Consider the following 57,671-nt stretch of genomic DNA (forward strand, 5'->3'; position numbering starts at 1 on the left):
ATTGTTGTAGTTATATATCTTACGATACTAAAGATCAAGCCGGGGCGGGCTTTTTATGGGACGCAGGGGGGATGGATAGTTGTGCGGTAATTGTGCAGGGCGTGCTACGATGAACCTCACTCATGGAAAGGTCAGCATCATGTCTCTCTTAGATTTCGCAATGAAGCGCTTCGGCAGCGCGGGCACCAGCTCCGCGACATGCCCCGTCTGCGGCAGTAAATCCTCTCATCCCAGCGCTAAAATCCGCCAGGGGCAGACGCTGCTCTGTCCGAAGTGCAAATCGATGTTTGTTGTGCCGCGAAAGGGCGACTAAACGGGCAGGCATGCCCGTTTGCAAGTCGAACGGAGAAAGGATGTTGCTCTAGATAAGGGTAAGGTTGAAAACGCCGAGCTTAACGGTCCAGTTCTTGAAAGGTTGCGGGCGGCCATAGTGGTAGCCCTGGGCCAGCACGCAGCCCATTCTGCGCAGTTTCTCACCCGTCTCCTGATTTTCGATGCCTTCGGCAACCAGCGGCACCTTAAAGCTGTTTGCCAGGCTCAGCACTGAGGCAATAACCGATTCACTGCGGCGATCTTCCAGAATGTCGCTGACGAACTGACGGTCGATTTTCAGCTGGTCGAAAGGCAGCGAGTGCAGGTAGGAGAGGCTCGAGTAGCCGGAGCCAAAATCATCAAGCGACACCGTCACCCCGGCGCTGCGCAGCGTATTAAGCTGGGGCAGGACGCTGGTCGAATCATCCAGCAGCACGCCTTCCGTCAGCTCAATACAAATGTTTTTCCCCTGCAGGTTATGACGTTCCAGGCAGCCTAAAAGCCCTTCAGCAAAGTCGTCCTGCTGCAGCTGCAGAGGAGAGATGTTGATATGAAGTTTAAAATTGTCCGGCGCGCCGCGCGCAATAAAATCGGCAAGCTCACGGCAGGCCGTCTCGATAATCCAGTAACCCAGCGGAATGATCAGGCCGGTCTGCTCGGCCAGGGCAATAAACCGGTCCGGCGGCACAAAGCCCAGAGTAGGACTGTTCCAGCGCACCAGGCATTCCCCTTCCAGACATTCTCCTTCCCCGGCGAGGCTGACTATCGGCTGCATAACCAGATGGAATTCATCGCGCTCCAGGGCGTGGCTTAACTCTTCGTGCAGCTCCACGTTGCGTAAACCTACCTCATGCATTTCTGGCGCAAAGCGGGTTACCACGCCGTTGCCCTCTGTGCGGGCATGGTGAAGCGCGATACCTGCGTTGAGCACAAGCGCCTTCAGACGCTCCTCGGTCAGCGGCTCTTCAACGATCCCGACATTGCCGGCAATCAGCAGTTCGTGGCAGCCCTTTGATACCGACTGGCGGCTCATAAAGAGGGTTTCCAGCTGCTGGTGTAAAAAGGCAGCCTGCTCCGAATCAAGCACTTTGGGGAAGATCATCAGGATCTTATCGTTACGTTCGCGACAGTAGATAGTATCTGCGGGCAGCAACGTCTTCAGCATGGACTGCAGATGGGCAAGCAGGGCCGTACCATACTCTTTACCCAGCAGATTAGTCAGCGAAGAGTGGTTGCTGAGGTGCAGCAGGGCAATCATGTTTCGCCCGCGGTACAGCTCCGGATGGTTGCACAGGCCGGTAAACGTCATCAGGCCGGTTTCCTTGTCGTGCTCAATCTCCTTCTGGCGCGCATCCAGCATGTCCATGATCAACCTGGATTTCTTATCCAGCGCGCTGGCAAGGTTTGCCACTTCCGGGAACATAGTGCCCCGAGCGGCGGGTTTCCATAACGGCGTCCCCAGCAGATGAACGCGATTAATAAGGGAGACCAGAGGGCGGGAAAACCGCACCATCAGGAAAGTGATCACCAGCAGCGCAAGGGTGATAACAATAGTTAATCCGATAAAATTGTGCTGATGGTAACGGTGGATGCTGGCCTGCCACTGGTTGTCCGGCGTCAGCATAACCAGGGTCCATTTCAGCTTGCCGTCCGCATCGGAGATGGCTTTGCTTAGCATCAGGTTGTGATCAACGGCGGGACGAAGCAGGCTGTCGGCAAGGCCCGGGGAGGGCAGATGCTGGCCGGCATTCTGTATTTCATCTGCCGACAGGGGGGAGGCGGCGGCAATCAGCCTGCCTTTTTCATTGAGCAGCATCAGCCGATGAGAGTTATTGGTATCCAGCGACTGTAGCCAGCCCGACATCTCTTCCGGCTGAATTTCCGCCGAGAGCACGCCCAGGAAATTTCCCGCCCGATCCCTGACCGGCTGTCGCCAGGTCATCGCCATACCCTGCTCAGCGGTGTGGCGGTGCGTATGTTCAGTCCAGAACGGCAGGCTGGTTTCACGGGCATGCACGAACCAGAGCTGTTTCAGCACGGCCTGGTTTGACTGAAGCGATGCGTGAATCGTTTTAAACGTGCCGTCCTGCGGATCGCGCTCAAGGGCCGTGTAACTCCCGTTCGCGGTGGCAAAACTAAGCTTGCTGAGCGGCTGACCCTTGTTGAAATCAAGATCGATAATCTGCTGGAGAATGCCGGCAACGGCCGCCGGTCTGGCGGCAGACTCACCGGCCGACAGCAGCGCCATCAGTTTTGCGGAGGCCTGAGGCTGATTAAGATATTTGCCGATTTGCTGCGCAACCCGCTCACCGTCGTTTTTCAGCAGATGCTCATTCATATCGGAGTAAATCTGTTTTACCGCCCGGTCGAGATAGCTGTTCAAAGACAGCACCACGATGGCCGAAGAGATAATCATCAGAATGACCAGCGCTTTGGTCAACGAAACCGGGTACGTTTTAAATTTTGTCATGGCTTCCAACGATTACTCTGCATAAAACAGAGAATAGTATTAATAAGGGGGAGGTAATCGCGTATTTTGCCAAACGAACAAAACGAGGGGAATAGCTCAAGATGCGGGATCAATGTTTTCTTGTTTAAATATAAATTAATAACCTACCGATACAATAATATTTGCTGCCGCACAGTGTATTTGATGGTCAGATTTCTAATACGCTTATATTTGTTAATAAATTCAGGTGTGACATTTAATCAGCAAACTGAGATTATTTATTCCGGCCACCCTTTTATACATCGTTGCTAAAAGTTGTGCAAAAGCGAATTTATGATGAGATTTGAATCAGTTGAAAAAAGAAACAGTGCAGCGACCGGATGGAAGCTGTGCCTGATGCTGCTGCCGGTTATCGCTGTGATCTATTTTGTTGCCCCGACGCTTGACCTGAAAATCACCAATTTTCCGCCTTTATATGCAACGTGCCTTTTTCTTTTTAATCTGGTTTTTGACCTGATCGTCATAGTCTTTTGCTTTTTCCGTTTCCTGACGCGCAAAACCCCAGCCTGCATTCTCTTTTTACTGGCGGGCTTTCTGATCTCGTTTGCGACGGATATAGCCATTCTGTTTTATCATCCTGTTTATGACGGCGGAGATGGGTTTGTCTATCAAAACAAACAGATAATTGTCGTTCTCCACCTCTTTCGCATGGCTGCTTTATGCTATTTCATGCTCGTTGCCGCAGCGCTTAAAATAAAGTCATGCAGAAATATCAGTACCGCGCTGCTGCTGCCGCTATTACCGGGCCTGCTTCTTTGCCTTACATTTGTGTTTCATGGTGAAATCACGATGCTATTGCATTCGTTAAATCTGCACCCACGCGTCATTTACTACAATATGACAAATGCTGGTTATTTGTTATTTGTTTTAATCGTTTGTTATTATATTGGCTTTCACGACAGTTTCTGGTCCGGGCTGATCCTCTTCTCATTGTTCATGTTTACCTCTCTGCAATACGGCAGTCACGGAATTCATTTTGAAGACCGCGAATGGAACATCATGCTCACGGTGCAGACCGTGGGTTATTTCGTCACCATCCTGCTGTTCCTTAAAAACATCTATGACCGGCTGAAGGTCTCGATTAACTACAGCGAAATCATCTATGAAAAATCTATCACCGATCCTCTGACCGGGATTTACAATCGGGGGTATTTCATAGAAACGCTGCGTGACTATATTGCGCTTAATAAACAGCAATCGCTGGCCCTGTTTATCATCGATATCGACCATTTTAAGTCGATCAATGATCATCTTGGCCACGGGACCGGAGATAGCGTGATTCAGCTTATTGCAGGCGAGCTGACCGCTCTCATTGACAGCAGGGGCGTGGTGGCCCGTATCGGGGGTGAGGAGTTCGCCGTCATGCTGCCGGGTATCGCTGAAAATGAAGCCAGGCAGCTTGCCGCCTCTATTCTGGATAACATCCGCAGCAGGCCGCCGGTAGGGGGAAATGATTTCTCCCAGCAGCTCACCGTTAGCCTTGGCATGTATTTCTCGCGTTACCATCATGAAGAGCTGAGCCTGCTTTCCCGCGCGGATGAAGCCCTCTATTACGCCAAGCGCAATGGCCGCGATCGTTACGCCAGCTGGAAAGAGACGCAGGGCGACAGCCTGTCCGGGACGGTTAGCTTTGCCTGAGACTTTTGCGGTGGAAGACGCTGCCGCTTTCCACCGTGCAAATCTCTTCCCATGCAGGTCGGATAAGCGGTAGCGCCATCGGCCAGTTAACCCTCGTTGGTGGCTCTCGCTGACTGGTAACAAATCCGGTCACGGCCGTTGTTTTTCGCTTTGTAGAGCTCGAGGTCTGCTTCTGAGAGCAGCTCGGGAAGGGTTTTGTGATAGCCCGAAGCGATGCCAAGGCTGGCGGTGAGGCGCAGGGTTTGATTAGCCTGCACGGGGATTTCGAGACTGCGAATCTGCTCCAGCAGCCTGAAAGCATACTTCAGCGCCGCATCGGTATCACCGTTCTGGAATACCACGGCGAACTCCTCGCCGCCGATGCGGGCAACAACATCTTCTCCCCGGCACACATTCTTCAGCATTGCCGCAAAGGCTACCAGCACCGCATCCCCGGCCGGATGGCCCCAGGTATCGTTAATCGACTTAAAGTGGTCAATATCAATCAGCACAACCCAGGCGAGATTCGACTCGCTTGCCCTGCCTGCGATGTCACTCGCCAGCTTTTCGAACGCCCGGCGATTAAGTAGCGAGGTGAGGGGATCTTCCTCGGAAGACTTTTTAAACTGCTCGCTCATCTCGGCCTGCTCGTTGAGCTTATTGCCCAGAGCACCAAGCGAGGACCACAGCTGCTGTACTTCACCGGCGCTGTTATTGGTCAACAGTTCGATGGTTTTTCTGTCGCCCGAAATTAAACCGTGGGTAATTTCGTTGAGTTTCATAATGGGCGTCAGCACCCGCGTGCGGATGTAATAAACGGCCCCGATCACCAGAATATAAAGAACCAGCAGGATGCAGCACACCAGCATCAGGTTCATCATGGCCCTGTTTTCGCTGGCGATATAATTCTGTTTCAGATCGCTCAGGTAAACGTTTAACAGGCTGTTAAACGATTTCAGGCTAGAGTGATATTTAACCGCAAAAACATCCGCATCCATCGTATAGCTGGCGCCGTTATCACTCTGTTTTTTTAACTCTTCAATCAGCGTCATTCCCTGGCTTTCAAACCTGTGTCGCGTCTGCGCCAGCAGCTCCGTGAAGCGGGAGTTTGCGCTGATTTCACTGCCGTGGGTATCCAGGATCCACCACTGCATATTGATTCTTTCGAATCCCCGGCTCAGGCTTGTCAGCTGCGCCGAGGAGAGCGGGACTTTGTTTTGCAGGGGAACAAGAATGGCGGCACCTAATAGCCCTGTGGCATCGCGGAGTTCACCCAGCGCCTGTGCGCGCAGCACCGGCCCCAGCTCGGCGGGCTCCAGGCGGATAAATTCGGAAGTTTTGCGGTACAGCGCCTGATGGTAGAAATTCGTGGCGGCAACCATTTCATCAATGGCATGCTGCTCCGCGACAGGATCCCGCGGCTGTACGGTCTGGTAACGATCTACCGTCCTGCGCGAGTTGATTAGCTGTACTTTTGTGGCGTTGAGCAGGGAGTGCGTCAGAAATTTATGCGGTATTTTGGCAATGGCCGCATCCGTCACTTCACGGCTCTTTTTTAAGCTTGCCCAGGCGCTCTGCTTCGTGGCGGCGTCGCTAAGAATAAGCTCATTGGCAAACGCCCGTTCACTGGCCAGATCGTTAGAGACGGTAAGAATTTTATTGAAATCGTCAAACTGCACCAGGTTATTGCGCGCTTTAGTCCAGGCATGGATGGAGTCTGAAGCCAGCCACCACGAGAACAGCGTCGTGAGCAGCAGGGTGCCAGCGGTAGATATACAGAGATATCGAGTAATATTCGATTTTAAATTCATAATATATTTATTTTTAAATTTAAGATGAAGGTGCGGTATCGTCCTGAGGGCTGCTCTTTTATTAAGTCTTTACAAGGATATGAGGATAATTTTATCAATATCAACGCGGACCAGGGTTATGATTTGGACGTGGTTTATGCTTGCGAACGGATATTAATACCATTTTTAGGAATCTGTTTGCTTACAAAACGTGCGCCAGCAAGCGATCTTACAGTTAATTATACTTTGTAATGTTGGTTTAATTTTAAATTTAAACATTGCCACTCATAGCACGTGGTTTATTCTGGATTAAGCTTATTGATAAGCGGCGCAACAATAACTAAAGAAATTAATTTTTCACATGCTACTCTTTCTGCTCGTTCTCTTTGCTATCTCCTTTTATTGTTCTGCCGATATGGCCCGCCTGGTTATGAACTATAGTAAAGAGCCAGCATTCGCCTGATAAGAAACATAATATGCATAAAAACATCTTCCAGCTGCTGATTTTAATTCCTGTTTGTTTACTGTCAGCCTGCTCCGTTTCGCCGTCGTTACCGGTATTTGGCGCCTCCTTTCCTGACTGGCTGTTCTGTCTTACCGGTGGGGTAATCGCAACCTGGTGTCTGCATCTTTTTCTTGTGAAAAAGAAGAAGGCCTGGTTTGCCCCTCATATTATTGGCTATCCGCTGTTCACCGCGCTGGTAGCGATGGTGGCGTGGCTGCTGATTTTCAGCCAGTAGAACAGGAAAATTATCATGTTAAAAATGCAGAAGTCCTTTTCGTTACTCCTGTTAGCGCTGCTGGCGGTTGTGGTTTTTATTTTTGTGCTGTGGCGCATTGATAGTAATCCACGCACCGATGACGCTTATGCCTATGCGGATACTATCGCTATTTCCCCGGAGGTGAATGGCCGAATTATCTCGCAGCCGGTACGGGATAATCAGCGGGTGCATAAAGGCGATCTGTTATTTCAGATTGACCCTCGGCCTTATCAGGCTGCCTTAAAGCAGGCTCAGGCGAAGCTGGAAGGGCTGAATCAGCAAATAGAACTAACCCAGCGCTCCGTCAATGCGCAAAAATTCAGCGCGGACTCGGCCCATGCCGCCATTGCCAGCGCCAGCGCCGCGGCGAAGCAGGCCACCGCCACGCTGCGCCGCCTGGAGCCGCTGCTCGCGCAGGGCTTTGCCTCCGCTGAAGAGGTGGATCAGGCCCGCACGGCGAAGCTTAGCGCAATCTCGAAGCTGGACACCCTGAAACTTCAGGCCAGACAGGCAAAGGCAGGGGTGAGCGGGGTAGAAGCACTGGTCGCCCAGCGGGCGGAAGTTGCTGCGCTGATTGAAGTGGCGAAGCTTAATCTTGAATTTACAGAGGTACGCGCACCATTTGATGGACGCGTCGCTTCGCTGAAAACCACCGTTGGCCAGTTTGCCAGCGCAGGAAAACCCGTATTTACCCTGATCGACACTTCGCACTGGTACGTCATTGCCAATTTCCGCGAAACCGAGCTTAAAAATATTAAAGAGGGCACGGCGGCGCAGGTTTATCTGATGAGCAATACCGGCGTCAAGTTCGACGGGCACGTTGATTCCATCAGCTACGGCATCACCCCCGAGGACGGAGGGAATCTGGCATCAGGCCTGCCTGACGTCAGACGCACCATTAACTGGGTGCATGTTTCCCAGCGTTTTCCGGTAAAAATTCGCATCACCAATCCTGACGAAAGCCTGTTCCGCGTTGGCGCCTCCGCCGTCGCGACTCTGAATACCAGGTCTTAACGGGGCGATATGAGTAATAAACCGACCCAATCGCTAACTGATAAAACAGGCGCGCTGCTCGCACTGCTGGCGGATTATCCGGGGCGGAGCAGCGTGATGATACGCTGCCTTATTACCAGCGCGCTGGTCATTACGCTGTCAATGACCCTGCAGATCCCCTTTTTAGCCCTGTCGCTGATCGTCGTCTTTTACGTCACGCAAAAGAACGTCGTGCTGTCGAAGATGACCGCGATACTCTTTTTTTCGGGCACCACCCTTGCCGTTGGCCTGTCGATACTGACGCTGAAATTCACCTACAGCTATCCGATGCTGAGGATCCTGCTGGCCTACGGGCTGTTCTTTTGCAGCGTTTATATGATGCGCGCCAGCAAAGCCGGGATCGTCTTCTTCCTGACCAGCGTTGTTATTGTTTATACCCATACGTTTGCCGACGCGACGGATAACCCCGAAATCGTGGTCAGGCTGATGCTCTGGCTCTGGGTGGCCATTAATTACTCGATCCTGCTGACGCTGATAACCAACCTGCTGTTTATCCCGCAGGACCCCGTCCAGCAGTTTAAGCAGGTGGTGGTGCAGCAGAATAACGAGACAATTCGGCGGCTCGAGTGCCTGATAGAAAATACTTCACCCCCCGAGGCCGTGAGCGCGGAGACTTTGCAGGGCAAAATACTGTCGGTTCAGCATCTGCTCGCCTTTGCGGTGATGCATAACCGACGCTATCGTGACACTAAAGCCTTTCAGCTTGCGCGCCTGAATACTGTTTCAACCCTGTATCTGGCGGCACAGCATCTGGATCCGGTAAACGACGGCCTTTGCAAAGAACAGCTTCAGCTGCTGCGGGAAGCCTGCCTGGCGCTTAATACTTCAGTTGAACAGGACAGCCCTTTCATGCTGCCCGACATGCAGGTTTCCGAAACCACGTCGCCAGTATTGATGAAGATGCGGGACGCCCTGGTGGCCTTTTCGCACCATGAGGAGAGGGCCGATTTCCCGTCCCCGGCGGCGCCTGCGGAAAAAACCTTTCGGCTCAATCCGACCTACATAAAATTTGCCTTAAAAACGGTGCTTTCCAGCTTCCTCTGCTATCTGCTCTACGCGGCGACGGACTGGCAGGGCATCCACACCATCATGCTGAGCTGCGTGATTGTGGCGCAGTCTAGCCTCGGCACTACCACGCAGCGGGCGCTGCTGCGTGCCGTTGGGGCCGTCATTGGCAGCCTGATAGCGCTGCTGATGGTGATTCTGGTGATGCCGCACATCGACAGCATCGTTGGTCTGCTGCTGATGACGCTCCCCGTGGTTGCGCTGGGTGCCTGGGTGTATGCCGGAAGCGAAAAAATGAGCTATGCCGGGATCCAGCTCATGTTCACCTTTGCGCTGGCGCTGCTGGAGACATTCGGGCCGACCTTCGATTTGGTAGAAATCCGCGACAGGATCGTCGGCATCCTGCTGGGTGTGGGAATCGCCACGCTTACGCACGTGCTGATATGGCCTGAAGTTGAAGGGGAGCAGCTGTGGAAAAGCATCGCGCGCATATTGCAGGACGCGTCGGTGCGCATCAGACGGCAAACGGATCGATCGCTGGTTTCCCTCCAGCTGTGGCAGGCGCTGGCGAACTGCGAAAACATTGCCGCTCGGGTTGCCCTGGAGCCGGGCGGGGCGCCGGGTGATGACCAGTCTGAATATGATATTTACACCACGCAGGCCGTGCTGGGGCACGTGCGCGAGGTGCTGTACATCATGGACAGCATTGCGGTGGGATCCAGCCAGGGACAGGACGAGATCTACGCGCCGCTGCGGGAGCAGGCCGGGGAGCTTCTGGCGCTGAGTGCGAAGGCGGTCAGCGAACCTTCAGTGCTTGCCGGCTGGCAGCGCGAGCGCGCCATCCCTGACTCGCTCATCAACACGCAACCCCACTCCGTGCTGGATAAAAAAGTGCAGCACCTCTTCTATGAAATTACCGAGCTGCTGGCGAGCCAGAAAAGCAGGCTTGCCGAGGAACGTGAGTTTACCAACTTATGAAAAATTCGATGACGCGTCATAATCTCAAACCGTTAAGCATGCTGCTTTGCGTGCTTCTGACCTCCTGCGCCTTAATGAACAACGACGACACGCCGCTGAAGCAGATCCAAAGCAGCGATGTGGTTCTGCCCGCTGATTTGCAGCTTACCAGCGCCAGCTGGCCGCAGGAGCAGTGGTGGAAGAGCTACCGCGACCCGCAGCTGGACGCGCTCATCGATCGGGCGATTAAAAACTCGCCGACCATGGCGCTGGCCCATGCCAAAGTGCAGCAGGCCCGCTCGGATGTGCAGATGATTGAGTCCGGCAGCAACCTGAAGATTTACGGTACTGCGAGCATCGACCAGGCGCATGTTTCATCTAACGGCTACCTTGGTCCTTTTGCCAACGACCGCCCGGCGCTTGGGCTGACCGGTCCCTGGTATACCGAAGGGATAGTGGGCCTTGGCTCAACGCTGGACATTGATATCTGGGGCGAGCATCGCTCCAGGCTTGAGGCGGGCATGGGGGTACAGAATGCCCGCAGGCTTGAAGCTTCTGCGGTAAGCCTCGAAATCTCTGCCGATACGGCACAGCTTTATTATGCCCTGCAAACCACCACCCAGCTGATTGCGCTGCTTGAAGAGCAGAAACGCATCGAATCTTATGCGTTACAGGGTCACGAAGCGCGGGCGGCACGCGGCCTGGAATCGCACGCGGAGGCAGAAGCCGCTAAGGCGCACCTGTTGACCGTGGAACAGCAAATCTCTTCTGCCAGACAGCAGCGGGTTAAACACCGTGAGTCGTTACGGTTGATAGTGGGCGGTGGAGAGCTGCCTGAACTCAAGCCGGTGACGCTCCCCGTACCGTCTACCGGGCTGCCAGCCTCGCTTAACTATCAGCTGCTGGCACGCCGCCCCGACCTGCAGGCGGCGCACTGGTACGTGAAATCATCCATGAGCCAGATCGATGCCGCCAAAGCGGCGTTTTACCCCAAGTTTGATATCAAGGCGTTCTTCGGCTTTGATGCGCTGCATCTTGATGACCTGTTTAACCATTCCAGCCAGCAGATCAACATTGTGCCTGGCCTGTATCTGCCTATTTTCTCCGGCGGCCAGCTGGAGGCCAATCTGGATAAATCCCGCCGCCAGCGCGACATCATGATTTCACAGTACAACCAGGCGGTGCTGACGGCAGTGCGAGATGTGGCCGTCGTGGGGAGCGAAATAGAGTCCCTGCATGAGGAGGCGGAGCTTCAGCAGCAGAAAATTTCTGCGGCGTCGTTTACGGCGAACAACGCTACCGCGCGTTACAAGAGGGGGCTTATCAGCAGGCAGGCAGCCACTTCGGCGGGCAGCCAGCTGGTTGCTGAGAGGATCAGGCAGCTGACGCTCAACGGCAGCATCGTCAGCAGCGATATCCTGCTCAATAAGGCATTGGGCGGCGGGAAGGCAGGGAAGTAAAGGCTTCCCCGTTCCGGTCAATCCTACCAGGAATAGCCGACGGCCAGAATGGTATACAGCTCGCCGCTGTGCTGGACGAGCGGGCTGTCGGCGATGCTTTTATCGTAAAATTCGTAGTTGGCGGCAAACAGGCCCATCCACCTGTCGGTGAAACGGTAGCTGGTAATAATCGCCGTCATCGGGGAGAACGTTGTCCCGGTGTCCCACTCCTTGCGCTGCGGCGTGGCTTCGCTGGCCGAGACGCCGCCAAAGTAGTAGTTCGCCATATTGGAGCTGCGGATCATCATGCCCACCCCCGGCATAATCAGCAGCTTGTCGCGGACAATGGGGAAGTCCGCCCACAGCAGCAGCTCCTGGCCATCGCTCTGGCCCGTCACGTCCGAACTGATTCGGGCGCTCAACAGCGCATAGGGGGTGATCACCGTGCCGCCGACGCCCGCCTCAAATTCGGCCCTGCGCTTATGCATTCCTTTAAACTGGTCATGATCGTCAGGATCGAGATTGCCAAAGCGGAACCTGCCGTAGCCATAGGCGGCAAAAGAGTCGTTCAGCGCGAAATAGTAGCGGGCGCGATCGCCAAGATACATAAACTGGTCGCCAAAATAGAGTGCGCCGGGAATAAAATAAGTTTCGGTATCGTCAGCCTGATAGCGGTGCGTGCCGGTAACCGCCGCGCCGCCGACCACCAGCCCCTTAGGAATTGGGCTGGTCGCACTGTCTTTAGAGAATAAATCAATCGATCCGAGGTCGACATCGGCATAGGCAGAAGTTGAAAGCAGCAGCGCTGAACAGAGTGCCGCGAGAGTAAGCTGGCTGGATCTCATCGTATTTCCAAAAGGGGTGAGTTTTGCACGTTGTTTTCATCCGCCCGTGGCGTATTGGCGTAGTTTACCCTATTCGCCGGGTTTAATTTCATCAGCATTATTTAATTATCAATGATGTAGCGTAAAAAACAGCCAGTACCTACGCTTTTATAGTTATCAGCTGATCTGAGTATAGAGAGGTTGCCTGAAAATGTTTTGTCGATTGCTTAGCGAACACAGTTTAACTGGCACAGCCGCTAGTTGTTTCCCGCGCGGAGGTTAATTAAGAGTAATACAGTTGCGGTTCATCGCGGTCATACATAGATTTTAATAAATCCCCACATCATCAGGAGTATGTATGTTCAGGCGTCGTGGATTTATAACAGCAGTAACCGTTGCTGCGTTGTCTCTGTATTCTTTATGTGCGGTTGCTAATCCCGGGAATGGAAATGGCAACGGTAACGGAAACGGCGGTGGCCAGGGGCACGGTAACGCACAGGGTAACAAAGGCGGGCAGGGCAATGGAAAGTCAGGCCAGGACCACGGCAGCCGTAAGAACTACGGCAAGCCGGACCACGTGGATTCGGACATCAGCTTTAAAGATGCACGCAGCCTGGCGGTTAACTATGGCCTGACCGGGTATAAATCTCTGCCACCCGGCATCGCCAAAAACCTTGCCAGAGGCAAGCCGCTTCCCCCAGGGATTGCCAAAAAGGCCGTGCCTCGCTCGATGCTTGACCAGCTGCCGTATTATCCGGGCTATGAATGGCAGGCTATCGGGGACGATCTGGTGCTGGTTGCGCTCGGTACGGCTATCGTAACCACCATTATTAACGGCGTATTTGACTAACCTCCCCGCAGTTTACGAAGCCCTGGCGTCCGTCGGGGCTTTTTTTCGCCCGCCGCTAGTGCGCAGGCTCCATCTCTTCTGCCAGCGCGACGAGCGCCTTTCGGTTGCGGATGGCATAGCCTGACTTTTGCTTTTGCAGCAGGCCCTCACGGGTAAGCTGCGCGATGACGAACAGCAGGTGCCGATAGGTAACGCCCATATACTCCGCCGCCTGAGTGTGTTTTTCATCGTACACGTCACCGCTTTGCGTCAGCAGGATAAACGCCGCAAGGCGATTAACCAGCGGGAAAGACTGGTTCTGGGTCAGGGAGACGATATTGCGGTAGTTTTTCTGGCTCAGCGCCACGCAAAGGTTGCGCAGAAACAGCGTATCGCCTAACAGTAGCGGCCTGTATGACTTCATCGGCAGCGCCAGACACCAGCACTCTTCAATTGCCTGCACATCCCGCGGCTCGTGGCCCTGGTTCACCAGCTCTATCTCGCCCACAAAGCAGGGCGCGGCAAAAAAATCAATCAGCGAGACCCGGCCGTTGGGCTGCGTGGCGTAAAGCCTGGCGCGCCCGCGCACCAGGTAGAACAGAAACAGCGGCTGGTGGCCCTCCCTGACGATGAAATCTCCCGCCTCGACGTGGAACAGCCGGGCGTCATTTACTACCTCCGTAGAGAACAGTGCTTTATAGCCCGAGCGTTCAATAAACTGCAGGCGGAGAGAGTCGTTGTGGATTTCTTTCATAATCGATTCTTGATGTGAGATTTCTCATATCCAGCTTACATTTTCCGAAGTTATGATTCAAATATTAAGCGCCCGCGCCTTAATTTATTTGTTGTCATAAAAATATTACCTCCACCTACAAAAGGAAATAACTCATGACTAAAAGAAAAATTATTTTAGATTGCGATCCAGGTCACGATGACGCTATTGCAATTATGATGGCGGCCAGGCATCCGGCGCTGGATTTACTGGGCATTACGATTGTGGCCGGTAACCAGACGCTGGATAAAACCTTAGTAAACGGCCTGAACGTCTGCCAGCATCTGAACATCGACGTGCCGGTTTATGCGGGTATGCCCAGGCCGATTATGCGTGAGCAAATTGTTGCCGATAATATTCACGGCGAAACGGGTTTAGACGGCCCGGTATTTGGTCCGCTAAAACGAAGCGCCGAAAAAACACATGCCGTGAAGTATATTATCGACACGCTAATGAACAGCGAAGGTGATATTACCCTGGTCCCGGTAGGCCCGCTGACAAATATCGCCGTCGCCATGCGTATGGAACCGGCAATTCTGCCAAAAATACGTGAAATTGTATTAATGGGCGGCGCTTACGGCACGGGTAATTTTACCCCGTCGGCTGAGTTTAATATTTATGCCGATCCGGAGGCCGCCCGAGTCGTCTTTACCTCCGGCGTGCCGCTGGTGATGATGGGGCTGGATCTGACGAACCAGACGGTTTGTACCGCCGACGTGATTGCCAGAATGGAAAGGGCGGGCGGCCCGGCGGGCCAGCTGTTCAGCGACATCATGAACTTCACGCTAAAAACGCAGTATGAAAACTATGGCCTCGCGGGCGGGCCGGTTCATGACGCCACCTGCATCGGCTATCTGATTAACCCGCAGGGCATTGTCACACGCGACATGCACGTTGAAATCGACGTAAACAGCGGGCCGTGCTACGGCCGTACAGTCTGTGACGAGCTGGGCGTAACGGGCAACAAGCCTAATACGAAAGTGGGTACGACCATCGATACCGGCTGGTTCTGGGGCCTGGTGGAAGAGTGCGTGCGGATGTACCACTGATATTCCGGCGGTGCGCCGATCGTCAGCGTTCAGCCCACCGCCTGTAAAATAAGGGGTATTTTGCGGTTGCCCTGACTATTCGCTATACCAAACCGGCCTTAAGGAATATTCATTATGGATATAATGAGAAGCGTTCTGGGTGTTGCGGTATTGCTGGCAATCGCCTTTATTTTGTCAGTCAATAAAAAGAAAATCAGCCTGCGTACCGTTGGCGCGGCGCTGGTGCTGCAGATTGCCATCGGCGGCATGATGCTTTATTTACCGCCGGGAAAATGGCTGGCGGAGCAGGTGGCGCACGGCGTTCATAAAGTCATTACCTACAGCGACGCGGGAAGCGCCTTTATATTTGGCTCCCTGGTCGGCCCCAAAATGGATGAGGTGTTCGACGGCGCGGGCTTTATTTTTGCCTTCCGCGTGCTTCCCGCCATCATTTTTATCACCGCGCTGGTGAGCGTGCTTTATTACATCGGCGTAATGGGCGGCCTGATCCGCATTCTGGGCGGTATTTTCCAGAAGGCCCTGAATATCAGTAAAATTGAATCTTTTGTCGCCGTCACCACCATCTTCCTCGGGCAAAACGAAATCCCGGCCATCGTAAAACCCTTTATTGACCGCCTCAACCGCAACGAGCTGTTTACCGCAATCTGCAGCGGCATGGCGTCTATCGCCGGGTCGACAATGATTGGCTATGCCGGGCTGGGCGTGCCCATCGACTATCTGCTTGCCGCATCGCTGATGGCGATCCCCGGCGGGATCCTGTTTGCGCGCCTGCTCAGCCCCGCCACGGAATCCTCACAGATTACCTTTGATAAGCTTTCGTTCTCTGAAGTCCCGGCAAAAAGCATTATTGAAGCAACCGCAGCCGGTGCAATGGCCGGACTGAAGATTGCGGTCGGCGTGGCGACGGTGGTTATGGCTTTTGTCGCCATCATCGCGTTAATCAACGGGATTATCGGCGGCGTCGGCGGCTGGTTCGGCTACGGTCATGCGACGCTCGAAGGCATCTTCGGCTTCGTGCTGGCGCCGCTGGCCTGGCTGATGGGCGTGGAGTGGAGCGATGCCTCCCTGGCCGGTAGCCTGATTGGCCAGAAGCTGGCGATTAACGAGTTTGTCGCCTACCTGAATTTCTCCCCTTATCTGCAGGCCCCCGGCACGCTGGATCAGAAGACAATCGCCATTATCTCTTTCGCCCTGTGCGGATTCGCGAACTTTGGTTCAATCGGCGTGGTCGTTGGCGCGTTCTCTGCCATTGCCCCACAGCGTGCGTCGGAGATTGCCCAGCTTGGTTTCCGGGCACTGCTGGCGGCAACGCTTTCTAACCTGATGAGCGCCACCATCGCGGGATTCTTTATCGGCCTGGCGTGATCGGCAGGGCAAAGATGTAGCCGCGCTTACGTAAATTCTGAGGAAGGTTTCATACTGTACTGGAGCCAGAATTTACGTTGCGCACCTTAAACCTCTGGCGGTCATTACAACTGCGGAAAGAGGACAGCTTTATGACAGCAGAAATTAAGGGCGGTATCGACATCGCCATCAAAGTTCCCACCCACCAGTACCAGCAGACTCTCGACTTTTACCGCACCGTGCTCGGCCTGCCGGAGATCGTGGATAAGCCTCCGGCGACCGGTTTCCTACTGGGTCCCAATCGCTTATGGATAGACGAAGCCCCGGCGATGAGCCAGGCCGAGGTCTGGCTCGAGCTGTTTACCCCCGATTTCCAACAGGCTGCGAAGCAGATGGAAGCCAGTGGCGTCGTCCGCTGTGACGCGGTCGAACCGCTGCCCGACGGCTTTAAAGGGGGGTGGGTAATGAGCCCCTGTAATATTGTCCATATGCTCCGCGAGCCGGAAGCGTGGTAATCGACGGCCTGGCTACCACTCTTCAAGACGCCAGCCGCCGGGGAACAGCGACTGCGAGATATGCTGCGCCATATAATGCGTGGTACCTGAGGCCGTGCGGCTTCCTGAAGAGGGCATTAGCGTGCCCACCAGAATTTGTGAGAGGACGCTTTTACCCACCTTAAATAGGGTGAAGGCAAAGTAAAGCGCCCAGGCTGATGGGCCGGGACGCAGGTGCGAACGGTTATCAGCAGGCCATTGATTGTCAGGAGAAAAATATGAGCCAAAAATTATCAGCAAGCTGCCACTGCGGCAGCGTCAGATTTACCGTTGAGCTGGCAGAGGGCGGCTTTGACACGGTTCGTCGGTGTAACTGCTCTTTCTGCCGCATGAGGGGAGCCGTGGTCGTGTCCGCGCCTCTTTCCGGCATTGAGGTGCTGGCAGGGGAAGAGTTTCTGACCGAGTATCGGTTTAACACCAAGCAGGCGGTGCATTATTTTTGTTCGGCGTGCGGGATCTATACCTTCCATCAGCGCAGATCTAATCCCGAACAGTACGGCGTGAACGTTGCCTGCCTTGAGGGCGTCTCTCCCTTTGATTTTGAAAGCGTTGATGTGACGGACGGCGTACAGCATCCTAATGATGGCGCCAGCCGTGGCGTTGTTGGGCACCTGATTTACCGCCCGGTGGAATCAGGCAGTTAAGCTCGTCCAGCTAACTCCCCAGTCGCAGACAGGCATCTTTTCTCTGTGAATATCAGGATGCCTGTACCGCCGAAGTTTTTCCTGTCGCAATTTAATTTAAAACAACAACCTTAATGCGGTGAATTTCTGATATGAGACAATCGCAGGTCAATCTATTTCGATATAGATAACACCCGTCACAATATTGAAGGACAGAGAGCCGCGTTTTGATTAATGGTAAGCATAACTTTTTCCATAATGATCGGTACAGTCTTAGCCGGTCATCTTTAATTATCGTTCTGATCGCCTTCGTTTTTTATTATGTCGGGGAGCTGCTGCGCCCGCATCTTATGCTGGCGTCTTTCTGGCCGGTCAACGCCGTGCTGACGGGCGTGTTTATCCGACACCGTGCTATGTTTACCTGGCGAAATATTCTGCTGTCATATATTACTCTGGCGCTGCTCGATTATTATAATGGCCTGAGTATGGCGGGCGCGCTGTTAATGAATATCGCGAATATATTGTTCGTGGTCGTTGCGGCTTTTTATATTTATAAGCAGGAAGATGCCGGGCTGACATTACCGATGATGACGCGCCTTTTTCCCGGCATATTTTTAGCTTCACTTTGCTGCGCCACCGCTGGCGCGCCCGCCAGCGTTCACTATTTTGGCGATATTTTTCATATTGCCTGGCTTGCCTGGTTCAGCGAACAGCTCTCCACGGGCATGCTGATTATCCCGGTGATCCTTGCGTCCGGCAGCAAATTTTCCCTGCGGGAATTTAAAAACTGCCTTCCCTTATTAGCGCTGATGCTGTCCGCCAGCTGCGCGTTTATGGTGGGTGGGGGCGCAAGCCTGACGTTCACCTTGCCTGCGCTTATCTGGTGCGCCATGAGCTACAGCCTGCTGACCACCGTGATGATATCAAGTCTGGTGGGCCTGTCGCAGATAATCCTCGTCAGCATTAATCTTTTTGCCGTGGATAATTCGCATATATTATCGTTCGTGGACAGCATAACGGTGACGCGCGTTGCGGTTGCGGCAATGGCAATCAGCCCGGTGATCTGCGCCTGCAAGCTATTAGGCCTGAGCGAACGTTTTGATAAGGTCACCGTGCGGGCAAATTTTGACACCTTAACCAGGTTATATTCGCGAAGCGGTCTGTTTGCACGGCTTGAGCAGTTTAAAAATAAGGCTATCAGCGCGGAAAATATCATGAGCATTATTCTCATCGATCTGGATTATTTTAAACGCATTAACGACACCTATGGCCATCTGGCGGGGGACGAGGTGCTGCGGGAGTTTTCAGAAAGGCTGAGAAGCTACATGAACGAGAGCAATATTATCTGCCGTGCCGGTGGGGAGGAGTTTCTCATTCTGACCTTTGACGAAACTACTCACGATCAGTGTTACCGCCTGGCGGAAGAGATCCGCCTGAAGGTTTGCAGCAGGCCGTTCCAGGCCGCTAACCGCAGTCTGGATGTCACCGTCAGCATCGGTTTCGCTACCAGCCTGATGTTTCCGGAAATCGCAGAGACATCCCCGCTGCGCGAAATAATTGACCGGTTAATCAGCCACGCCGACGAAAACCTCTATCAGGCCAAGCGTGACGGGCGCAATAAAACCTCGCCGGTGATGGCATGAGGGTAGCCCTTCAGGCATTTCCGTGCCGCAAGCGATAACCGTGCGTTATTTAGCCAGCGCGTGGTAGGATGAATTCCGTTCCATGAATCGCTAAGCGGCTGAAATTCCGCACCAGAACATCGCATAAGTTTTAACCTATACTGTTAAGAAGACTCTTGCAGCTGTTAAATCCCTGATGCCTGACACCCCATCCTGAGAGAACTTTTCTGATCTGATTGAACAACTGCTCCTGCGCGTTCACCTCGCCTGATGAGCAAATTCATGAAATTAATTCCTGCACGGTGGTTTACACGCGGTAAGCCGCTGGATCTCCATCCTGATATTCCCGACTGGCTGGGTGCCGGGCCCGCCAGCGACAGCCCCATTAAAGCCGAACTGTTTTCTGCCGCCCAGATGGAGCGCTACGGCCAGAAGCTGGCCCGCTCCCATAAATTATCGGCCACCAGGCTGCCTTACTATTTGCTGAAGCGGCTGGAAGATAACGAAGCCATCATTACCCGCAACTGCTATCTGCTCAACGCGGGCGAAAAGGCGGGAATAACTCCGGCGGGCGAATGGCTGCTTGACAACTACTACCTCATCGAAGAGCAGATCCGCGTGGTCCGCCATCATCTCCCGAAAAATTTTGGTAAAGGATTGCCGCCGTTAACGGCTCCGCACAACTGTCCGCGCATTTATGCGATAGCTTCCGAAGCCATCGCGCATGCTGACGGACGCTGGGACGCGGCGAGCCTGGCGAGCTATATCGCGGCTTATCAGCAGGTGACGCCGTTAACGCTCGGCGAGCTTTGGGCGCTACCGGGCATGCTGCGCCTGGCGCTGATTGAAAATTTACGCCGGGTCAGCATCGAGGTGGCCGAAGCGCAAAAAGAGCGCAATCTTGCCGACGCCTGGGTGACGCGAATTTTTGAATGCGCCGAAAACGCCCCTGCGGATCTGATCATGGTGATTGCTGATATGGCGCGATCGCGTCCGCCGTTGAGCAGCGCTTTTGTGGCGGAGCTGGTTCGTCGGCTGCAGGGGCGGGGGAATATGCTCTCTTTACCGCTGACTTGGGTTGAGCAGCGCCTGGCCGAAAGCGGCGTGACCCCGGACTACCTGATTCACCGCTTTAACCAGCAGCTTGCCGCAAACCAGCTCTCCGTCAGCAACAGTATTGTTGGCCTGCGGCTGCTAAGCGAAACCAACTGGGCCGACTTTGCCGAAGCCATGAGCCTGGCCGAGCAGACCCTGCGTCAGGATCCCTCCGGGATATACCCGGCGATGCACTTTGACACTCGCGACCACTATCGACACATTATTGAGATCCTCGCCAGGCACAGCTATCACAGCGAACCGGAAGTCGCCCGCCACATTCTGCAAATGGCGCAGGGCGCCGATCCCGCAACGCCTGCCCACCACGTTGGCTATTACCTGATTGGCGAAGGGCGCGCCGCGCTTGAGCACGAGCTTGGGGCTAATACCTCCTGGATCGTGCGGCTGCGCCATAATTTTAACCAGATCCCGCTGCTTGCCTGGCTTGGCAGCCTGAGCCTGCTGACGACGGCCCTTAGCGCCGACGTTTTATTCCGCACCTGGCTTCAGGGGATGCACTGGCCGCTGTTGCTCCTTGCGCTGCCGCTGGTGGTACTGGTCAGCCAGCTGGCCAGCAATTTACTGAGTGAGGCAACGACACGCTTTCGTTCGCCGATGCCGCTGCCGAGGATGGATTTTTCCACCGGCATTCCGGCCGGGTTCAGCACCATGGTCGTTATCCCGTGCCTGCTCACCAGCCGGGCAGGAACGGACAGGCTGCTCAACAGCCTGGAGGTTTGCTATCTGGGCAACAGTACGGCGAATCTTTACTTCGCGTTGCTGACTGATTTTGCAGATTCCCCCGATGAAAAATCGCCGGAAAACGGCGAGCTGCTGCACTGGGCGGAGGCCCAGATGCAGAATCTGAACCGCCGCTATGCTTCCCGCTCACGGCCACTTTTCTTCCTGCTGCACCGTACGGCGCAGTGGAATCCTCAGCAAAACGTGTGGATGGGCTACGAGCGCAAGCGCGGCAAGCTGTCGATGCTGAACAGCTGGCTGCGGGAGCCTGCGGCACAGTTTTCAGAGGTGCATAACAACGAAATCGCCCCTCCGCCGGGGGTGAAATATGTCATTACGCTGGACAGCGATACCGTGCTGCCCAGGGATACGGCGCACAAGCTTGTCGCGACGATGGCGCATCCGCTTAACCACCCGATCTACGATCCGGTAAAGCAGCGTGTCGTGAAGGGGTACGGTATTTTACAGCCGGGCCTTGCAGAGGAAATCCCGCGCAGCGGGCAGGGGCGCTATGCGGCCATGTGCAGCAGCGTGCCGGGTAACGATCCTTACTCGATGATGGCCTCGGATATTTATCAGGACCTGTTTGGCGAGGGCTCGTTTGTTGGCAAGGGTATCTACGACGTGGATACTTTTGCGCAGGCCACGCACAATACCTGTCCGGAAAACCTGGTGCTGAGCCATGACCTGCTGGAGGGGTGCTACGCCCGCTCGGGGTTGCTCAGCGAAGTTCTGCTTTATGAACAATATCCCAATAATTATCTTACCGACGTAGCGAGGCGCAGCCGCTGGATCCGCGGCGACTGGCAGCTGCTGAACTGGCTCAAATTTCGGGTCAGAAAAGAAGACGGAACGCGGGAAAAAAATCCGCTCACGGCGCTTTCCCGCTGGAAGCTGCTGGATAATCTTCGCCGCAGCCTCGTGGCGCCTTCGCTGCTGGTCCTGATTTTTTGCTCGCTTTTACTGGTTCCCAATCCCTTTTACTGGCTGATGGTGCTGGCAGTTGCGCTGCTGCTTCCCACCGCGCTGGTTTTAGCCCAGGACATGATTAACAAGCCAGCACGGCGTCCGTTCCTCCAGCACTGGCTGCTGGTGTCATCCGGGGGGCTAAAGCGCCTGCTGCGTGTCGGGCTTGGGTTTATCACGCTGCCCCACGAGGCCGGGTATTCGCTGCATGCGATAGCCGTGACGCTGTGGCGGCTGGGTATCAGCCATCACAACCTTAATCAGTGGGCAAGCTTTGAGCAAATGACCGACGGCGCCCGAACCTCACCGCTGCGGTTTTACCGTGCGATGTGGCTCAACGTGGCTGCCGGTGCCGCACTTATTCTGCTTGCGGCATACCTTGCCCCGATGCTGCTGTTTATTGCCGTGCCCGTTGGCGTGCTGTGGTGCCTGGCTCCGCTGGTATTAAGCTGGTTAAGCCGCGAAACCACAAGGCCAGGCCCTGCGTTTACCGCTGAAAACCAAAGCCTTCTGCGTCAGAGCAGCAGGGAGATCTGGGCCTTTTTTGAAACCTTTGCCACCGAAAAAGAGAACTGGCTGCCGCCGGATAACTTCCAGGAGTTTCCCCATCCCGTAATTGCGCACCGCACCTCGCCGACCAATATCGGCCTGTCGCTGATGGCCAACCTGACGGCGTGGGACTTTGGCTATATCCCCCAGGGTGAAATGCTGCAGCGTATTACGCTGACGCTCGACACGCTGGATAAAATGGAGCACTACCGCGGCCACTTGTATAACTGGTATGACACCCGCACGCTGGTGCCGCTTAACCCACGCTATATCTCAAGCGTCGACAGCGGCAATATGGCCGGGCATCTGCTTACCCTCAGCGCGGGCTTAACGGGCCTGCGTAACCAGCCGCTGCTCGACACGACGCGGGTGCTGACGGGGCTTGATGATACGCTGCAAATTCTCGAAAAAGCCTGGGGACAGCACGCTCCGACGCTGCTTCGCCAGCTGCATAACCACTGTAAAAATGCCGTCATGCTGCCCCCGGCGCTGCTCTTTGCTGAGCTGAAAAATATGCGCGCGCAGAGTAACCGTCTGCATGCGCTGTCCAGCCACGAAGAGGGCCGCATCCGCCGCTGGGTGGAGCATCTTCAGCGTCAGCTGGTGCTCATCTGCCATGAATGGACGCATTTTCTGAGCTGGCTGCCCGGCAGCTGGCAGAACCAGGCGCTGCCGACCCTTAGCTGGCTTGCGCAGGCAAAGCATACCGGCGAGGGGACGCCGTCAGAATCGGCAATTCGCCAGGCGCGCACCCGGCTGGATATTGTTTCCGAGCTTGAACAGCGGCTGAATGAACACGCACGAATGGATTTCGCCTTCCTGTATAACGAAGTCACCAGCCTGCTCAGCGTGGGTTACAACTGCGATAACAATAAGCTCGATAACAGCCATTACGACCTGCTGCCCTCGGAAATCCGGCTTACCAGTTTTCTGGCGATTGCCACTAACCAGCTGCCGCTGAAAAGCTGGTTCGCGCTGGGAAGGCTGTTTACCACCATTGATAACGAAACGGCGCTGATGTCGTGGAGTGGCTCAATGTTTGAGTACTTAATGCCAAACTTGGTGATGCCGACCTATCCGGGAAGCCTGCTCGAAGAGATGAGCCAGTCGGCGGTGAAACGCCAGATCGACTGGGGCAAAGAGCGGGGCGTGCCGTGGGGGATCTCGGAGTCGGGCTACTACTCGTTCGATGCGCTGCAAAATTATCAGTACCACGCTTTCGGCGTTCCCGGCCTTGGCCTGCGGCGAGGGCTGGCCGATGACATGGTTATTGCTCCGTACGCCACGCTTATGGCGCTCACCGTCTCACCGCATAAGGCCTGTGAAAATCTCCGCAGGCTGGAAGAGAACGGATCGCGCGGAGAATATGGCTTCTATGAAGCGCTGGATTACACGCCGTCGCGCCTCGCCAGCGGCCAGATGTACGCGATAGTCCGTTCGTGGATGGCGCACCATCAGGGCATGGCCTTCCAGGCGCTTTCTCACGTGCTGCTGGGTGCCCCAATGGTCGACCGGTTTATGACGAGCCCGTCATTTCAGTCGGCCCGTCTGCTGCTGCAGGAACGCGTGCCTGACGCCGTGGAGCTGTACAGCCCGCGCCGCCATTTCGAATCTCACGAAGGGGTTTTACAGCCCGTGCAGTATGAAACCCGTGAGTTTACCGACGTGGACAGCCTGATCCCCGAAGTTCAGCTGCTCTCGAATGCCGATTACCACCTGATGATCAGCCAGTCCGGCGGGGGCTACAGCCGCTGGAAAGACCTGGCGTTAACCCGCTGGCGCAGTGACCCAACCTGCGACGGCTGGGGGGCCTTCTGCTTTATAAGTGACCCTGTCACAAATGAGGTATGGAGTAATACCTGGCAGCCGCTGGGGGCGTCAGTCAGCCAGTACGACGTGGTCTTTACCGACGCCGGAGCGGAGTTCAAAGTGGTGGCGGGCACGGTCAGCGTGAAAACGCAGATTGTCGTCTCGCCCGAGGATGATATAGAGCTTCGCCGCGTCACGCTGCTGCACCGCGGGCGGCAGCCGCGTACCCTGGAACTGACGACCTACGCGGAGGTGGTGCTGGCACCAAAAGAGAGCGATCTGGCCCATCCGGCCTTCAGCAATCTGTTTATCCAGACCGAACTGCTTGCCGATCAGCATGCGATACTTTGCCACCGCCGCCCGCGCTCGCCTGATGAGCGCTGTCCGTGGATGTTTCACACGATGGTGGTGCACGGGCAGCCGCAGAGCGAAACCTCGTTTGAAACGGACAGGGCAAAATTTCTTGGCCGGGGACGAACCCCGGCAAACGCCGCCGCAGCCGAACAGGGCGGCTCACTGAGCAACAGCGTCGGCCCGGTGCTGGATCCCATTCTTGCCATCCGCCGGTCCATCGTTCTGCAGCCAGGGCTGCCCGTCACCGTCGATATAATCTATGGCGTAACGGAGAGCCGTCAGCACAGCCAGGCGCTGGTGGAGAAATACCACGACCATCCGATCGCCGATCGCGTCTTTGAACTTGCGTGGTCGCACAGTCAGATTGCCCTGCGCCAGATAAACGCCAACGAAGACGACGCTACGCTCTTCAACCAGCTGGCAGGCGCGGTGCTGTTCCCGGGACCAGAGCTGCGGGCGGATGCCCGGACGCTAAGCCGCAACCGGCGTGGACAGCCGGGCCTTTGGGGATGGTCTATTTCCGGTGACCTGCCGATTGTTATCCTTAACGTCACCAGCGACGAAAGCGTGCTGCTCATCACCACGATGATTCAGGCGCACCGCTACTGGCGGCTGAAAGGGCTGGCCGTGGATCTGGTTATCCTCAACGACAGCCACGGAGGCTATCAGCAGGAGCTGCAAAACCAGATTATCGAGCTGATCGCAGCGGGATCTGAAGCCAGCCAGATGGACAAGCCCGGCGGTATTTTTGTGCGCAACGGCGAACAAATGTCTGCGGAGGACAGGCTGCTGCTGCTGAGCGTGGCGCAAATCGTTCTTGATGATCGCGCCGGTGGCCTGAAAGAACAGCTGAATCAGCGCCTTCAGCCGACGCAGTCTTCGCAGCAGGCTTTTACCCCGCGTGCAGTGCTTCCCGACAATCAGCACGATCCCTGGCAGCCCGATACCAGCGCGCTGGTGTTTTTCAACGGCCGCGGCGGCTTTTCTCAGGATGGCCGCGAATACCAGATTGTGCTGGATGAAAATGACCAGACTCCGGCCCCGTGGGCGAACGTGCTGGCCAATGCGGGATTTGGTACCGTTATCTCCGAAGCGGGCCAGGCCTATACCTGGTACGAGAACGCCCATGAATATCGCCTCACTCCCTGGGAAAACGATCCCATCAGCGACCGTTCCGGGGAGGCGTACTATTTGCGGGATGAAGAGAGCGGTGCCGTCTGGTCGCCGACGACGCTGCCGGTGCGTGGCAGCGGACACTATCTGTCACGCCACGGCTTTGGCTACAGCGTTTTCGCCCACCGTGAAACAGGTATCGACACGGAGCTGACGATCCTGGTGGCGGAACATGCTCCCGTAAAAATTGCTATTTTGACGCTCAGCAATACTTCGGGGCGCACCCGCAAAATTTCCGTTACCGGCTACGTGGAGTGGACGCTGGGCGAGTCGCGCAGCAAATCGGCAATGCATGTCGTGACCCGCTCATCCACAACGGGACGCGGCTGCGGGGTGCTGGCGAATAACTTCTATAGCAGCAACGGCTCGGAAAGAACCGCTTTCTTTGCGGTCACGGGGGTCCACTGTTCCGTGACGGGAGACCGCCGGGAATTTCTGGGGCGTAACGGTTCGCAGCGTGACCCGGCCGTCATGAAACAACGCACGCTGTCTGATAAAACAGGTGCGGGGTTAGATCCGTGCGGAGCGGTGCAGTCCGCGACTACGTTGATTGACGGCGACCAGCGCACGTTCATCTTTGTACTCGGCACGGGCCAGAATCCTCAGGACGCGGAAGCGATGATCGAGCAGTATCTTAGCGAAGACGCCGCTCGCGGTGAGCTGGCGAATGTGCACGCCCACTGGCACCGCATGCTCGACCAGATCGTCGTGGCGACGCCCGATCCAGCCGTTAACCTGCTCGCCAACGGCTGGCTGCTGTACCAGACCATTGCCTGCCGCCTGATGGCCCGTAGCGGCTACTACCAGTCCGGCGGGGCCTTCGGCTTCCGCGACCAGCTTCAGGACACCCTGGCGCTGAGCCATGCGGCACCGGAGCGGCTGCGCGAGCAGATCCTGCTCTGCGCATCGCGGCAGTTCACCGAAGGAGACGTTCAGCACTGGTGGCATCCGCCGTCAGGCAACGGGGTCCGCACGCGTTGTTCAGATGACTATCTCTGGCTGCCGCTGTCCATCTGCCACTATGTCGCCACAACGGGGGATATCGGTTTGCTCGACCAGCGCCTTCCGTACCTTGAAGGCCGCCAGCTCCAGCCCGGCGAAGAGTCGGTATACGATCAGCCGGTTGTCAGCGCCCTTGAAGAGTCGCTGTGGCAGCACGGCGTAAAAGCCATTCGCCATGGCCTGCGCTACGGCCAGCACGGTCTGCCGCTGATGGGGGCGGGGGACTGGAACGACGGCATGAACCTGGTAGGGCTGGAAGGCAAGGGCGAAAGCGTCTGGCTTGGCTTCTTCCTGTATGACGTTTTGCAGCGCTTTGCGAAGCTTGCCGGGCGGATTAACGATGAAGAAATCGCCGCACTATGCCGCAGCGAGGCGGCAAAACTACAGGGCAGCCTTGAGACGGCCGGCTGGGACGGGGCCTGGTATCGCCGGGGCTACTTTGACAGCGGAGAAGCACTCGGTTCACAGAGTGCAAAAGAGTGTCAGATTGACGCCATTGCCCAGAGCTGGGCGGTGCTGTCCGGGGCAGGGAGCGCAGAACGCTGCGCCCAGGCCATGCAGGCGCTGGACGCGCGGCTGGTAGATAACGAGGCGGGGCTGATAAAACTGCTTACCCCGCCGTTTAACGGCAACGGCCCAAACCCTGGCTACATTCAGGGTTACCTGCCGGGGGTGCGCGAGAACGGCGGGCAATATACCCACGGCGCCATCTGGGCGGTGATGGCCTTCGCCCGCAGCGGCAACGCCGAGCGGGCCTGGCAGCTCTGGTCGCTGATCAACCCGATCAATCACGGCCTGACGCCGGACGCCATCGAGCGCTATAAAGTCGAGCCGTACGTTATGACGGCGGATATCTATAGCGTTGCGCCGCACGCCGGGCGCGGGGGCTGGAGCTGGTACACGGGTTCAGCTGGCTGGGCGTATCGGTTAGTCATCGAGACGTTGCTGGGTATCGAGCGGCACGGCGATGCGATAACCGTTCATCCATTGCTGCCGCAGAGCTGGCCATCCGTGAGCCTGGTCTACCGCCACGGTTCGAGTGATTATCAGATTCATGTATCGCGAAGCGAGGGCGGCTATCAGGTCATGCTGGACGGCGTTCTGCTGCCGGAGAACAGCATTCCTTTGCGGGATGACGGGCAGCGGCATGCGGTGGAGATCCGCCTGGGGCAGACCTCATCATAAATAATGATTGATCGGTGATTTATCTATATTTGTACCCGGCAACGTCGCCGCCCAAACTGAGAGCAACGTTGCTGAAAACGAAGCGCAAATTACCGGAGAAATATATGACACCGATAAGTTATTTGGTTTAAATAAGCGCAGTCAGCTGTAGTATTATAAAATATAACAATTAATGAGGAAAAATAAGGCCATCAGGGTGCTAATGGCCTGAGCTTTCTAACACACTTCACCTTGTCCTTACGCTAAAAAATCACAGCTTAGCGATCTTTCAGAACTTTTGTTGCAGAATGCCATGATACTTACTGGGGCCTGAATGAATTCAGGCAAACAATTCCGCGTTTGTATCATCCGATTCATATTGCTCACGCTGTAATTTGAGCAGAGCGTAATATTCCCCCCGCGTCCGTTCAAGATCCGCAGGTTTACCTTGTTCAACAATTTCACCATTTCTCAATACAATCAGTGTATTTGCATGTTTTACCACCCCTAAGCGGTGGGTCACCATTACAGCCGTTTTTCCCTCGACAAGCTGTGAAAACTGACTGAATATTTCAGCTTCCACACGAGGGTCCATTGCGCTGGTCGGTTCATCTAAGATGATCAAATTTCCTGATGAGTACAGTGCCCTTGCAAGTGCCAGACGTTGCCATTGACCGCCAGACAATTCAGTTCCGGAGAATTCCTTACCAATGAGCGTTTCCGGAGTAATATTGTCGCCAAACATAAACTGTGCACGTTCGCAGGCATACCTGAATGCATGTTCCTTAACAGATGTGTGAGAACCGGTGAACGTAACATTTTCTCGGATGCTCAGGTTATAGTGTCCAAAATCCTGAAAGATGGCGCTCAACTGGCTACGCCAGACTGACATATCAATCTGCGCAATATCAGTACCATTACAGGTAATCCTGCCCGCTGTTGGACTGTACAGACGGCACAACAGTTTGATGAGAGTGCTTTTTCCTGCTCCATTCTCACCTACAATAGCGAGATGATCGCCTGCATGTATGGTCAGGTTGATATTATTCAGGACATTGCAGTCATCCTGATAGCTGAAAGACACATTCTCAAACCGAATCTCTCTAATTGGAAATAGTTCATTTCCGACAGGCGTAACGGGTGGTTCTTTCGAAACAGATTCCAGTGTCTTTAATCGCGCGAAGAAACCGAAACATACACCCACATTGGCAAATGAATAGACCATCCACTGACAGGACAGACCAAAATAAGAGATGGACTGTATCGTACCCAGTAATCCCCCCACGGATATTTTTCCTGTCGAGATATAATCGACAAACCAGAACATGACACCCAGAGCACAAAGCAGATAAAGCAGGTTCCAGGGTTGCGGACGCATCAGTTGCTTACGGCGAACCTGATTAAGTTCATTTTCTAGTTCACTGAAAGAGTCTTTATGTTTGTCGAGAAAAAAACCAGCAAGATTAAACAAGCGGACTTCCTTCGCCAACTTCACATCCAGTAATACGAAAAGAAAATACTTTATCCTTCTGGCTGAATTCCCTTTTCCAAGCATAGCTTTGAAGATATCAATCTGAGAGTAAGCAACTGCAAATGTGACCGGTATTAGGGGAAGAAGAAAGGCAAGAGGAAGCCACCACACAACTGATGCCAACACCAGTGACAGACTGAGTAAAGTCAGTGTCCCTCTGAATATATCGACCAGATTAACCAGTAAATTCAGAGGGCGGTGAGCGGCCTCGCGGGATAAAACTTCGAGATCGTCGTGAAGTTTCGGTGACTCAATAAGCATTAAATCGTCAATTCTGCAGGCCGCCTCCATTATTTTCCGTTGTGTCAGATAGGTAGCCTGTGAATTAAGCACACTCTGTAATGTACTGATTACCGGTGCCAGTATGCCAGGCACGACGAACGTTGATGCCCACAGAATGGCAACCAGATTAAGGCCGGAATGATCTGTGCCACTGATCATGTTTCCCAGATGAATGCTGGTCATCACACTCAGTGTAGGCATGATCCCCTCTAAGGTGATTAAAAAGAGAAATAGGGTCGATAATTTTGGAGAAGAGCGTAGCAAAAGCGATAATGAATATGCTATGAGCTTTAGGTTGTCTATGATTTTATTCATAAAAACTATCCATTGTTATGGAATTACCTGCCGGAAAAACAATGATCTTGTCAAAATGCAATGGGCTCCGGATCAGCAAAGGAAGCGCATCCCGTTCCTCACACCGAAAAAAAGAAGATACCATTTTTACTCTAAAGTATCCCTTTTCTCTAATGCAGGCATCTCTAAGGTAAAACTCATTAAGAGACCTACCATCCGGTGTGGCTATAAAAAACATTTGTTCCGAAAAAACACCCCAGGACTTAATATTCAGAGTGCTGTCAGATTTTTCAACAAGTGCCTGACATAATGACCGATACGGTAGCCATGAATGCCGAGTGGCATGAAAGTTATGACAAATGACGATTAATTTATATTCATAGCAATTATGATTTCATGGTCAATGATTAGCAGTGTCAATTTTATGTTATAACAATAACCTTATTTGAAATAATTTCGTAAGGTTATTAGTAATTTTAACTTCCGATTAAATTAATCTTTATCTTATTGATGTTTTCATCAATTTAATAATCTGAAAAATAGACGTAAGGTCGGCTTTTCCGTTGAGAGATATAGGCTCTATCATATTGCAGAGCCTCAACGAAGATCTGCGTCAGATGGTTAAGATGGAAACGGACGAAACGGACGAAACGGCCGGTTGATCATGACTGGAGCGGAGTCCCGCGTTAACCCGCGCCAACGGCAATAGATAACAGAATGCCATTTTTCATTGCCGCATACCAGGAGCGCCCTTAAACAAGATAAACTTAATTGAATCGATTTCATGGATTAATCATTGTTAATGATTAATGGAGCCTTAATGGATTTACGTCACCTGAAGTACTTTTTGGCGGTCGCGGAAGAGCGGCATTTTGGCCGGGCGGCAGAGCGGCTCAATATCGTCCAGCCCGCGCTGAGCATGCAGATTAAGGCGCTTGAGGCGGAGCTGGGCGGGCCGCTGTTAATTCGAACCAGCCGACGCGTCGAGCTGACCGAAGCCGGGAAACTTTTGCAGGCGGAGGCCGCTCGCACGCTGGAGCAGGTTGAGCATACCCGCCTTGCGGTTGAACGCTCTATTCGCGGTGAGACTGGCCGGGTGCGAATCGGCTTTGCAGGAAACGCGGTCTTCAGCGGCAGGCTGATGCAGGACGTCCGTTCTTTTCATCAGGCCTTCCCGGACGCTGAAATCATTTGTCAGGAGCTTGCCCCGCAGCTCCAGAACGAGGCGATCCAGAGCGGGACGCTGGATGTAGGCTATATGCCTGATTATTATCCGGTTCATGATTCCGCGCTGGCCTATGAACCTGTGGGTGAATGGGGAAGGGTTGTTGTGATGTCCAGCGATCATAATCTCGCCGCTAAAGAGAGTCTGACAATAGGCATGCTCGCCTATGAGCCGCTGATTATGTACTCAATCAATGACGAAGATTCACAGCTGGATTCGCAATTAAGCCAGCTGCTTGGGGATAAGCTGAATATTGCCTGGCGGATCTCAAGCTCGCTGAGCGTCCTCGCCATGGCCGGGGCCGGGCTGGGCATCGCCCTGGTTCCCGCGCCGCTGGCGAAGGTGGCGGTTCCGGGCGTGGTGTATCGGGTTCTTGACGCACCGGAGCTGTCAGCAAATCTGACGATGGTCAGCCGTCAGAACGAGCCCAGCGCCGCCGTGCTGGCCTACCTCAACCACACCAGGAAACACGGCTTATTTACTGGCTGAACTGCGGCAGGATCCCTCTATTCCCTCAGCGAAACCAGAATCTGGTGCAGTTCATCAGCAAACAGCGCCGGATCCGTGGTGTAGCTCAGGTGATGACCGCTCATCTCAATGCACGGTTCAGGCGGCTAACCAACGTTTACCGTCAGCTTTCATGTTGGCTTCCAGCTCACTGCCGCGCGTCGCGAAGATGCGTCCGAGAGGGAATCCGCTCTGCTCAAGTAAATAGGCCAGCGCGGCATATTCGCGTGGATATTTCGTCACAATCGCCTGATCAATGGTTACCGGGCCTAACGGGAAGGTGAAGGTGCCGATGTCGTATACGCTCTGTCGATGGAACAATTTCCACTCACCATTTCTTTTTTCTGCCAGGTCGTAAAAACGGTTATGACATTCACAGCCGATGTTCAGCTTCACGTTCTCTGCGATGATTATCGCGTTGGTTTCCAGAATGGCTTTATTACCGGCTTCGTTGAAAGTGATTGCCGGTGACGCGATCAGATGTTTAGTCCGCAGATCAGACGCTCCCATACGCATTGATCCATCCACGAAATCGCTAGCCAGCCCTTCGAACCAGGTAATTTCGATGGTGCCATCCGGGTGGAACAGATTGCGCAGCTGATCCCATTCACCCAGGTCGCGGTGCATCCAGCCATTCATCAGGTCATTAAGCTGCTGGCGGTCTTGAAGTTGATTTTGCATGGTGAGGATTCCAGTTAGTTGTCTGTCGTTGTTTGACTGGATTCAGTTTGGTCCCGAAAGGAGGCAAACTCAAATATATAGATTTGAATGATTAATCATTTTTATTGATTAATTGAGGGGGTATGGATTAGGCCAACGATGCCCACAAAACCTCGGATTCTGCCTGAGTTTATCTTGGTGCGCATAACGTCATTGTGCGAATCAATTTATATAGAAATGAAAAACTCCTCTTCATTCCTTTTTTTATTTTTGGTCCTTCAGTCGGAAGTCAGATTGCTTGTTCTCTTTGCTGATGTAAAAAATCAATAAAGGCCCGGCAGCGGATCCTGTCTCTGTTTTCACTGGGGTAAATCAGGTCATAGCTCATACCTGAAGGTACAGGAACCGCGCTAAGCGCTATCAACTGTCCACTCTGCAGCTGCGGCTGAATCAGCGTTTTTCTTCCCATCATCACCCCCATTCCGCTCTCCGCAGCCTGGATGGCCATATGATAATGATTAAAGCTGTAATGCCTTATTTTGTAAGGAATCTCCTGCCCGTTGACGTCGTTCCAGATTCGCCACTCCGAGAAAGGATCCTGATTGTCGGTAGATTCGCTGGCATGGATAAAGCAGGCCTGGCTTAAATCCTCCGCGCTGATGTGCGGATTCAGCAGCAGATAACGCGGAGAACATACCGGCACGAGCATTTCGTCAAACAGCTGTTCCTGATATAAATCAGCGTGGCGACTGGCACCATAATAGATAGCTAAATCAACACGTTCATCGTGAAATTCCATGATCCCGGCACGCACTTTGACCTTGAGGTTAATACCGGGCCATTGCGCCTGAAATTCAGGGAGTCGGGCCATAAGCCAGCACTGTGCAAAGGTCGGTGCGACGCCAATGTGCAGCGTACCTCTCAGCGACTGGCTGCGGATATCTTCAATTTCATCATTAATGGCACGCAGGGAATGGTTCAGAGTGGCAAGCAGGCGCTCACCTTCTTCGGTTAATGCCAGCTTTCGCGTCATGCGGACAAAAACGCGGAAACCTAGCTGTGATTCAAGCAGGCGGATCCTGTGACTCATCGCTCCCTGAGTGAGATTTAACTCTTTTGCCGCGAGGGTAAAACTCATATGTCTGGCGGCAATCTCAAAGCTTTGCAGCAGGGCGAGGGTACTTTGTTGTTCCAGCATCAGGTGACCTATGGATTAATCATATTAATGCATTATAGGTTTTTATTCGTTTGTCAGGCCAGAAGCAAATCTTTCTAATGATAAAGAGTTAATCATAGTAAGGAGATTGTCATGTCTGAACTGAAAGTCGTTATCATCGGTGCGGGATCCAGCTATACCCCAGAGCTCATCGAAGGGCTCATCAACCGTACCGCTGAACTGCCTTTGCGCGAGCTGTGGATGGTCGATATCGAAGATGGTCGTGAAAAGATGGCGATTATTGCCAATCTGGCACGCCGGATGCTGAAAAAAGCAGGGCTGGACGTTAGCGTTCATGAGACCCTGGACCGCCGGGCGGCCCTGACTGGCGCTGACTATGTCTGCTCGCAGTTCCGTGCAGGCTGCCTGGATGCCAGAATTAGCGATGAACGAATAGCGCTGAAATTTGGCATGATTGGCCAGGAGACCAACGGTCTTGGCGGTTTTGCTAACGCCTGCAGAACGATTCCGATTGCGCTGGAGATTGCCCGTGAAATGGAAACATTGTGCCCGGACGCATGGTTGCTGAACTTCACCAATCCGTCGGGTATGGTGACAGAAGCCATTCTGCGCCACACCACAATTAAAGCGGTCGGCCTGTGCAACGTACCGGTGATCATGCAGAAGGGCGTGACAAAACTGCTGGGTGGCTCAAGCGATTTCATCATGCAGGTGGCTGGACTCAATCACTTTATTTTTGCCCGTCAGATCCTGCAAAACGGTATGGACAAGCTCGACGACGTGATTGATGAGATCATTGCTGGCAACGATCCGCTGGTTCCCCGCAATATTCCGCCGTTTACCTGGCCTGCTCATGTACTGAAAGGGCTGAGAATGATCCCTTGCGCCTACCTGCGTTACTACTACATGAAAGACGATATCCTGAAACAGGAGATCGGGGAGGCCAACGGCGAGGGTACCCGCGGTGAAGTCGTTAAAGCGCTGGAGCATGAACTGTTTGAGATCTACAAAAATCCGGAACTGGCTGAAAAACCGCAAGCGCTGGAAGGGCGAGGAGGGCAGTACTACTCCGAAGCGGCCTGCGAGTTGATGAGTGCAATCCACAATGACAAACGCATCATCATGCACGTTAATACCCGCAATAATGGTGCAATCAACGGTCTTCCGGATGATTGTGCGGTGGAAGTCAGTTCTGTTATCACGCGCTCAGGGCCGCTGCCGCTGAATGTGGCTGCTTTCCCAGAAGACACCCTGCGTCTGCTGCAGTTAATGAAAAGCTTCGAACAGCTCACCATCGAAGCGGCCATCACCGGAAACCGCCACACTGCCTGGCGTGCACTGGTGCTCAACCCCCTGATCACAAGCGGTACGCTGCTGGAGCAGGCATTAGAGGCTGTTATTGAGGAAAACAAAGAGCTCATGTCAGCTTTCCACTGATAGCTATTTTTCTTTAAGTACAAGACCAAATAGCCAGGCCACAGCGGGGATGATTAATGTCCACAGGGGCCTGGCAAAACATTATTGATGCGGTTGCTGGTGCTAAGCCGATGTTTCATTACTGTTCTGAAGGTTGCAACACCCGCTCCGCAAAATGGGTTCCCAGTCCACTGGTGATAAATCTCATTCTGCACGAGGCAGTTTGTTTCTCGAAAATATTATATAAGCCCTTTTTTAGTCCGCACTGAGTATGTTTTGGAAACATGATTTTTTGGATGTTAAGACGTTCATACGGCTTCGGAGAACACAAGTAATCATGTTCAATTGTTTGAACGGTTCATTTATATAAAACATTCGCCAGATTCGACTGCTGCGGCTACATTATATGAATGCATTACTGGTATGACCACCCAGGTGAGCCTCAACAGATGAATTTGATAACGATATCCCTGAATCAAGCCGACTTTTTGGCTTCCACTTTGTGGGAGAGAAGCGATGCTAAAGCTGTTGTGATCCTTCACCCTGCGACAGCTGTGGTACAGGAGTATTATAAGGGGTTCGCTGAGTATCTTCATGATATGGGGTTTAATGTCGTGACCTACGACTATCGGGGTACTGGCCGCTCAAAATCGGGGATGCTTCGAAATTGTAATGTTTCTATGTCCGACTGGATCGAGCAGGATGTCAGTTGTGTGACAACCTGGGCCAGGGCGCGTTTCCCCGAGCTTCGTCTGATGGCAGTGGGGCACAGTATAGGTGGACACGCCATTTTGCTTTCGCCAGCTACCCGGTTGCTGCATGCGGCAGTCCTTGTTGCTTCGCACGCTGGCGTAACCAGCACAATCAAACAAACGATGGAAAAGCTCAGAGTATGGTGTTTATTACGTGTTCTCGCACCAGTTCTTTGTCGCACCTTTGGGTATATGCCAGCCCGACGCCTCGGACTGGGAGAAGATTTACCTGCTCCGGTAATGTTGCAATGGGGGCGCTGGAGTGCAATGCCCGGCTACTTCTATGACGATCCGGACTGGGATGCACGCCGACGGGCCGGTGAAATAACGTTACCACTTCTGGTACTGGGTTTTGATGACGACCCCTGGGCTAACTCTGACGCTATTACATGCCTGATGAGTCCGGTTAAAAACTCACAAATTGAACGCCGTGAGATTCGGCACGCGGATTTTGGTGTTCCGGCTGTTGGCCACATGGGCTTTTTCCGTATCCGATGTGCGGAAAAAATATGGCCAGAGGTCGGTAAGTGGTTGGCAAGCCAATGTCAGCATACAGGCTGAATATTGGTCTCGCACACTATTCTTGTAAAGGGGGTCTACGACAGGAACGCCGGGATTTACGTTACTCTAATTTCAGCCCGGTAACCCGTGCATCCAGGTCAATAATTTCATTGCTTCCTTGGAAGGTGTAATGCCTGTTCCGCAAAATGGGTTCCCAGGCCACTGGTGATAAGTCTCAATCCGGTTCTGGGAACGGCGAACTATTAACTGGTTTTGCGGACTTTCCTTGACGAACTATTTCCCCTCCAGGGAGTTGAAGATTTCCTCAAGGAACAACAGGAAGGCCCGCACTTTTGGGTTTCCACGACGGCTTTCAAGCCAAAGTGCTGCGATCTCGTATCGATCGATCCAGTATTCCGGAAGCACCCGAACAAGATCTCCACGAGCAACGTGAGGTGCAGCGACATAGGCTGGAGAAAGGCCAATCCCGGCGCCGCCAATAATAGCCGCGGTTGCCGCATCAGTGTTGTCAACTATGATGGCGGAATCTGGCAGGATCTCTATGGTCCGTTTGCCCGTCTCAAATTTCCAGCGCATCAACTGTCCTGAGCTGTGGTAACGGACGTTGATGCAGTCGTGTTCCGACAGGTCTTCAGGTTTATTGGGAGCACCATGCTGCCTGATGTAGTCGGGTGAGGCAAAAGCATAGACTTTGTTCGGTCCGAGGCTCTTACGGATCAAGCGAGAATCAGCACTCCGACCTACTCTGATGGCTACGTCGATGCCGTCCTGAACCAGCTCGGTCAAATCGTCGCTGAGTCGCAGGTCTACTGTAATCCTGGGGTATTTGTCCCGAAAATTCGCCAGATTGGGGGCAATAACGTAAACCCCCAAAGGCAGGGGACATGCAACCTTGAGGATGCCAGAAGGCTCAGCCCGGGCCGCTGCAGCCATTTGTTCAATCGCTTCTGCATCCTCCAGAAGACGCAAAACGCGTTCGTGAAGGTCGCGCCCTTCAGGCGTTAGCGCCAGGGACCGCGTGGTTCGAGCGAAAAGCTTGACCCCAAGCCGTTCCTCAAGGCGCTGTACACTTTTGCTCACCGCCGAGGGCGAGATGGAAAGCGTACGGGCCGCAGATGTATAGCTTCCCAGCGACGCTGTACGTGCGAAAGCGATGAGTCCGGTGAGGCGATCAAGTCTTATTTGTTCCATGATGGAATTACTGTAACGAAGATTACCTATATTTTCAATCTTATCCGCCAGTACTATCTTGTGTTCAAGGCGGTGAGGGCAACGGTCCCGACCCCGGCCATCAATATGGGAGAAGAAAACACCATGGCTCTGAGACTGGATAACAAAGTCGCGTTTATCACCGGTGCCGGGACCGGCATTGGACGGGCTGTGGCCTATCGCTTTGCCGCAGAAGGTGCGATGGTGATGATCCTGGAGTCCGAAGACATCGCCACCGTTGCTGCCTTTCTCGCCTCCGATGAAGCCCGCTTCGTGACTGGTTCGGAATATGGCGTTGATGGAGGGTTTGGAGCGTGAAGACCGTGAACAAACAGACACCACCCCAATCCGTAGGCATGTCCCGCGGGCTGACACTGCTATTCGCCATCGCCGGTGGCGCATCAGTCGGTAACCTCTACTGGGCACAACCCCTGCTGGCACCGATTGCTGAGGATTTGGGGGTATCGCCGGGCAATGCTGGCTTCGTCATCACGCTTACCCAGATTGGATATGCGCTCGGGATCTTCCTCATCGTACCGCTTGGGGACAGCATGAACCGCAAGCGGATGATTCCTGCAGTGATGCTTCTTGCTGCGGTTGCTCTGGCGGCAACGGCTTTTGCCCCGTCGTTCCCTGTCCTGCTCGGGCTCGTGGCTTTTCTGGGCGTGGCCTCGGTTACTGGCCAGATTCTTGCTCCGCTGGCGGGTGACCTGGCAACCAGTGAGCAGCGCGGTCAGGTGCTCGGCACTGTAGCCTCCGGGCTGATGCTTGGCATCCTTATCGCCCGTGCGGCCAGTGGACTGGTCGCTGATCTCCTGGGGTGGCGGGCAATCTTTGTCATTGCTGCCATTCTCACTCTGGTTATGGCTGTAATCATGGTCCGCTGGCTGCCGGTGCTGCCACCCCGTCAGGGTATCTCATACGGAAAACTGCTTCTGTCCGTTCTTGCGTCCTACAAGGACTCGCGGGTACGTGTGACGATCCTGCTTGGCGCTTTGCCTATGAGTGTCTTCACTCTCTTCTGGACCAGCATCACCCTCCTGTTGTCTGCTAAGCCCTTCTCCTACTCGACGGGGCAGATTGGCCTCATCGGGCTCCTTGCCGTGGTAGGTGCTGTGGCTGCACAGGGTGCCGGCCGTCTTTATGACCTCGGCCTTTCGGTTCACGCCATCGGCGGCAGCCTGGCTCTGGCGCTCCTTGCCCTAATCATAGCTGGAGTAGGACAGACATCACTCTTTGCCATTATGACTGCCATCGTGCTCTTCTCGGTTGGTTTGCAAGCCACCCTGGTACTTGCACAGACGCGGATGATGGCGCTAGACCCGGCGGCCCGCAGCCGCCTCAACACAGCCTACGTTGTTGGTATCTTCATTGCTGGCGCCCTGGGCTCAGCCGCAGCCGGCTTGCTCTGGGGATGGGGCGGCTGGAGTGGTTTGATGATTACTGGTGGTGTCATCCTCCTCATTACCCTGGCCCTGTGGGCGCGCCAACGCACCCGCGCGCTCAGCGCATGACCGATGTACGCGACCAGCCAAAGCAGAGGTATACCTGAGCAATCAAATTTGTCTGAATCAACAAAATCCTAACCTGAACAAGGAGTATCATCATGAAAATCGCAGTCATCGGAACCGGAATGGTCGGCCGTGCCATCGCGCATCGGCTGAACGGTTTAGGGCACGACGCAGTTATCGGCACCCGTGACCCGCAGGCAACAATGGCCCGGACGGAACCGGACCCGAAGGGAACAGCGCCGTTCGCCCAGTGGCACGTTGCTCATCCGCAGACCCGCCTGGTCACAATGGCAGAGGCCGGTGCACATGGCGAAATTATCGTCAATGCCACGGGTGGAGCAGAGTCGATTGCAGCCCTTAATATGGTTGGTCGGGAAAACCTTGCCGGGAAGATACTGCTTGACCTGGCGTTGCCATTGGATCTGTCGGGTGGATGGCCACCGAGGCTTCTTGTCGCCAACGATGACAGTCTGGGCGAGCAGATTCAGCGCGCGTTTCCAGAATCGAAGATCGTAAAGTCGCTTACTACCATACAGTTCGAAGTTATGATCGACCCGACAATCGTGCCGGGTCGCCATCATGTCTTCGTTTCCGGCAACGATGACGGGGCCAAGAGCATCGTGTCGGGCCTGTTGCAGGAATTTGGTTGGACAGCGGGTGTGATTATCGATCTCGGCGACATCACCACATCTCGTGCCGTCGAGATGTATTCCCGCCTCTTGTTCACAATGTCGGATGTATTTGGCGACTTCCACACTAACATCATGCTCGTCCGACCCCAGAAATAACCGGTGCTCAAGTCTGGGATGACTCCGTGCGCTTCTGAGGACAAAGGTCGGCAGATGCACGGAAAAATCTAATTCTTCTGCAGCTGCCTTTTTCGTTGTCCAGACCTATAGATCCTGAGCTGTTGGTCTGAAAATAATTTCGTTAATCCCCACATCTTCTGGTTCATTGATTGCAAAAGCTACCATGCGGGCATAGGTTTCCGGCGGAATACCGACTTTACCGACATATTCCTGGTTTACAGCCTGAACATCTTTATCGCTAATATGCTCAATGCAGTGTTTTTTGAACAGAAGCCGCAGTGTTGTGTAATTCATGGCTGTGCCAGAGCGAACCCGCTTTGCTACCGGCTACAATCAAAAGCGGCTGTGTTAAATAGACATCTGCCCCTTCAAACCCGGTGAATGACGCCAGCGTACTGATACTTGTCATCAGCATTTGGTTGGTGGAAGTCGGATATTTTCCGCGCTCAGTCAGATAATAATCCGCAGCTTCCTGAAGATCTTTTGGGGCACTGGTATCACCCAATTTGGGTACATAGTTGACATAAACCGGTGCGCCGCCTGCTGCTTCTGCTGTGCGCTGTTTTGCGACAGCATCCAGAGTCGCAATGAGTTCAGATTCAGATGTTGTTCCATCCCAGCCTTTACGGGTCGCCGCTCCGACATCGACGGCACTGACCGTTGCCAGCGCTTTGATTCGGCGTTCCGTCATCGACGCTTTAACCGTGATACCACTTCCTGCACAAACGCCTAATGCGCCAATGCGATTATTATCGACATAAGGGAGAGTCGTCAGGTAATCGACTGCGCTATAGAAATCGACAACTCGCTTCATGGGATCGTCAACAAAGCGCGGTAATCCGCCACTGGCCCCCTGATGGGAAGCATCAAACGCCAGAGTGACAAATCCTTCTTTAGCCAGTTTGAGGGCATAAAGGCCAGCTGTCTGTTCCTTAACACCACCACCGGGGTGGACAACGACAATCGCAGCGTATTGACGGTTTTCGCTGAAATCCGGGGGGACATAGACGTTTCCGGACATCATTATCTCATTGTTGCGGAACAGGACGCTGCTGACAGTGATTCCATCTACGTGTGTCGTGGTGCCTGATGTACGAGGGGTAGGTGAGAGCAGGGCTGAAGCATGACCCGCCATCAGAAATCCTGCGGAGGCCACTGAACTTGTCAGGAGGAAATTTCGGCGGCTTAATCCACCTGTTTTATTACTCATTGCAAGACTCCTTCATATACATGATGACGGCCCTGGCCGCTGAAAGAACACAGATTGTTTCAGTGGCCATCTTAATCTCTTTAGTATTCAGAAATTAGATGCTTAATTTCGCATGGGCTTAGAAGGAGGTTTTATTAATAGGGTTATAAGTAACTGATTTCGATAGGGATAAGGACAAACAGCACTCAAAGTTTATGGGGCGCGGAGTGCTTTGAGCACAAGTGCAAATGCCGGAGAATGTTGTAGACGGCTGGGGTAGTAAAGATGATAGGGGGGACGCGGTGGACACCAGTCTGTCAGCACCTGGACTAACATTCCGTTTTCAAGGTAATTCTCCACGGTATCCAGCGGCAGATAAGCAAGTCCCAGCCCGTCCAGGGCGGCCTGCCTCATCATATTTATTGTGCTGAAAGTCGCTCGCCCATCAATACGGACCCCAAGGTCTGCTTCAAGAGTCCTCACCGTGTAGCTCAGCGCAGACTTGTCCATTATTAACGCCTGGCAAACAATGTTGAGTTATAGAGCGTCTGAACGAACAGTACAAGGATGCCCACAAAACCCCGGATTCTATCTAATATCATCTTAGTGCGCATAATGTATATTATGTTAAATTGCATAAAGACAGCGAAGACAGGTTTAGCAAGATGTTTTACGCCCTTGCCTTGCTGCAAAGCCTAACTTTCTTCCCGCCGCTATTTCAACTACAAACTGCAACCTTGCTGTTTCGATCCCTCGCTCCGCAATGTTCATTAATAAATATCTGCGTTATTGCGCGGCATTTGCCTCATGGTTGAACATACCTGCTGTTCTGCCATTACTTTCTGATTTTTATCCTATAGTGCATGCAGCTTATCAAGCCTTACGCTCATCCACGGAGTCACTCTATGTCACTGACACGCAGAGAATTTTACAAACTGGCGCTGGGTTCAGCCGTCGGTCTTGCTGTACTAAAAACATCTACGCCAGCCTACGCGCAAGCGCTGTCAGCGAAAACGTCTTTAAAGCATGGCGCAGGTCAGCAAGGCGAAACGGAAAGTGGTCTCCCGCCGGTGGGTTCTGCAAGCTCCATTGAAGATTTTGACTACCAGATTAAGTATCAGCGCGCCTTTGAAGCCGTGCTGTGGAATATGCCCGCAGTTGCTATTTACAGCTTCCGCCGTGCGGCTTTTGAGAATCTGGGCCTGAAAGATAACGATATTATCGCCTACTCAAAGCCAGCAACTGCGCATCTTGAAGCCATCACGGCAAACAGCACCACGCCTTACATCACCGCGTTCACCGATCTGCAAAAAGGCCCTGTAGTGCTTGAAGTTCCGGCATCCGGTGCTGACGGCAGCCTGTACGGCCAGATCGTTGATGCATGGCAGTTCACCATTGCCGACGTTGGACCTGCGGGGCTGGATAAAGGTAAAGGCGGCAAATTCTTACTCACGCCACCGGGTTACAGCGATGCGATCCCTGCGGGCTATATTCATGTGCCCTCGCCTAACTTCCGCGTGGCCTTTGCCTTCCGCTCAGTGCAGGCTCCGGGCAAGACGACTGAAGATGCTTACCACTACTCCAAACGCCTCAGGATGTACTACCTGTCCGAAGCGCAGAATCCCCCTAAGCAGCGTTTTGTCGATCCAGGCACTAACCGTTATCCAACTTTGCCTTACTACGACGAGCGCCATTTTGACGATCTGCATGCGGTAGCCAGCATCGAGCCTGTCCGCGAGCAGGATAAAGTGATGATGGGGATGCTTGCATTCCTTGGGATAGAGCGCGGCAAGCCGTTTACTCCCGACGAGAAAACCAAAAAAGCGATGCGTCAGGCCGCGATCGACGCCTGGTTCTATATGCAGTACTGGTATGACAATTTCCCCAAAGAGAAACTTTACTGGGCGGACCGTCACTATGCCTCTCTGCTTCAGACGGACAGCAACAAGAAATTCACCTTCATCTATGAAGATCGTATCGATCTTATTAACCGCGCCGCTGAATATTTCTGGTGTACCTATATGCCGAAAGTGCTCAGCGACCAGCCTGCGACTCAGTATCTGATGAGCCTCGCCGACAGCGAAGGCAAACTGCTTGAAGCCGGGCAGCTCTATAAGCTTACTATTCCGGCAAAAATGCCTGTTAAGCAATTCTGGGCGCTGACGGTTTATAACCGTGACACCATGTCCTTTATCTACAGCGACAGCGGCCGCACCACCCTCTCCTCTTACGATCTCGACGGGATGACAAAGAACGCCGATGGTGGCGTCACCCTGTATGTAGGGCCTAAAGCACCGGCGGGTCTGGAAAGCAACTGGATCCCAACCAGCGGCAAACGACCGTTGCCGGCAATGCGTTTCTACGGCCCGACCGACGAACTGAATCACAAATCTTTCAAATTAGCTGATTTCGAGCGCGTTTAAGCGTCGAAATTTAATGGAGCAGTTATGAAAAAATTATTACTGGCCGCAGCGCTAGGCAGCGTTGCGTTGCCCGCGCTGGCGAACATTAGCGATCGTGTTGCGCAGGACGCCTACGTCTATGGTTATTCCATGGATGAGGCCTACAAGTTCTTTTATGAAACTGCAGTCAAGACTGACACCCCGATGAACCGTTTCCAGAACATCCGCCATCTCGCTGATGATACCTATACGGATCATCCGACCATCAATAACGATACCCTGCACCTCCAGGGCTGGTTAGACGTCAGCGCCGAACCGGTCATTATCAGCGTGCCTGACATGGACAAGGGGCGCTACTGGATCCTGCACACCATGGATATGGGCCACTACACCACGTCAATGATTGGATCGCGCACCCGTGGGACAAAAGGCGGTCACTTTATGTTTGCCTCCCGCACCTGGAAAGGTGAAGTCCCGGCAAGCGTTACCGAAGTTATTCGCGTGGACTCAGACATCCTTAAGGTGATGGGCCGTATCATGGCAACAAGCCAGGAAGACACCAAAACCGCGCTTAACTTCATGGACGACTGGAATGTCCGCACCCTGTCGGCCTACCTGGGTCAGCCAGGTCCAAAAGCGACAGTTCACCAGTGGCCAGACCCGGCGAAAACCAACTGGATGCAGCGCGTGAACTTCGTCCTGTGCGAAGGCGATATGGCAACTGCGGACAAGAAGTGGATTGAGCAGTATAAAGAAGTCGGGGTGGCGCCATGTAAAACCGACTTCACCAACGAACAGCTGGCGGCAGCGAAGAAAGGCGAAGAGCTGGGCTCTGCACATCTGAAGGCGCTGCTTCCGAAAATGACAACCTCAACGGGCCTGCTGGGTACCCGCGCTGAGCTGCAAAACCAGAAGCGTGATATGTTCGCTGAAGGGACGCTGATTGGCCAGTGGGGTCTGCCACCGGAAGAGTCCGTCTATCTTCAGGCGCTTAAAGGTGCCGACGGCCAGAGTATTAACGGCGCAAACGGTAAAAAATACCGCATGCACTTTAAGGCGCCGAACGTCAGCCAGTTCTGGTCCTTTACCGTTTACGGTACCGATAACATGCTGATGGCTCACAACGAGATCAACCGTCACAGCCGCGGCGACCGCACGCTTAAGCCGGGACCAGACGGCATGTATACCATCGATCTCAGCGCCAAAGGCGATGCCAACAATCCTAACTGGCTGCCGATCCCGGAAAAAGATGCCTACATCATCATGCGTCTTTATGGGCCGGACAAACAGATTCTGGACGGCAAGTATCCGATGCCAACGCTGGAAGTCGTTAAATAATTATTTAGCTTCTTCGGCTACAAACTCCCTGCCCTTCATAAACAAGCGTGAAGGGCTTTTTGCGTTTAAACTGCTATCAATATTTATTTTTTCAGGTGATTGATGATCGAACCTCCCGAAAGACCTGCCGCCGCCATGGCTCGTTTAATTTCCGTTCTCACTCCGCTGGGGAAAACCATCGAGATAAGCGCCCGCAAGCGGTTAACGTGGGATAACGGCGGTAAACCCTCGGTGTACGTTTTTCTTGAAGGGGAACTGTCCATTTCGCGGATAACGGATGGGATACTGGTTGGAACGGTCACCGAACCGCATATCTTTGGGTTTTCCGAGATGTTCTACCCGCTAAGAGGCAACATCCTTCGGGCTGAAACCAGATGTTTAATCTCGGCAATTGAGAATCATAAAGTCGAGCAGGCCATGGAAAGACATGCGCTCTGGCGGGATGTAGCGGAAGTACTGTCCTTTCACACTAACACCATGCTGTACCGGGACCTGCAAATTGTTAATCAGCGCACGTTCCCCGTCGTCTGTTATTACCTGCAGGAGCTTAACCGCCTGCCGGAAGAGACCAAAGAGCGTGTGAATATCCTGAGCTACATTCAGGAACGGACAGGACTGTCGCGCAGCAGCATTCTGAATATTATCTCGTCGCTGAAAACCGACAAGTTTATCGATTTCAAACGCGGCGGCTATAGCCTGCAGGTGTATGGCCTGCCGGACGAGCCTTAATTCCTAAAACCCCTCTGATTAGGCCTGCGGGTGTAACTTTAAACCCCTGAGCCGTTGACATATATCAGGGGCGTAAGAAAATGCTGTGACTTCCCAAGCGACGACCAGCCCCTGGAGCAGACCATCAGCCATTCACTCAGCTTTCAAACCGTATCAAAACTCGGCGCGCTCGTTGCCGGTGCTCTGTTACTTGCCAGCTGCTCTTCGGAGCCGCCGAAATCCCTCGTCACGCCTGTTGCGGGCAAGCCCTCGTTGCCTGCCAGACCTCAGCAAAATCAGGAAATGCGCGGCGTATGGCTGACCACGGTTTCGCGGCTGGACTGGCCGCCGGTAGCCTCGGTGAACAGCAGCCCCGCCCTGCGCATCAGCCAGCAGCAGCAGGCGCTGCGGCTGAAGCTGGATAATCTGAAAAGCCTCGGCATCAACACCGTATTTTTCCAGGTGAAGCCTGATGGCACAGCCCTCTGGGCGTCAAAGATTTTGCCATGGTCGGACATGATGACGGGTAAAATCGGCGAGGATCCGGGTTACGATCCGCTGAAGTTTATGCTCGACGAAGCGCACAAGCGCGGCATGAAGGTCCACGCCTGGTTTAATCCCTATCGCGTTTCTACCAATACCAAACCCTCTACCGTTAGCGAACTTAACCGCACGCTGTCGTTAGATCCGGCCAGCGTCTTTGTTCTGCATCGTGACTGGATCCGCACCGCAAGCGATCGGTTCGTGCTCGACCCCGGCATTCCCGAAGCGCGGGACTGGATAACCAGTATCGTTGCCGAGGTGGTAACCAATTATCCCGTTGATGGCGTGCAGTTTGATGACTATTTCTACGCTGAATCGGCAGGCTCCGCGCTTAACGACAGCCAGACGTTTATCAAATATGGCAAAGGCTACCATTCGAAAGCCGACTGGCGTCGGCATAATACACAGCAGCTGATTGAACAGGTGTCCCGAACAATCAAGCAGCTCAAACCCGGCGTCGAATTCGGCGTCAGCCCTGCCGGAGTGTGGCGAAATCTTTCTCAGGATTCAGCGGGTTCCGACACGCGCGGCGCCGCGGCCTATGATGAAGCCTACGCCGATACCCGTCAGTGGGTACAGCAGGGGCTGCTGGACTATATTGCTCCCCAGGTTTACTGGCCTTTCTCCCGCAAAGCGGCCCGCTATGACGTACTGGCGAAATGGTGGGCAGACGTAGTGAAACCCACGCACACGCGCCTGTATATCGGCGTTGCGCTCTATAAAGTGGGCGAGCCTTCAAAGATGGAGCCGGACTGGACGGTTGGCGGCGGCGTGCCGGAGCTGAAAAAACAGCTCGATCTGAATGCGTCTACGCCGCAGATCAGCGGAACCATTTTGTTCAGAGAAAACTATCTTAATCAGCCCCAGACGCGGGATGCCGTTAACTATCTTCGCAGCCGCTGGGGAAGTTAACTGCATCTATCTCATTGAATAGAATGTATTTATCCTGATATGACGCCGCTACGTATAATCTGATTATTTTCCGGCCCCACTGGCCGTCAGATTTAACGCAGCGGCGGCGATATTTGCATCGCGTAATTTAGGCCTGGGGGAATACTCCGCCAGGCCGGGTAAAGCTTACTGCGCTGCGCTTACCCGCCAGACGGTGTTCCCGGCGTCATCGGCAATCAGCACCCCGCCCTTTTTATCCATCGCCAGGCCAACCGGCAGGCCCCGCACCTGCTTCTGGTCGTCGGTTAAGAAGCCGGTCACGAAGGGCTGGGGTAAACCAACGGGTTTGCCGTTCTCGAACTTAACCCAGGTGACCTGATAACCGTTGAGCGGCTTGCGGTTCCAGCTGCCGTGCTCGCTGACGAACGCGCCGTCGCGATACTGCGGCATATTGTCTCCGGTGTAGAAAAGCAGGCCCAGCGGTGCAACGTGTGAACTTAGCGCGTAATCCGGCTTGATGGCTTTCTCGACCAGATCCGGGCGTGGCGGCTGCACCCGCTCATCGACGTGCTGGCCAAAGTAGCTGTACGGCCAGCCGTAGAACCCTTTGTCTACTACCGACGTCAGATAATCCGGCACCAGATCGGAGCCAATTTCGTCCCGTTCGTTGACAATGGCCCAGAGTTTGCCGCTTTTCGGCTCCCACTGCAGGCCCGTTGGGTTACGCAGCCCGCTCGCAAAGATCCGGCTGGCCCCGCTTGCCGCATCTACTTCAAGGATGGCCGCCCGGCGGTACTCCGCGCCAATGCCGTTTTCGGTGATATTGCTGTTGGAGCCAACGCCAACGTACAGCCTGCTGCCGTCAGGGCTGGCAAGCAGCGCTTTTGTCCAGTGGTGGTTAATCGGGCCGCCCGGCAGTTCCGTTACCACTTCACCCGGTGCGCGGATCTCCGTCTGCCCCTCCTGATATGGGTATTTCACCAGGCTATCGGCGTTCGCCACCCACAGCGTATTGCCGATAAGCTGCATACCAAACGGCGAATTAAGGCGCTCGATGAAAATGTGCTTTTCCCACTTCCCGCCGACGTTACGCAGCAGCGTGATGCGATTGCCGCCGTCGCCACCTTTACCGGATGATTTCTGCACCAGGCTCATGATGACTTCTTTCGGGCGCGCCGGGGCTTTTTTTGCAGGTCCGTTTGCCTCCGCAACCAGGATGTCGTTGTTCGGCAGAACGTACACCTGGCGAGGATGCTTCAAATCCCCCGCGATCTTTTCAATCTTCAGCCCCTGCGCCACTTTTGGCGTTTCGCCCTCTTTCCAGGCCACGCCTTCCGGCACCTTCATCGGCGGTAGCAAAAAGTTCTGCGCTTTGGGCAGTTCAGGGTTCGCGCCGATCTGCTTTTGCGGGTCGATTTGCGAGCTGTCATCGCAGCCGCTCAGCGCCGCCGTCAGGGCGATGGCGAGCATTATTTGATTATATTTCATGCCCGATCTCTCCCTGAATGACCCGCTCGCGCAGCGCAAGCTGAACGTTTGCCAGCAGCAGCAGTACCACAACCAGCGTTGAAAGGATTGCGCCCATCGGCACCACGCCGTACGCGTCACGGCTGTGAATGAAGGCGTTAAAAATGGCCAGCACCATCGCCAGCAGGTTCAGCCAGAAGTGCGTTTTAAACGCTGAGGTGACAGGGTAACGTTTTCCGCCGCACAGCCAGACCACGCCAGTCAGACGCGGAATAACGGCAATCAGCAGGCCGAGGACAATCAGCCAGTTAGCCGCGTCGGTCCAGGTTTGCGTAAAGGTTTTCATGTAGACGATGTCGAAGACCCAGGCCGCGACAAAGAAACCGAGGGGTACAGGATTTAAGAGTTCATAGAGCGCCACGGCAAATGCCGGGCGCCTGTAGCGGGGGTACGTCTGCATGTCCTTCTCCTGCCTTACAGTGAATGTGCTGTAAAGGTTAGTAAAGAACCGGTTGCTTAGCAGACACATTGTTAAAAGAGTTTATCAGCTGCTGCCCCGCCGGAGGCGGCAGCAGATTGTCGAGGATGTTCCTTGCCACTTCGACCCTGTCTATTTCGCCATTGTCATGATGGAAAACGGTCAGCACCCGGCCTTTGTTCAGCTCAAGGGCAAGTCCGGACGTAATGTGCAGGCTGGCGGCCAGCTCGTTCTCCTCAAGCCCCGGCCTGCGGCTGCGCCGTTCGACACCCCGGAAGCGACGCTGGTTGTACTTTGCCCACGCAATCAGGACCAGGCCGTTAAGCATGCCGATGGCGGCATAAATCGTCACCGTATCCAGCGTCGAGAAGAACGGCCGGATGCCCAGGAACGGCGAATGGGCCAGGGCGGTCATCAGGCCGTTGTAGATAAGATAGCTAAAGCCGAACCAGGCAATCAGCGTCAGCAGCGTATCCAGTATTCTGGGGAGCGAGCGTCGTTCGGTAAAAATCAGCGGTTGATTCATGGTTTGATCCTCCCAATACCGCGGTCCGGGCTGACCCAGCGCGCCCTTGTGCGCTGGCTTCTGAGCATGACTTTCGGAAATGCCACAAGCGTGGTGAACAGGCTAAGCATCCAGTAAACCACCGGGAACCAGATTATCCAGAACAGCGAGGCGGCAATGCCCTTCTCGTAGCGCCTTTCAATCACCAGGCTGACCATAAACTGCAGCAGGCATACCACGCCCAGCATCAGCCCGGTAAACGCGGGCGGAAACAGATGGGCAACGTGCAGCGAAGTCGGCAGCGGCACGAGCAGGCCAGCCACAAACAGCAGGATGCTCACCGCGTAGGCGAACGCCCATGCGGTCGACAGGCAGAACTCAATGAACAATGGCCACATGCGGCGGTACTCCCACGCCCACAGGCGGCGCATATTGACGATAAACACCTCTGCGCCTCCCTGCGCCCAGCGCAGACGCTGCTTCCACAGCCCTTTTAGCGTCTCGGGCATCAATATCCAGCACAGCGCCCGTGGCTCAAAGAAGACCGACCAGTGCCGCAGCTGCAGCTTCCAGCTGATGTCGATATCCTCGGTTATCATATCGGGACTCCAGTAGCCCACCTCCGACAGCGCCCGACGGCGGAAGGCGGCGATCACCCCCGAGACGGTAAACACCTGCCCGTAAATGCGCTGGGTGCGCTTGATGAGCCCGATAATCGACGTAAACTCGCCGACCTGCACCCGACCGATAAGCGTTGAACGCGTCCTGATACGCGGGTTGCCGGTCACGGCCCCGACGCGGGGATACTGCAGCAGCGGCGCAACCATATAAGCTGCCGCGTCTTTATCCAGCAGCGCGTCACCGTCGATACAGACCAGGAAGTCGCTGCGCGCGGCGGCGGCCCCGGTTTTAAGCGCCACAGCTTTACCCTGATTTTCCGCCAGGTGAATGACGCGCAGCCGGGGATGTTCGTTTGCCAGCTGGTCAAGCACCTCGCCGGTGTTGTCCTTAGAACCGTCGTTAATGGCGATAACTTCAATGTTGGTATAGCGCTGGCGAATGGCCGCTTCGATGGTTTCTCTCGCGTTATCCCCTTCGTTATAGCAGGGGATCAGAATGGAGATCAGCGGGTTGCCCTCAAGCGTCGGCGCAGGCGTGCCCTCGCCCCATTTCCAGTGGCGCTCGCGGTAGAACCAAAAATACAGCCCGCCGCTTATCCACAGCGCGGACATAAACAGCGGCCAGAAGAAAACGAAATTCAGGATCGCTTCCCCGGTAAAGACGGCCGCCATCCCCAGCGGCAGGCTAAACATCAGGCAAAGGATGAGGAAGGCTACAAGGCGATCGGTCATTTTTGCGGATACCAGTATGAGGAGAACGTCGACCGGATTGCCGACATCTCGGGTTTATCGTTAATGAAATCGTCCGGGTAGTAGCCGTAGTTTTCCGCGCCGCTCAGCTTCAGCTGGCGCATCCAGTCGGCGAGCTGCTTCCCGCTGATTTCGTCCTGCCCACCGGCTTTGCGCCAGTCACGGGCCTGAAGTTCAAATACCGTTTTATCCAGTGCGCCAGGGTGCTGGCCTACGGCATTCACCAGCCTGTCCAGCCAGGCGTTGCTCTCATCCGCCGGGACTTTTTCCATCAGCGGCATTGCCATAGGGGCGGTCCAGTCGTAGGCGCCCAGGAAGTCGGTGAGGTTCTGCGCAAACCAGGCTTCGCTTTGCGGCTCCAGTACCGGCATGGCATAGATGTTACGGGCGGTTTTGACCTGCGGCCCGCGTATGGCCTTCACCGTCCGGGCAAGCTGTCCGGTAAAATCGATAAGCGCCCTGCTCTTGAAGCGTGTCCAGCGCTCGAAGGTCTGCGGATCGCGGCGAATTTGTTCGATGCCTGCCGGGAAGCCTGCGGCTTGATAAGCGGCCAGTGCGTCGGGGGAGGCATCTTCAAAGTCGGTCAGAAATGCATCGTCATGGAACAGCACCCCTTTGAAGTTGGTGTTTTTAGCCAGGTCCTCATAGATTTCAGTAATACGCTGTCGCGCCAGCTGGCTCCACGGGGAAAGGCGAATGTACTGCCCCTTGTCCACCGCGCTGCGCCCGGTTTTCGGATCCCAGGCGGTCACGCGCGGGATGGAATTATCCAGGTCGAAGGCGAGTACCGGCATCCAGGCATACACGGCGACGCCTCCCCTGGTCTGAAGCTGCCAGGCGACAAAGTTAAACAGGTCGGCGCGCATCGGCAGCCAGCGGTTGGGGAAATAGAGCTCGTGGATGTTGCCGTCCCCCGTCGGGTCCGCATAGGCCTGCAGGAAAACGTGCGAGATGCGCATGTCGAAAACGCGCTGGATGAGCTTGTCGATGTTTCTGCGCTGCTGCGCCGGGTCTTTGTCATAGACGTAGTCCAGGTCCACGTGCATCACGCGCATCGTTTCTGTTTCGCGAACCTGTGCGACCTGGTTCGCAAAACGCTTCAGCCCCGGGTTGTTAGAAATCAGAATACGCGGCACATCGTCCAGGTTTGCGGCGTTAGCAAGCCCTTCGTTCAGGGTAAACGCCATGCGATAGCCGTGCTCTTTGGCAAGGCGCAGCGTTGTGCCGCTTGCGGCACCGTACGGCCATACCCAGGCCCGTGGCGGCTTGCCGGTCACGCTTGTTATCTTATTCGTAATGAGATTCAGGTCTGCGGTAATGCGTTTTTCAAACTGCTCGTCCGTTTCGTACTGGCCGGTAGACTTGTTGTACAGCCGGTTTGCCACGGCTGGCTCCTGGCTGCCCTGAGGGTTGGCGGTGCTGCCGTAGTGGGAAGCCCAGGTATGGGCGCCGATTTCAACCAGCGGCGACTCGCTCATCTCCTTCACCATCTGCCAGGTGGCAAACTTACTGCGCGGTGTGGCCAGGCCGCCGAAATCCACCGGCTTACCGGCTGGCGCATCGACCCAGCTGCCCACCGGGGCCCACAGCGCAGGCCAGTTATAAGCTTTCAGCAGCGGCCAGACGCGGGTATAGAAACTGCTGTAACCGTCGTCGAAAGTCAGCAGCACGGCTTTTTCCGGCAGGGTTATTTTCCCGTCGTGAGCATCCAGAATCTGCTGTACGCTGACCGGGTTGTAGCCGTTGTCGCGCAGCCAGGCAATCTGGTCGTTGAGCGCGCTGGTGCGCACTGACAGATAGCGCTGGTCCGCTGCCTCATCCTCCACGTCGTGATAGCCCAGCACCAGAAAGCTGTTCTTCTGCCAGGGCTGGTCGGCGTTTAACGGCACACGCTGTTCGGGGGGCACGTAGCGCGGCGTTTCTGCATTGCCACAGGCGGTTATCAGGATCCAACTGGCGATTAAAAGTGCGGCCCGCAGCCATTTAGTTAGCATATCCATTCCTTAAAACCTGACGTTCAAATCGAAGGCGATAGCGATGTTCCGCTCACGCTTCCCGTCGTACGGGCGCTTGTCCCAGGTCAGCATTAGTCCGCCGTCCACCACGTTGTTCCACTGCACGCGCTGGCCGTAGCCGAGCTGGGTAATGGCGCCGCTGCCCTGCTTCTTCTGCCAGTAGCTGCCCAGTCCCGCCGTCATTTGCTGCTTCCACACGGTGTCGTACCGGCGATAGATAATCTGTTCCGCGCTCAGGCCGGGCACCACCGAGAAGTCGCTCTTCGGGTTGTAGTAAGGGACGTTTTCTTTGGTGTTGGTGCTGCCGCCGATGCCGGGTACAAAATCAAGGATGAAGCGCGGCGTGGTGATCAGCCGCTCTTTGCCGCTGATGCCGTATTCGATGCGGTCGTTACCGTCAGAGAAGTGCGAGGCGGCGAAAGACAGCTGGTACTCACGCCTTTCGTTTTGGTACCAGCGAAGATAGGCCTCGCCGCCGTCAGCGCTTACCCCGTTGCGCAGGGCGCGCAGCGGAGTGTTTTGCGACAGGCGTTCGGCGGAGCCGCCGATTCGCCAGCTATCATTAAAGTCGTGCCAGCCGGAAAGCCGTCCACCGATTTTCTGTCCGTCGCCGTAGTTGTGGCCTGAAACTTCCATTTCTGCCCAGAAGTTTCGGGAGGTCCATTCTGCCCCGGCGGCCAGCTCGCGATTAATCCCCTTGCCCTCTTCGAATTCGCCTGTGGCAAAGTTAAAGCCGGTGAACAGCCGCCAGTTATCGTTGATGGGCGGGCTATAAATCGCCGAGTTCCAGGTAAAATCATGCTTGCCAGAAACGGGGCTGTCAGAGGCAATTCCCTGGGAGCCGCTGATGCGCAGCTCGGACATTTTATGCACGTCGCGGATGCGTCCCAGCCGCAGACTCGCGGTATCGTCCGGGCTGCGGGCCAGCACGTCGTCGGTCAGTTCATCGGCCTGCTTCCACTCCTGCAGGTCGAGGGCGACATAGGCCTGCTGGCGCTCAAGCTCCAGGTTGCTCGGTTCGAGCACCTCAGCGAGCTTTAACTCGCGCTCCGCCGCTCGCGGCAGCCCCCGAGCCTCAAGAATGGCGGCATAGCTGATGCGCAACCCCTGGTTACCGGAGCCGGTACGGGCCAGATGCTCAGCAAGCTTCTCGGCTGCGGGCAGGTCGTTAGTCGCCACCTGGTACTGCGTCAGCAGCGTCTGCCCCAGCAGCCAGTAGTCGTTAGGCTGCGGCGTGGGCGAACCGTATATACGGCGCAGGTACGGGCTGTCTTTGATGACGGCATAAACCTGCCTTCTCGCCGCGTCGAAGTTTTCGCTATCGATGTGCGCGTAAAAAAGCTCCTGGTGATCTTCAGGCGTCGGCTGCGGGACAGGAGCACCGACGGGAGGAGAGTAAATCTCCGTCAGCATCGCTTCGGCTTTCTCCGGCTGGCGCTCGACAAGCCAGGCGGTGGCAACCCAACGCCTGGCATAATCCGGCACCGGCTGCCCATCCGCGGACAGCTGCTGATACTCGCTAAGCACCTCTTCGGTACGCTTGCGAATCAGCAGGGCTCCCATGCGGTCTACTCTGGCTCGCCGCAGGTCGGCCCGGGCGGCGGGGACGTTTTGCCACTCCTTAATCAGCCGGTCGTAGCGGGCCAGGGCTTTGTCGGCCACCAGGAAACGTTCATCTTCGTTGCGCGCTGGCGTAAAGGCGACGCGCACTATCTCGGCGGCGGCGTCGAGCTCCAGCCTGCGCGCCAGCGGATCGGTCGCGGAATCGCTCCCGGAAAGCTCAAGCGCCGGGGCAGCAACCCGATTGGCAGACAATGCTGAAACTAACGTGGATTTCGTCGCTTTGTTCTGGGGATCCGCCTCGTCTGCCCGGCTTGCCGCCAGCAGCGCATCCCAGTTTTTACCCTGCGAGTGGTACACGTAGGCAACCAGCGCGTCGCGGTCCGGTCCGGGCTCGCTTTGCGCCCAGCTTTTGGCCTCCGTCAGCGCCTGTTGATGACGTTTCGCGTCGGCAAGCGTCATAATCCAGCCGCTGCGGGCATCCACGCTGCCCGGCTCGGCGCGCAGCGCGCTCTGCCATACGGCCAGCGAGTCATCCCATTTTTTCTGGTTACGCAGGGTTCGGGCGACGGCAATCTGGCCGCGAGCCGGTACAGCCATGCTGTAGCGATAGCGCTGCCAGACGCTGAGCGTCTGTTCATCGTCCTCCGCCCAGCTGGAAACCTGCAGCCAGTCAGCCACCTGTTCGGGCGTCAGGGTCGTGCTTTTTTCCTGTTGTACCAGGTAGTTAAACAACGGCGCCCGGTCACCGCCTCGCGCCTCCATAATTAAATCGTCGTAGGCAGTATTTGCGGCGAAGCAGTACGCCGGAATAAGAAAAGCCGCGCTAATAATGCAGGCCCCTGACCGGAGGTAATAAACAGGACTGGTATGATATCGAATGCTAAACATAGCGACACTTATATCCTTCTGTCGGAATAAAATAAGCATTATCATTTATTTGTTGCTGCTGCGTGACACAAAAATCTCATTTCAATTCTCAAGAAAAAATGAAATTAATACTTTCTTCGTATTGCGCGTCTTTATAAAGCGTTATAAGGCAAAGGTTTTATGCCAGTTCGGCATCGGTCAAAAAGTTATCACTTAGTTACAGAGCAAGCCAGAAATTGTTTTCGGCGGTCATTCATTAAAGTGTTTTCAGCCTATTTTCTCTAATACTTCCAGGACGCCATGCTGCCGATAGTTAAAATTAATAATATTTACCTGATAGCCAGCCACGCTATTTAATTAATAAATCGGCGGTAAGGGCATTATAAAAACCAAAGGTGTTTTTCATTACCTGAATATGAAAATGCTTTCTCATTTCTAATAAAATGGAAACTTTTCAACAGCTATTCGTCGCCCGGGGCACAGGCCCAGGGTTCACGACCAGAACGATCGTCGTTCGGCGACCGCGCAACCTGTGACTGTAATTATTTAGTTACACTCACCGTAAGGCAGATTTGACGGCATTTGCGATTTCCCTTACCCTGCGCGGCACAATGTCGTGAGTAAAATTATAAATTCAGAGGGAAGCGTGAAGAATCGCACTCTTGGTAGTATTTTTATCGTTGCCGGAACCACCATTGGCGCAGGAATGCTGGCGATGCCGCTTGCGTCCGCCGGGGTTGGGTTTGGCGTAACGCTGCTGCTGCTTCTGGGCCTGTGGGGGCTGATGTGCTATACCGCGCTGCTGCTGGTTGAGGTCTATCAGCACGTCTCCGCCGACACCGGGCTTGGCACCCTTGCCCGCCGCTACCTTGGCCGTCCCGGCCAGTGGCTCACCGGCTTCAGCATGCTGTTCCTGATGTACGCCCTGACCGCCGCTTATATCAGCGGCGCGGGGGAGCTGTTGGCGGCCAGCCTGAGCCAATGGTTAGCAACGACTATCCCGGCCACAACCGGCGTGCTGCTGTTCACCCTGGTTGCTGGCGGCATTGTTTGCGTCGGCACCCATATGGTGGATATGTTTAACCGCGTGCTGTTCAGCGCCAAAATCGTTTTGCTGGTTGTTATGCTGGCGCTGATGATGCCGCATATTCACCACACCAATCTTTTGACCCTACCCCTGGAACAGGGCCTGGCCCTTTCCGCTATCCCGGTGATCTTTACTTCCTTCGGTTTTCACGGCAGCGTGCCGAGCATCGTCAGCTACCTGAACGGCGATATGCGTAAACTGCGCTGGGTGTTTATCATCGGCAGCGCCATCCCGCTGGTCGCCTACATCTTCTGGCAGCTGGCGACGCTTGGCGCTATTGATTCCGGCGTCTTCAGCTCGCTGCTGGCGGATCATTCCGGCCTGAACGGCCTGCTGGCGGCCGTACGCCAGGTCGTTGCCACGCCGCACGTTGAGCTGGCCGTCCATCTGTTTGCCGACCTGGCGCTGGCAACTTCGTTCCTGGGCGTCTCCCTGGGGTTGTTTGACTATCTGGGCGACCTTTTCCAGCGTAACCGCAGGGCCTCCGGGCGGATGCAGACGGGGCTGATGACCTTTGTGCCGCCGCTGATTTTTGCGCTCTTCTACCCGCAGGGCTTTGTGATGGCGCTGGGCTATGCGGGCGTGGCGCTGGCGATCCTCGCGCTGATCGTGCCGTCGCTGCTGGTCTGGAAAAGTCGGCAGCAGGATAACGCCGGAGGCTACCGTGTAGCAGGGGGCAAACCGCTGCTGATGCTGGTTTTCGCCTGCGGCGTGGCGGTAATTGTCATTCAGGCGCTGATCGCCACCGGCGCGCTGCCTGAGGTGGGATAAGCCACCAGCAAAAGTCCCGGCCATCCGACAATGACAAAGGCGCGTCAGATTGTTATCTTGCGCGTCTGCTCAACGTTAATGAAGAAGCCGGGATGAAAGACAAAGGCACAGAACTCAAAGCTAAAATTCTCGACGCGGCCATCACGCTGTTTACCGAAAAAGGCGTCGAGAAAGTAACGACCCGCGATGTCACCGAGCAGGTCGGCATTGCCCGCAGCCACATCTATCATTATTTCCCGGACTGGCAGACGCTTTGCCTTGAAGCCTTCACCCGTTTTATGTACGCCGAGCTTGAGGCCTATACCCAGAAAACCCAGCCCCTTTCTCCGGAGCAGGCCCTTAACGTTTTTATAGAAGACTATCTGCCGGATCGCGCCGATGCCATCTGGGAGCTTTACGGCTCTTTATGGCGGCTGGCGGTGCACAACAAAGCCTATGCCGACCTCGCCCTTGAAATGACGGAAAAGTGGGATGACCTGCTCGCAGGGATCCTTGAAAGAGGGATTGCAGGCGGAGTATTCAGGGAAGCAAACGTCCGGCGGGTAACCAGGCAAATCAGCGCCCTGCTGAACGGCTATTCCGATCAGCTGATCATCGACAGCGCCCCGCTGGCCCGCAGGCAGGCGCTGGACGATATTCAGGCATTCGTGAAGCAGGTATTGTAGACCA

General features: G+C 54.7%; 42 protein-coding genes. 25 read left to right on the forward strand and 17 right to left on the reverse strand.

All coding sequences use genetic code 11. From position 1 onward, the window contains the following. Nucleotides 1-139 precede the first annotated feature (139 nt). A complete protein-coding gene (locus AAE045_RS06000) occupies nt 140-313 on the forward strand; it encodes a YnfU family zinc-binding protein (protein ID WP_455546915.1) in 174 nt (57 codons plus the stop codon). Nucleotides 314-361: 48 nt separating this feature from the next. On the opposite strand, the gene AAE045_RS06005 is transcribed toward AAE045_RS06000, so the two are convergent. Further along, a complete protein-coding gene (locus AAE045_RS06005; protein ID WP_455546916.1) occupies nt 362-2,782 on the reverse strand; it encodes a bifunctional diguanylate cyclase/phosphodiesterase in 2,421 nt (806 codons plus the stop codon). Between the two features lie 312 nt (nt 2,783-3,094). Between AAE045_RS06005 and AAE045_RS06010 the strand changes: the two genes are divergently transcribed. Beyond that, nucleotides 3,095-4,459 carry a diguanylate cyclase gene (locus tag AAE045_RS06010; protein ID WP_455546917.1) on the forward strand — a complete coding sequence of 455 codons (1,365 nt, stop codon included), beginning with the start codon at nt 3,095-3,097 and terminating at the stop codon, nt 4,457-4,459. A gap of 86 nt (nt 4,460-4,545) precedes the next feature. Here the strand turns inward: AAE045_RS06010 and AAE045_RS06015 are convergent, their stop codons facing one another. Beyond that, the gene (locus AAE045_RS06015; RefSeq protein WP_455546918.1) at nt 4,546-6,249 is read right to left on the reverse strand and encodes a GGDEF domain-containing protein; all 1,704 of its coding nucleotides are present in this window, start codon (nt 6,247-6,249) and stop codon (nt 4,546-4,548) included. Between the two features lie 455 nt (nt 6,250-6,704). Between AAE045_RS06015 and AAE045_RS06020 the strand changes: the two genes are divergently transcribed. From AAE045_RS06020 to AAE045_RS06035, 4 genes are read left to right on the forward strand one after another with little or no spacing between them, the layout of a single operon-like run. Then, on the forward strand, nt 6,705-6,968 hold the full coding sequence (locus AAE045_RS06020) for a YtcA family lipoprotein (protein ID WP_455546919.1): 264 nt from the start codon (nt 6,705-6,707) through the stop codon (nt 6,966-6,968). A 15-nt stretch (nt 6,969-6,983) separates the two neighbouring features. Then, nucleotides 6,984-8,003 (forward strand): multidrug transporter subunit MdtN, encoded by a 1,020-nt coding sequence (mdtN, locus tag AAE045_RS06025; protein WP_455546920.1) that lies wholly within the window; start codon nt 6,984-6,986, stop codon nt 8,001-8,003. A 9-nt stretch (nt 8,004-8,012) separates the two neighbouring features. Next, nucleotides 8,013-10,025: an FUSC family protein gene (locus AAE045_RS06030; protein WP_455546921.1), complete on the forward strand. Its 2,013-nt coding sequence runs from the start codon at nt 8,013-8,015 to the stop codon at nt 10,023-10,025. An 8-nt stretch (nt 10,026-10,033) separates the two neighbouring features. Further along, nucleotides 10,034-11,464 carry an efflux transporter outer membrane subunit gene (locus tag AAE045_RS06035; RefSeq protein ID WP_455546922.1) on the forward strand — a complete coding sequence of 477 codons (1,431 nt, stop codon included), beginning with the start codon at nt 10,034-10,036 and terminating at the stop codon, nt 11,462-11,464. A gap of 23 nt (nt 11,465-11,487) precedes the next feature. Here the strand turns inward: AAE045_RS06035 and AAE045_RS06040 are convergent, their stop codons facing one another. Further along, entirely contained in the window at nt 11,488-12,288 is an 801-nt protein-coding gene (locus tag AAE045_RS06040; RefSeq protein ID WP_455546923.1) for a MipA/OmpV family protein, read from the reverse strand. Between the two features lie 337 nt (nt 12,289-12,625). Here AAE045_RS06040 and AAE045_RS06045 point away from each other — a divergent pair, with 337 nt between their 5' ends. Beyond that, nucleotides 12,626-13,117: an anti-virulence regulator CigR family protein gene (locus AAE045_RS06045; protein ID WP_455546924.1), complete on the forward strand. Its 492-nt coding sequence runs from the start codon at nt 12,626-12,628 to the stop codon at nt 13,115-13,117. A 55-nt stretch (nt 13,118-13,172) separates the two neighbouring features. Here the strand turns inward: AAE045_RS06045 and AAE045_RS06050 are convergent, their stop codons facing one another. Further along, nucleotides 13,173-13,850: a transcriptional regulator YeiL gene (locus AAE045_RS06050; protein ID WP_455546925.1), complete on the reverse strand. Its 678-nt coding sequence runs from the start codon at nt 13,848-13,850 to the stop codon at nt 13,173-13,175. 134 nt (nt 13,851-13,984) lie between these two features. Between AAE045_RS06050 and rihB the strand changes: the two genes are divergently transcribed. From rihB to AAE045_RS06080, 6 genes are all read left to right on the forward strand, one after another. Next, entirely contained in the window at nt 13,985-14,917 is a 933-nt protein-coding gene (rihB, locus tag AAE045_RS06055) for a ribosylpyrimidine nucleosidase (RefSeq protein ID WP_455546926.1), read from the forward strand. Nucleotides 14,918-15,031: 114 nt separating this feature from the next. Continuing rightward, nucleotides 15,032-16,282, forward strand: coding sequence for a NupC/NupG family nucleoside CNT transporter (locus AAE045_RS06060; RefSeq protein ID WP_455546927.1), 1,251 nt, complete (start codon nt 15,032-15,034; stop codon nt 16,280-16,282). Nucleotides 16,283-16,413: 131 nt separating this feature from the next. After that, a complete protein-coding gene (locus AAE045_RS06065) occupies nt 16,414-16,776 on the forward strand; it encodes a VOC family protein (protein ID WP_455546928.1) in 363 nt (120 codons plus the stop codon). Between the two features lie 257 nt (nt 16,777-17,033). Then, nucleotides 17,034-17,459, forward strand: a complete 426-nt coding sequence (locus tag AAE045_RS06070) for a GFA family protein (RefSeq protein WP_455546929.1) — start codon at nt 17,034-17,036, stop codon at nt 17,457-17,459. Nucleotides 17,460-17,788: 329 nt separating this feature from the next. Beyond that, on the forward strand, nt 17,789-19,081 hold the full coding sequence (locus tag AAE045_RS06075) for a diguanylate cyclase (RefSeq protein WP_455546930.1): 1,293 nt from the start codon (nt 17,789-17,791) through the stop codon (nt 19,079-19,081). A gap of 261 nt (nt 19,082-19,342) precedes the next feature. Next, nucleotides 19,343-27,934 (forward strand): GH36-type glycosyl hydrolase domain-containing protein, encoded by an 8,592-nt coding sequence (locus tag AAE045_RS06080; protein ID WP_455546931.1) that lies wholly within the window; start codon nt 19,343-19,345, stop codon nt 27,932-27,934. 319 nt (nt 27,935-28,253) lie between these two features. Here the strand turns inward: AAE045_RS06080 and AAE045_RS06085 are convergent, their stop codons facing one another. After that, the gene (locus AAE045_RS06085) at nt 28,254-30,041 is read right to left on the reverse strand and encodes an ABC transporter ATP-binding protein (RefSeq protein WP_455546932.1); all 1,788 of its coding nucleotides are present in this window, start codon (nt 30,039-30,041) and stop codon (nt 28,254-28,256) included. A 799-nt stretch (nt 30,042-30,840) separates the two neighbouring features. Between AAE045_RS06085 and AAE045_RS06090 the strand changes: the two genes are divergently transcribed. After that, nucleotides 30,841-31,734 carry a LysR substrate-binding domain-containing protein gene (locus AAE045_RS06090; protein ID WP_455546933.1) on the forward strand — a complete coding sequence of 298 codons (894 nt, stop codon included), beginning with the start codon at nt 30,841-30,843 and terminating at the stop codon, nt 31,732-31,734. A 117-nt stretch (nt 31,735-31,851) separates the two neighbouring features. Here the strand turns inward: AAE045_RS06090 and AAE045_RS06095 are convergent, their stop codons facing one another. Next, nucleotides 31,852-32,433 (reverse strand): nuclear transport factor 2 family protein, encoded by a 582-nt coding sequence (locus AAE045_RS06095; RefSeq protein WP_455546934.1) that lies wholly within the window; start codon nt 32,431-32,433, stop codon nt 31,852-31,854. Nucleotides 32,434-32,701: 268 nt separating this feature from the next. Beyond that, a complete protein-coding gene (locus AAE045_RS06100; RefSeq protein WP_455546935.1) occupies nt 32,702-33,610 on the reverse strand; it encodes a LysR substrate-binding domain-containing protein in 909 nt (302 codons plus the stop codon). A 111-nt stretch (nt 33,611-33,721) separates the two neighbouring features. Between AAE045_RS06100 and AAE045_RS06105 the strand changes: the two genes are divergently transcribed. Beyond that, nucleotides 33,722-35,026 (forward strand): 6-phospho-beta-glucosidase, encoded by a 1,305-nt coding sequence (locus AAE045_RS06105; protein ID WP_455546936.1) that lies wholly within the window; start codon nt 33,722-33,724, stop codon nt 35,024-35,026. Between the two features lie 428 nt (nt 35,027-35,454). Next, on the forward strand, nt 35,455-36,318 hold the full coding sequence (locus AAE045_RS06110; protein ID WP_455546937.1) for an alpha/beta hydrolase family protein: 864 nt from the start codon (nt 35,455-35,457) through the stop codon (nt 36,316-36,318). A gap of 234 nt (nt 36,319-36,552) precedes the next feature. Here the strand turns inward: AAE045_RS06110 and AAE045_RS06115 are convergent, their stop codons facing one another. Further along, on the reverse strand, nt 36,553-37,470 hold the full coding sequence (locus AAE045_RS06115; protein ID WP_455546938.1) for a LysR family transcriptional regulator: 918 nt from the start codon (nt 37,468-37,470) through the stop codon (nt 36,553-36,555). A gap of 123 nt (nt 37,471-37,593) precedes the next feature. On the opposite strand from AAE045_RS06115, the gene AAE045_RS06120 reads away from it, so the two are divergent. From AAE045_RS06120 to AAE045_RS06130, 3 genes are all read left to right on the forward strand, one after another. Beyond that, complete coding sequence (locus AAE045_RS06120) at nt 37,594-37,806, forward strand: SDR family oxidoreductase (protein ID WP_455546939.1); 213 nt, start codon at nt 37,594-37,596, stop codon at nt 37,804-37,806. After that, nucleotides 37,803-39,002: an MFS transporter gene (locus tag AAE045_RS06125; protein ID WP_455546940.1), complete on the forward strand. Its 1,200-nt coding sequence runs from the start codon at nt 37,803-37,805 to the stop codon at nt 39,000-39,002. Before AAE045_RS06120 ends, AAE045_RS06125 begins: the two co-directional genes overlap by 4 nt. 92 nt (nt 39,003-39,094) lie before the next feature. Next, on the forward strand, nt 39,095-39,787 hold the full coding sequence (locus AAE045_RS06130) for an NADPH-dependent F420 reductase (RefSeq protein ID WP_455546941.1): 693 nt from the start codon (nt 39,095-39,097) through the stop codon (nt 39,785-39,787). A 105-nt stretch (nt 39,788-39,892) separates the two neighbouring features. Here AAE045_RS06130 and AAE045_RS06135 read toward each other — a convergent pair whose 3' ends face one another. From AAE045_RS06135 to AAE045_RS06145, 3 genes are all read right to left on the reverse strand, one after another. Continuing rightward, a complete protein-coding gene (locus AAE045_RS06135) occupies nt 39,893-40,102 on the reverse strand; it encodes a hypothetical protein (RefSeq protein ID WP_455546942.1) in 210 nt (69 codons plus the stop codon). Then, nucleotides 40,056-41,018 carry an alpha/beta hydrolase gene (locus AAE045_RS06140; RefSeq protein ID WP_455546943.1) on the reverse strand — a complete coding sequence of 321 codons (963 nt, stop codon included), beginning with the start codon at nt 41,016-41,018 and terminating at the stop codon, nt 40,056-40,058. The genes AAE045_RS06135 and AAE045_RS06140 overlap by 47 nt, the downstream gene beginning before the upstream one ends. Before the next feature lie 192 nt (nt 41,019-41,210). Beyond that, a complete protein-coding gene (locus AAE045_RS06145) occupies nt 41,211-41,507 on the reverse strand; it encodes a LysR substrate-binding domain-containing protein (RefSeq protein WP_455546944.1) in 297 nt (98 codons plus the stop codon). 395 nt (nt 41,508-41,902) lie between these two features. On the opposite strand from AAE045_RS06145, the gene AAE045_RS06150 reads away from it, so the two are divergent. The 4 genes from AAE045_RS06150 (at nt 41,903) to AAE045_RS06165 (ending at nt 46,900) form a co-directional block, all read left to right on the forward strand. After that, the gene (locus AAE045_RS06150; RefSeq protein ID WP_455546945.1) at nt 41,903-43,420 is read left to right on the forward strand and encodes a DUF1254 domain-containing protein; all 1,518 of its coding nucleotides are present in this window, start codon (nt 41,903-41,905) and stop codon (nt 43,418-43,420) included. A 24-nt stretch (nt 43,421-43,444) separates the two neighbouring features. Next, nucleotides 43,445-44,737: a DUF1254 domain-containing protein gene (locus tag AAE045_RS06155; RefSeq protein WP_455546946.1), complete on the forward strand. Its 1,293-nt coding sequence runs from the start codon at nt 43,445-43,447 to the stop codon at nt 44,735-44,737. 102 nt (nt 44,738-44,839) lie between these two features. Further along, complete coding sequence (locus tag AAE045_RS06160) at nt 44,840-45,466, forward strand: helix-turn-helix domain-containing protein (protein ID WP_455546947.1); 627 nt, start codon at nt 44,840-44,842, stop codon at nt 45,464-45,466. Nucleotides 45,467-45,589: 123 nt separating this feature from the next. Beyond that, a complete protein-coding gene (locus AAE045_RS06165) occupies nt 45,590-46,900 on the forward strand; it encodes a glycoside hydrolase family 10 protein (RefSeq protein WP_455547173.1) in 1,311 nt (436 codons plus the stop codon). 165 nt (nt 46,901-47,065) lie between these two features. Here AAE045_RS06165 and AAE045_RS06170 read toward each other — a convergent pair whose 3' ends face one another. The 6 genes from AAE045_RS06170 to pgaA are packed head-to-tail and all read right to left on the reverse strand — an operon-like array spanning nt 47,066 to nt 55,165. Then, nucleotides 47,066-48,367: a PQQ-dependent sugar dehydrogenase gene (locus AAE045_RS06170; RefSeq protein WP_455546948.1), complete on the reverse strand. Its 1,302-nt coding sequence runs from the start codon at nt 48,365-48,367 to the stop codon at nt 47,066-47,068. After that, nucleotides 48,357-48,806, reverse strand: coding sequence for a DUF2231 domain-containing protein (locus tag AAE045_RS06175; protein WP_455546949.1), 450 nt, complete (start codon nt 48,804-48,806; stop codon nt 48,357-48,359). The genes AAE045_RS06170 and AAE045_RS06175 overlap by 11 nt, the downstream gene beginning before the upstream one ends. Nucleotides 48,807-48,843: 37 nt before the next feature. Further along, entirely contained in the window at nt 48,844-49,350 is a 507-nt protein-coding gene (pgaD, locus tag AAE045_RS06180; RefSeq protein ID WP_455546950.1) for a poly-beta-1,6-N-acetyl-D-glucosamine biosynthesis protein PgaD, read from the reverse strand. Further along, nucleotides 49,347-50,681 carry a poly-beta-1,6-N-acetyl-D-glucosamine synthase gene (gene pgaC, locus AAE045_RS06185; protein ID WP_455546951.1) on the reverse strand — a complete coding sequence of 445 codons (1,335 nt, stop codon included), beginning with the start codon at nt 50,679-50,681 and terminating at the stop codon, nt 49,347-49,349. The genes pgaD and pgaC overlap by 4 nt, the downstream gene beginning before the upstream one ends. After that, entirely contained in the window at nt 50,678-52,693 is a 2,016-nt protein-coding gene (gene pgaB, locus AAE045_RS06190; RefSeq protein ID WP_455546952.1) for a poly-beta-1,6-N-acetyl-D-glucosamine N-deacetylase PgaB, read from the reverse strand. The genes pgaC and pgaB overlap by 4 nt, the downstream gene beginning before the upstream one ends. A gap of 9 nt (nt 52,694-52,702) precedes the next feature. Beyond that, nucleotides 52,703-55,165 carry a poly-beta-1,6 N-acetyl-D-glucosamine export porin PgaA gene (gene pgaA, locus AAE045_RS06195; RefSeq protein ID WP_455546953.1) on the reverse strand — a complete coding sequence of 821 codons (2,463 nt, stop codon included), beginning with the start codon at nt 55,163-55,165 and terminating at the stop codon, nt 52,703-52,705. A gap of 625 nt (nt 55,166-55,790) precedes the next feature. Between pgaA and tyrP the strand changes: the two genes are divergently transcribed. Both tyrP and AAE045_RS06205 read left to right on the forward strand, forming a co-directional pair. Then, entirely contained in the window at nt 55,791-57,002 is a 1,212-nt protein-coding gene (gene tyrP, locus AAE045_RS06200) for a tyrosine transporter TyrP (protein ID WP_455546954.1), read from the forward strand. A gap of 92 nt (nt 57,003-57,094) precedes the next feature. Further along, a complete protein-coding gene (locus AAE045_RS06205) occupies nt 57,095-57,667 on the forward strand; it encodes a TetR/AcrR family transcriptional regulator (protein WP_455546955.1) in 573 nt (190 codons plus the stop codon). The last annotated feature ends 4 nt before the right edge of the window (nt 57,668-57,671 follow it).

It is taken from the genome of Dryocola clanedunensis (assembly GCF_038405435.1).
In the GTDB taxonomy this organism is placed as follows: domain Bacteria; phylum Pseudomonadota; class Gammaproteobacteria; order Enterobacterales; family Enterobacteriaceae; genus Dryocola; species Dryocola clanedunensis_A.

Excerpts from the sequence above, each read along its gene's own strand:
- AAE045_RS06080 (WP_455546931.1), top strand. The coding sequence starts at position 19,343 with ATGAAATTAATTCCTGCACGGTGGTTTACACGCGGTAAGCCGCTGGAT.
- AAE045_RS06010 (WP_455546917.1), top strand. The coding sequence starts at position 3,095 with ATGATGAGATTTGAATCAGTTGAAAAAAGAAACAGTGCAGCGACCGGA.
- rihB (WP_455546926.1), top strand. The coding sequence starts at position 13,985 with ATGACTAAAAGAAAAATTATTTTAGATTGCGATCCAGGTCACGATGAC.
- pgaC (WP_455546951.1), bottom strand. The coding sequence starts at position 50,681 with ATGACCGATCGCCTTGTAGCCTTCCTCATCCTTTGCCTGATGTTTAGC.
- pgaB (WP_455546952.1), bottom strand. The coding sequence starts at position 52,693 with ATGCTAACTAAATGGCTGCGGGCCGCACTTTTAATCGCCAGTTGGATC.
- AAE045_RS06160 (WP_455546947.1), top strand. The coding sequence starts at position 44,840 with ATGATCGAACCTCCCGAAAGACCTGCCGCCGCCATGGCTCGTTTAATT.
- AAE045_RS06105 (WP_455546936.1), top strand. The coding sequence starts at position 33,722 with ATGTCTGAACTGAAAGTCGTTATCATCGGTGCGGGATCCAGCTATACC.
- AAE045_RS06120 (WP_455546939.1), top strand. The coding sequence starts at position 37,594 with ATGGCTCTGAGACTGGATAACAAAGTCGCGTTTATCACCGGTGCCGGG.
- AAE045_RS06115 (WP_455546938.1), bottom strand. The coding sequence starts at position 37,470 with ATGGAACAAATAAGACTTGATCGCCTCACCGGACTCATCGCTTTCGCA.
- AAE045_RS06005 (WP_455546916.1), bottom strand. The coding sequence starts at position 2,782 with ATGACAAAATTTAAAACGTACCCGGTTTCGTTGACCAAAGCGCTGGTC.
- pgaA (WP_455546953.1), bottom strand. The coding sequence starts at position 55,165 with ATGTTTAGCATTCGATATCATACCAGTCCTGTTTATTACCTCCGGTCA.
- mdtN (WP_455546920.1), top strand. The coding sequence starts at position 6,984 with ATGTTAAAAATGCAGAAGTCCTTTTCGTTACTCCTGTTAGCGCTGCTG.
- AAE045_RS06075 (WP_455546930.1), top strand. The coding sequence starts at position 17,789 with ATGCTGGCGTCTTTCTGGCCGGTCAACGCCGTGCTGACGGGCGTGTTT.
- AAE045_RS06090 (WP_455546933.1), top strand. The coding sequence starts at position 30,841 with ATGGATTTACGTCACCTGAAGTACTTTTTGGCGGTCGCGGAAGAGCGG.
- AAE045_RS06155 (WP_455546946.1), top strand. The coding sequence starts at position 43,445 with ATGAAAAAATTATTACTGGCCGCAGCGCTAGGCAGCGTTGCGTTGCCC.
- AAE045_RS06030 (WP_455546921.1), top strand. The coding sequence starts at position 8,013 with ATGAGTAATAAACCGACCCAATCGCTAACTGATAAAACAGGCGCGCTG.
- AAE045_RS06135 (WP_455546942.1), bottom strand. The coding sequence starts at position 40,102 with ATGAATTACACAACACTGCGGCTTCTGTTCAAAAAACACTGCATTGAG.
- AAE045_RS06035 (WP_455546922.1), top strand. The coding sequence starts at position 10,034 with ATGACGCGTCATAATCTCAAACCGTTAAGCATGCTGCTTTGCGTGCTT.
- pgaD (WP_455546950.1), bottom strand. The coding sequence starts at position 49,350 with ATGAATCAACCGCTGATTTTTACCGAACGACGCTCGCTCCCCAGAATA.
- AAE045_RS06000 (WP_455546915.1), top strand. The coding sequence starts at position 140 with ATGTCTCTCTTAGATTTCGCAATGAAGCGCTTCGGCAGCGCGGGCACC.
- AAE045_RS06060 (WP_455546927.1), top strand. The coding sequence starts at position 15,032 with ATGGATATAATGAGAAGCGTTCTGGGTGTTGCGGTATTGCTGGCAATC.
- AAE045_RS06110 (WP_455546937.1), top strand. The coding sequence starts at position 35,455 with ATGAATTTGATAACGATATCCCTGAATCAAGCCGACTTTTTGGCTTCC.
- AAE045_RS06085 (WP_455546932.1), bottom strand. The coding sequence starts at position 30,041 with ATGAATAAAATCATAGACAACCTAAAGCTCATAGCATATTCATTATCG.
- AAE045_RS06205 (WP_455546955.1), top strand. The coding sequence starts at position 57,095 with ATGAAAGACAAAGGCACAGAACTCAAAGCTAAAATTCTCGACGCGGCC.
- AAE045_RS06020 (WP_455546919.1), top strand. The coding sequence starts at position 6,705 with ATGCATAAAAACATCTTCCAGCTGCTGATTTTAATTCCTGTTTGTTTA.
- AAE045_RS06145 (WP_455546944.1), bottom strand. The coding sequence starts at position 41,507 with ATGGACAAGTCTGCGCTGAGCTACACGGTGAGGACTCTTGAAGCAGAC.
- AAE045_RS06100 (WP_455546935.1), bottom strand. The coding sequence starts at position 33,610 with ATGCTGGAACAACAAAGTACCCTCGCCCTGCTGCAAAGCTTTGAGATT.
- AAE045_RS06130 (WP_455546941.1), top strand. The coding sequence starts at position 39,095 with ATGAAAATCGCAGTCATCGGAACCGGAATGGTCGGCCGTGCCATCGCG.
- AAE045_RS06140 (WP_455546943.1), bottom strand. The coding sequence starts at position 41,018 with ATGAGTAATAAAACAGGTGGATTAAGCCGCCGAAATTTCCTCCTGACA.
- AAE045_RS06045 (WP_455546924.1), top strand. The coding sequence starts at position 12,626 with ATGTTCAGGCGTCGTGGATTTATAACAGCAGTAACCGTTGCTGCGTTG.
- AAE045_RS06175 (WP_455546949.1), bottom strand. The coding sequence starts at position 48,806 with ATGCAGACGTACCCCCGCTACAGGCGCCCGGCATTTGCCGTGGCGCTC.
- AAE045_RS06095 (WP_455546934.1), bottom strand. The coding sequence starts at position 32,433 with ATGCAAAATCAACTTCAAGACCGCCAGCAGCTTAATGACCTGATGAAT.
- AAE045_RS06065 (WP_455546928.1), top strand. The coding sequence starts at position 16,414 with ATGACAGCAGAAATTAAGGGCGGTATCGACATCGCCATCAAAGTTCCC.
- AAE045_RS06050 (WP_455546925.1), bottom strand. The coding sequence starts at position 13,850 with ATGAAAGAAATCCACAACGACTCTCTCCGCCTGCAGTTTATTGAACGC.
- AAE045_RS06150 (WP_455546945.1), top strand. The coding sequence starts at position 41,903 with ATGTCACTGACACGCAGAGAATTTTACAAACTGGCGCTGGGTTCAGCC.
- AAE045_RS06015 (WP_455546918.1), bottom strand. The coding sequence starts at position 6,249 with ATGAATTTAAAATCGAATATTACTCGATATCTCTGTATATCTACCGCT.
- AAE045_RS06070 (WP_455546929.1), top strand. The coding sequence starts at position 17,034 with ATGAGCCAAAAATTATCAGCAAGCTGCCACTGCGGCAGCGTCAGATTT.
- AAE045_RS06040 (WP_455546923.1), bottom strand. The coding sequence starts at position 12,288 with ATGAGATCCAGCCAGCTTACTCTCGCGGCACTCTGTTCAGCGCTGCTG.
- AAE045_RS06170 (WP_455546948.1), bottom strand. The coding sequence starts at position 48,367 with ATGAAATATAATCAAATAATGCTCGCCATCGCCCTGACGGCGGCGCTG.